At 71.1% G+C, this 49329-nt stretch carries 47 protein-coding genes, 1 tRNA gene and 1 pseudogene (1 of these 49 cut by a window edge); 15 read left to right on the forward strand and 34 right to left on the reverse strand.

Going from position 1 to position 49329, the window contains the following annotated elements:
- Positions 1 to 136, forward strand: the end of a protein-coding gene (locus tag ABD466_RS27315; protein ID WP_344660046.1) for an ROK family protein. 1031 nt of this gene lie to the left of the window's left edge; 136 of the gene's 1167 nt are visible here — the last part of the coding sequence; the start codon falls outside the window, past its left edge; its stop codon occupies positions 134 to 136.
- Here the strand turns inward: ABD466_RS27315 and ABD466_RS27320 are convergent.
- The 12 genes from ABD466_RS27320 to ABD466_RS27375 all read right to left on the reverse strand — a co-directional run bounded on the left by ABD466_RS27320 (position 20) and on the right by ABD466_RS27375 (position 11947).
- A complete protein-coding gene (locus ABD466_RS27320; protein ID WP_344660047.1) occupies positions 20 to 1150 on the reverse strand; it encodes a branched-chain amino acid ABC transporter permease in 1131 nt (376 codons plus the stop codon). The two genes, ABD466_RS27315 and ABD466_RS27320, sit on opposite strands and share 117 nt — an antisense overlap.
- A complete protein-coding gene (locus ABD466_RS27325; protein WP_344660048.1) occupies positions 1147 to 2022 on the reverse strand; it encodes a branched-chain amino acid ABC transporter permease in 876 nt (291 codons plus the stop codon). Before ABD466_RS27325 ends, ABD466_RS27320 begins: the two co-directional genes overlap by 4 nt.
- The gene (locus ABD466_RS27330) at positions 2019 to 2717 is read right to left on the reverse strand and encodes an ABC transporter ATP-binding protein (protein ID WP_344660049.1); all 699 of its coding nucleotides are present in this window, start codon (positions 2715 to 2717) and stop codon (positions 2019 to 2021) included. Before ABD466_RS27330 ends, ABD466_RS27325 begins: the two co-directional genes overlap by 4 nt.
- Positions 2714 to 3442, reverse strand: a complete 729-nt coding sequence (locus ABD466_RS27335; RefSeq protein WP_344660050.1) for an ABC transporter ATP-binding protein — start codon at positions 3440 to 3442, stop codon at positions 2714 to 2716. Before ABD466_RS27335 ends, ABD466_RS27330 begins: the two co-directional genes overlap by 4 nt.
- Before the next feature lie 2 nt (positions 3443 to 3444).
- Positions 3445 to 4680, reverse strand: coding sequence for a substrate-binding domain-containing protein (locus ABD466_RS27340; protein WP_344660051.1), 1236 nt, complete (start codon positions 4678 to 4680; stop codon positions 3445 to 3447).
- A gap of 10 nt (positions 4681 to 4690) precedes the next feature.
- A complete protein-coding gene (locus ABD466_RS27345; protein WP_344660052.1) occupies positions 4691 to 5356 on the reverse strand; it encodes a CoA transferase subunit B in 666 nt (221 codons plus the stop codon).
- Position 5357: 1 nt separating this feature from the next.
- Positions 5358 to 6107, reverse strand: coding sequence for a CoA transferase subunit A (locus ABD466_RS27350; RefSeq protein WP_344660053.1), 750 nt, complete (start codon positions 6105 to 6107; stop codon positions 5358 to 5360).
- A 74-nt stretch (positions 6108 to 6181) separates the two neighbouring features.
- On the reverse strand, positions 6182 to 8158 hold the full coding sequence (locus ABD466_RS27355; protein WP_344660054.1) for a helix-turn-helix domain-containing protein: 1977 nt from the start codon (positions 8156 to 8158) through the stop codon (positions 6182 to 6184).
- A gap of 22 nt (positions 8159 to 8180) precedes the next feature.
- The gene (locus ABD466_RS27360; RefSeq protein WP_344660055.1) at positions 8181 to 8963 is read right to left on the reverse strand and encodes a 3-hydroxybutyrate dehydrogenase; all 783 of its coding nucleotides are present in this window, start codon (positions 8961 to 8963) and stop codon (positions 8181 to 8183) included.
- Between the two features lie 142 nt (positions 8964 to 9105).
- The gene (locus ABD466_RS27365; protein ID WP_344660056.1) at positions 9106 to 9450 is read right to left on the reverse strand and encodes a nuclear transport factor 2 family protein; all 345 of its coding nucleotides are present in this window, start codon (positions 9448 to 9450) and stop codon (positions 9106 to 9108) included.
- Positions 9451 to 9526: 76 nt separating this feature from the next.
- Positions 9527 to 11134: a glycoside hydrolase family 27 protein gene (locus ABD466_RS27370; protein WP_344660057.1), complete on the reverse strand. Its 1608-nt coding sequence runs from the start codon at positions 11132 to 11134 to the stop codon at positions 9527 to 9529.
- Between the two features lie 9 nt (positions 11135 to 11143).
- Positions 11144 to 11947 carry a DeoR/GlpR family DNA-binding transcription regulator gene (locus tag ABD466_RS27375; RefSeq protein ID WP_344660058.1) on the reverse strand — a complete coding sequence of 268 codons (804 nt, stop codon included), beginning with the start codon at positions 11945 to 11947 and terminating at the stop codon, positions 11144 to 11146.
- A 300-nt stretch (positions 11948 to 12247) separates the two neighbouring features.
- Between ABD466_RS27375 and ABD466_RS27380 the strand changes: the two genes are divergently transcribed.
- The 4 genes from ABD466_RS27380 to ABD466_RS27395 all read left to right on the forward strand — a co-directional run bounded on the left by ABD466_RS27380 (position 12248) and on the right by ABD466_RS27395 (position 17530).
- Positions 12248 to 13585, forward strand: a complete 1338-nt coding sequence (locus ABD466_RS27380; RefSeq protein ID WP_344660059.1) for an ABC transporter substrate-binding protein — start codon at positions 12248 to 12250, stop codon at positions 13583 to 13585.
- Positions 13585 to 14490, forward strand: a complete 906-nt coding sequence (locus ABD466_RS27385) for a carbohydrate ABC transporter permease (protein ID WP_344660060.1) — start codon at positions 13585 to 13587, stop codon at positions 14488 to 14490. The genes ABD466_RS27380 and ABD466_RS27385 overlap by 1 nt, the downstream gene beginning before the upstream one ends.
- Positions 14490 to 15356 (forward strand): carbohydrate ABC transporter permease, encoded by an 867-nt coding sequence (locus tag ABD466_RS27390; RefSeq protein WP_344660061.1) that lies wholly within the window; start codon positions 14490 to 14492, stop codon positions 15354 to 15356. Before ABD466_RS27385 ends, ABD466_RS27390 begins: the two co-directional genes overlap by 1 nt.
- 278 nt (positions 15357 to 15634) lie before the next feature.
- On the forward strand, positions 15635 to 17530 hold the full coding sequence (locus ABD466_RS27395) for a cell wall-binding repeat-containing protein (RefSeq protein WP_344660062.1): 1896 nt from the start codon (positions 15635 to 15637) through the stop codon (positions 17528 to 17530).
- A gap of 110 nt (positions 17531 to 17640) precedes the next feature.
- On the opposite strand, the gene ABD466_RS27400 is transcribed toward ABD466_RS27395, so the two are convergent.
- From ABD466_RS27400 to ABD466_RS27420, 5 genes are all read right to left on the reverse strand, one after another.
- Positions 17641 to 20031 carry an ABC transporter permease gene (locus ABD466_RS27400; protein WP_344660063.1) on the reverse strand — a complete coding sequence of 797 codons (2391 nt, stop codon included), beginning with the start codon at positions 20029 to 20031 and terminating at the stop codon, positions 17641 to 17643.
- A complete protein-coding gene (locus ABD466_RS27405; RefSeq protein ID WP_344660064.1) occupies positions 20028 to 20717 on the reverse strand; it encodes an ABC transporter ATP-binding protein in 690 nt (229 codons plus the stop codon). The genes ABD466_RS27400 and ABD466_RS27405 overlap by 4 nt, the downstream gene beginning before the upstream one ends.
- A 51-nt stretch (positions 20718 to 20768) precedes the next feature.
- A complete protein-coding gene (locus ABD466_RS27410) occupies positions 20769 to 21299 on the reverse strand; it encodes a helix-turn-helix transcriptional regulator (RefSeq protein WP_344660065.1) in 531 nt (176 codons plus the stop codon).
- 127 nt (positions 21300 to 21426) lie between these two features.
- Positions 21427 to 21500: transfer RNA gene (locus ABD466_RS27415), tRNA-Met, on the reverse strand.
- A 73-nt stretch (positions 21501 to 21573) separates the two neighbouring features.
- On the reverse strand, positions 21574 to 24639 hold the full coding sequence (locus ABD466_RS27420) for a UPF0182 family membrane protein (protein ID WP_344660066.1): 3066 nt from the start codon (positions 24637 to 24639) through the stop codon (positions 21574 to 21576).
- 125 nt (positions 24640 to 24764) lie between these two features.
- Between ABD466_RS27420 and ABD466_RS27425 the strand changes: the two genes are divergently transcribed.
- On the forward strand, positions 24765 to 25313 hold the full coding sequence (locus ABD466_RS27425) for a PPA1309 family protein (RefSeq protein ID WP_344660067.1): 549 nt from the start codon (positions 24765 to 24767) through the stop codon (positions 25311 to 25313).
- A 130-nt stretch (positions 25314 to 25443) separates the two neighbouring features.
- Here ABD466_RS27425 and ABD466_RS27430 read toward each other — a convergent pair whose 3' ends face one another.
- From ABD466_RS27430 to ABD466_RS27445, 4 genes are all read right to left on the reverse strand, one after another.
- A complete protein-coding gene (locus tag ABD466_RS27430) occupies positions 25444 to 26511 on the reverse strand; it encodes a YlbL family protein (protein WP_344660068.1) in 1068 nt (355 codons plus the stop codon).
- A gap of 71 nt (positions 26512 to 26582) precedes the next feature.
- Positions 26583 to 26765, reverse strand: coding sequence for a hypothetical protein (locus ABD466_RS27435; RefSeq protein ID WP_344660069.1), 183 nt, complete (start codon positions 26763 to 26765; stop codon positions 26583 to 26585).
- A gap of 40 nt (positions 26766 to 26805) precedes the next feature.
- A complete protein-coding gene (locus tag ABD466_RS27440; protein WP_344660070.1) occupies positions 26806 to 27243 on the reverse strand; it encodes a molybdenum cofactor biosynthesis protein MoaE in 438 nt (145 codons plus the stop codon).
- Positions 27243 to 28349, reverse strand: coding sequence for an NAD-dependent epimerase/dehydratase family protein (locus tag ABD466_RS27445; protein ID WP_344660071.1), 1107 nt, complete (start codon positions 28347 to 28349; stop codon positions 27243 to 27245). Before ABD466_RS27445 ends, ABD466_RS27440 begins: the two co-directional genes overlap by 1 nt.
- Before the next feature lie 97 nt (positions 28350 to 28446).
- On the opposite strand from ABD466_RS27445, the gene ABD466_RS27450 reads away from it, so the two are divergent.
- Positions 28447 to 30051 (forward strand): zinc-dependent metalloprotease, encoded by a 1605-nt coding sequence (locus tag ABD466_RS27450; RefSeq protein ID WP_344660072.1) that lies wholly within the window; start codon positions 28447 to 28449, stop codon positions 30049 to 30051.
- A gap of 28 nt (positions 30052 to 30079) precedes the next feature.
- Here ABD466_RS27450 and ABD466_RS27455 read toward each other — a convergent pair whose 3' ends face one another.
- Complete coding sequence (locus ABD466_RS27455; RefSeq protein ID WP_344660073.1) at positions 30080 to 30625, reverse strand: M48 metallopeptidase family protein; 546 nt, start codon at positions 30623 to 30625, stop codon at positions 30080 to 30082.
- 227 nt (positions 30626 to 30852) lie between these two features.
- Positions 30853 to 31656, reverse strand: coding sequence for an enoyl-CoA hydratase/isomerase family protein (locus ABD466_RS27460; protein ID WP_344660074.1), 804 nt, complete (start codon positions 31654 to 31656; stop codon positions 30853 to 30855).
- A gap of 105 nt (positions 31657 to 31761) precedes the next feature.
- Here ABD466_RS27460 and ABD466_RS27465 point away from each other — a divergent pair, with 105 nt between their 5' ends.
- The 3 genes from ABD466_RS27465 (at position 31762) to ABD466_RS27475 (ending at position 35559) form a co-directional block, all read left to right on the forward strand.
- Positions 31762 to 31920 carry a DUF5679 domain-containing protein gene (locus tag ABD466_RS27465; protein ID WP_344660075.1) on the forward strand — a complete coding sequence of 53 codons (159 nt, stop codon included), beginning with the start codon at positions 31762 to 31764 and terminating at the stop codon, positions 31918 to 31920.
- 174 nt (positions 31921 to 32094) lie between these two features.
- Positions 32095 to 33300, forward strand: a complete 1206-nt coding sequence (locus ABD466_RS27470; RefSeq protein WP_344660076.1) for a hypothetical protein — start codon at positions 32095 to 32097, stop codon at positions 33298 to 33300.
- Positions 33301 to 33414: 114 nt separating this feature from the next.
- Positions 33415 to 35559, forward strand: a complete 2145-nt coding sequence (locus ABD466_RS27475; RefSeq protein WP_344660077.1) for an alkaline phosphatase family protein — start codon at positions 33415 to 33417, stop codon at positions 35557 to 35559.
- A 52-nt stretch (positions 35560 to 35611) separates the two neighbouring features.
- Here ABD466_RS27475 and ABD466_RS27480 read toward each other — a convergent pair whose 3' ends face one another.
- The 5 genes from ABD466_RS27480 to sigE all read right to left on the reverse strand — a co-directional run bounded on the left by ABD466_RS27480 (position 35612) and on the right by sigE (position 39245).
- Positions 35612 to 36517, reverse strand: coding sequence for a hypothetical protein (locus ABD466_RS27480; RefSeq protein WP_344660078.1), 906 nt, complete (start codon positions 36515 to 36517; stop codon positions 35612 to 35614).
- A 98-nt stretch (positions 36518 to 36615) separates the two neighbouring features.
- Complete coding sequence (locus ABD466_RS27485; RefSeq protein ID WP_344660079.1) at positions 36616 to 37434, reverse strand: hypothetical protein; 819 nt, start codon at positions 37432 to 37434, stop codon at positions 36616 to 36618.
- Positions 37435 to 37440: 6 nt separating this feature from the next.
- Positions 37441 to 37878 carry a sec-independent translocase gene (locus ABD466_RS27490; protein ID WP_344660080.1) on the reverse strand — a complete coding sequence of 146 codons (438 nt, stop codon included), beginning with the start codon at positions 37876 to 37878 and terminating at the stop codon, positions 37441 to 37443.
- Between the two features lie 219 nt (positions 37879 to 38097).
- Entirely contained in the window at positions 38098 to 38634 is a 537-nt protein-coding gene (locus tag ABD466_RS27495) for an anti-sigma factor family protein (protein ID WP_344660081.1), read from the reverse strand.
- Positions 38631 to 39245, reverse strand: a complete 615-nt coding sequence (sigE, locus tag ABD466_RS27500; RefSeq protein WP_344660091.1) for an RNA polymerase sigma factor SigE — start codon at positions 39243 to 39245, stop codon at positions 38631 to 38633. The genes ABD466_RS27495 and sigE overlap by 4 nt, the downstream gene beginning before the upstream one ends.
- Before the next feature lie 496 nt (positions 39246 to 39741).
- Here sigE and ABD466_RS27505 point away from each other — a divergent pair, with 496 nt between their 5' ends.
- Entirely contained in the window at positions 39742 to 40449 is a 708-nt protein-coding gene (locus ABD466_RS27505) for an O-methyltransferase (protein ID WP_425558755.1), read from the forward strand.
- Positions 40450 to 40671: 222 nt separating this feature from the next.
- Here the strand turns inward: ABD466_RS27505 and ABD466_RS27510 are convergent, their stop codons facing one another.
- Complete coding sequence (locus ABD466_RS27510) at positions 40672 to 40839, reverse strand: DUF3117 domain-containing protein (RefSeq protein ID WP_015796491.1); 168 nt, start codon at positions 40837 to 40839, stop codon at positions 40672 to 40674.
- Between the two features lie 187 nt (positions 40840 to 41026).
- On the opposite strand from ABD466_RS27510, the gene ABD466_RS27515 reads away from it, so the two are divergent.
- Entirely contained in the window at positions 41027 to 41812 is a 786-nt protein-coding gene (locus ABD466_RS27515; RefSeq protein ID WP_344660082.1) for an enoyl-CoA hydratase-related protein, read from the forward strand.
- 79 nt (positions 41813 to 41891) lie between these two features.
- On the opposite strand, the gene ABD466_RS27520 is transcribed toward ABD466_RS27515, so the two are convergent.
- Entirely contained in the window at positions 41892 to 42389 is a 498-nt protein-coding gene (locus tag ABD466_RS27520; RefSeq protein WP_344660083.1) for a DivIVA domain-containing protein, read from the reverse strand.
- 163 nt (positions 42390 to 42552) lie between these two features.
- On the opposite strand from ABD466_RS27520, the gene folP reads away from it, so the two are divergent.
- A complete protein-coding gene (gene folP, locus ABD466_RS27525) occupies positions 42553 to 43368 on the forward strand; it encodes a dihydropteroate synthase (protein WP_344660093.1) in 816 nt (271 codons plus the stop codon).
- An 89-nt stretch (positions 43369 to 43457) separates the two neighbouring features.
- Here the strand turns inward: folP and ABD466_RS27530 are convergent, their stop codons facing one another.
- The 4 genes from ABD466_RS27530 to ABD466_RS27545 all read right to left on the reverse strand — a co-directional run bounded on the left by ABD466_RS27530 (position 43458) and on the right by ABD466_RS27545 (position 47636).
- A complete protein-coding gene (locus ABD466_RS27530; RefSeq protein WP_344660084.1) occupies positions 43458 to 44240 on the reverse strand; it encodes an LOG family protein in 783 nt (260 codons plus the stop codon).
- Positions 44241 to 44304: 64 nt separating this feature from the next.
- Positions 44305 to 45492 (reverse strand): alpha/beta hydrolase, encoded by a 1188-nt coding sequence (locus ABD466_RS27535; RefSeq protein ID WP_344660085.1) that lies wholly within the window; start codon positions 45490 to 45492, stop codon positions 44305 to 44307.
- Positions 45493 to 45652: 160 nt separating this feature from the next.
- Positions 45653 to 46768 carry a succinyl-diaminopimelate desuccinylase gene (gene dapE, locus ABD466_RS27540; RefSeq protein ID WP_344660086.1) on the reverse strand — a complete coding sequence of 372 codons (1116 nt, stop codon included), beginning with the start codon at positions 46766 to 46768 and terminating at the stop codon, positions 45653 to 45655.
- A 16-nt stretch (positions 46769 to 46784) separates the two neighbouring features.
- Positions 46785 to 47636, reverse strand: coding sequence for a 2,3,4,5-tetrahydropyridine-2,6-dicarboxylate N-succinyltransferase (locus ABD466_RS27545; RefSeq protein ID WP_344660087.1), 852 nt, complete (start codon positions 47634 to 47636; stop codon positions 46785 to 46787).
- Between the two features lie 90 nt (positions 47637 to 47726).
- Here ABD466_RS27545 and ABD466_RS27550 point away from each other — a divergent pair, with 90 nt between their 5' ends.
- Positions 47727 to 48674, forward strand: coding sequence for a hypothetical protein (locus ABD466_RS27550; RefSeq protein ID WP_344660088.1), 948 nt, complete (start codon positions 47727 to 47729; stop codon positions 48672 to 48674).
- Between the two features lie 185 nt (positions 48675 to 48859).
- Positions 48860 to 49329: pseudogene (locus ABD466_RS27555) on the forward strand (hypothetical protein); the annotation flags it as partial.

The following is a 49329-nucleotide window of genomic DNA, read 5'->3' on the forward strand; positions in this document are numbered from 1 at the left end:
CCCGCCGGACGTGCGGGTGTCAGAGCTCGGGGGCGACGCGGTCGGCGTGGGCGCGGTGCGCCTCGCCCTCGACCACGCCGAGCCGGTGCTGTTCGCCTCGCTCTCGTCGGGGACGTCGGCCGCCCCCGCCGCCTAGCCGCCGGGGCAGCGCGGCCAGCCCGCCGGGCACGGCGTAGACCACGGCCACGAACAGCGTGCCGAGCAGGACCAGCGGCTGGGACAGCGGAACCCGCAGCACCGCGGGCAGGTTCGCGATCGAGTCCGAGGTGGCGAGGGCGCCGAGGCGATGGTCGAGCAGGGTGTAGAGCACACCGCCGAGAACCGGCCCCCACCGCGTGCCGGAACCGCCGAGGACCACCATCACCAGCAGCGCGAGGGTGAAGTCGGTGGTCGTGGTCTCGGGGGTGGCGCCGGCGGTGACCAGCAGGTGCACCACGCCGCCGGCCGCGCCGAGGGTCCCGGCCAGGACGAACGCGCCCAGCTGGTAGCGGAACGGGTTCAGGCCGAGCACCTCGGCGCGCCGCTCGTTGTCGCGCACCGCCTGCCAGGCCCGGCCGACAGGGCTGGCGACCAGCGCCCACACCACCGCGCAGACCAGAACCAGGTAGGCGAGCGCCAGCCAGTAGAGGTTGACCGTGTTGACCACGCCGACGAAGGCCGCGGGGACCTTCTCAGTGCTCAGCGGCAGTCCCTCCTCGCCGCCGGTGGTCTTCGGATCGCGGCCGACCAGGATCGAGCCGGCCTGCGCGAACGCCAGGGTGACCATCGCGAACCCGACGGTGCCCAGCTTTCCGACACCTTTCAGGGAAATCACGCCGAGCACGGCCGCCACCCCGGCGCCGATCGCGACGGCCAGCACCGCGGCGGCCGCCAGGGGCAGGTGCATGTTCTTCATCGCGAGCTCGGCCCCGTACGCGCCCAGCGCGACGTAGAGCGCGTGCCCGAACGACATCAGGCCGAGGCGGCCGAACAGCAGGTCGTAGCCGACGGCCAGGCCGGCGAACAGCAGGCACAACGCCAGCAGTTGCAGGGAACCGGGGGTGTTGACCGCGCCGTCGAGGACGCCGGGGATCCGCAGCGTGGAGTAGGGCAGGCTGAGCAGGACCGCGAGGACCGCGATGGGGATGAGGGGCTTGGCGTACGACTTCACGCGGTCCTCCGGACGAGCCGCTCGAAGCCCTCGCGGTTGCCGCGCGCGAGCAGCACCACGGCGAGGATGGCGACCACGGCGAGGTCGCCGAGGCCGGAGGCGGCGTAGTAGTTGGTGAACTGCTGGATCAGCCCGACGGCGGCCGCGGCCAGGGCGACGCCGTCGGTGCGGCCCAGCCCGCCGATGACGACGACCACGAAACCGAAGACGAGCAGCGAGGTGCCCTGGTTCGGCGAGACGCTGCCGAAGTAGAGGCCGCCGAGCGCCCCGGCCAGGCCCGCGAGCGCGCCGCCGATGGCGAAGACCAGGGTGAAGGCCCTGCGGACGTCGACGCCGAGCGCGGTGACCATGGCGCGGTCCTCGACGCCGGCCCGGACCACGAGGCCGTAGCGGGTCCTGGCGAGGAAGAGCTTGAGCCCGGCCAGGACCACGAGCGCGGCGGCGATCAGCACGAAGCGGTCGGTGGGGATGTTCGCACCGAGCAGGCCGACGGTCCCGGTGAGCTGCCGGGGCGCCTTGAGCTGCCGGGCGTCGGCGCCCCAGATGCCCTGGACGAGGGCGGGCAGCGCGAGGCCGAGGCCGACGGTGACCAGGATCTGGTCCTTGGGGCGCGAGTACAGGGGCCTGATCAGGACCGTCTCGATGGCCGCCGCCAGCGCCGCGCCGACCGCGACGGCCACGGCGACGGCGAGGACGAAGGGCAGGTGGCCGGTCAGCCGCCAGGCGGCGTAGGCGCCGGCGGTGACCAGGGCGCCGTGGGCGAAGTTGAGGACGTCCATCAGGCCGAAGATGAGGGAGAGGCCGGAGGCGATGAGGAAGTAGAGGGCTCCGAGGCCGAGGCCGGTGAGGGCCAGGAGGATCAGGGTGCTCATGCCGCCTTCCCAACTCCCAGCAGCTTCTGCGTCAGCTCGGTGTCCGCCAACAGATCCCGCACCGGTCCGCGGTGCACCACCTGCCCGGCGGCCAGCACCACACCGTCGCCGGCCAGCCGCCGGACCAGGGCCAGGTTCTGCTCGACGAGCAGCATCGGCACGCGTTCGGCGGCCCGTTCCAGGACCTCGGCCACTTCCGTCACCACCTTCGGGGCCAGGCCCTTGGTCGGTTCGTCGACCACGATCAGCCGGTTGTCGTTGAGGAGCGTGCGCGCGATCGCGACCATCTGCTGCTGGCCGCCGGAGAGGGTGCCGGCTGCCTGGGCGCCGCGCGTCTTCAGCTCGGGGAAGAGCTCGTACACCAGGTCGTAGGCGTGGCCCGCGCCGCGGCGCTCGGCCAGTGCCAGGTTCTCGGTGACCGTCAGCTTCGCGAAGACGCCGCGGTCCTCCGGGGCGTAGCCGATACCGCGGCGGACGATCTCGTGGGTGCGGAGCCGGTGCAGGCCCTCACCGTCGAAGCGGATCGCGCCGGTGCGCGGCACCAGGCCGAGGACGGCCTTGACCGTCGTCGTCTTGCCGACGCCGTTGCGGCCCAGCAGCGCCGTGACGCCGGCCCGGGCGACGGTGAAGGAGACGCCCTGCAGGATCTGCGATCCGCCGAGCGTGACGCGGACGTCGTCGAGTTCGAGGATCACAGGGCCTCCCCCACGTAAGCCTCCTGCACGCGCGCGTCGGCCATGATCCGCTCCGGGGTGTCGATCGCGAGCAGGGAACCGTGGTGCATCACCGCGACGCGGTCGGCGAGGCCGAGCAGCACTTCCATGTGGTGCTCGACCATCAGGACCGTGCGGCCCTCGTCCCGGTGCAGCGAGCGGATCACCTCGACCAGCCCGGGCACGTCGCCGGAGGCGACGCCGGCCATCGGCTCGTCGAGCAGCAACAGGCGTCCGGCACCGGAGGCCAGCAGCATCGCCAGCTCCAGCTTCCGCTTGTCGCCGTGCGACAGGTCGGCGGCCAGGGCCCCGGCCTTCTCCGCCAGCCGCACACGGTCCAGCGCGTCGGACTCCTTGACGCGGCCGACCCGGGCGGCCAGTGCCACGTGTTCGGCGACGGTCATGGTCGGGAACACGCTGGAGGACTGGAACGTCCGCCCGATCCCGCGGCGGGCCCGCCGGTGCGGGGCCTCGGTGGTGATGTCGGCGCCGTCGACGGCGACGCGGCCACGATGAATTCCAGTGGCGCGGGTCAGACCGCTGATCAGGTTGAACAGCGAGGTCTTGCCCGCGCCGTTGGGTCCGATCACCGCGACGAACTCGCCCTCGCCGACCGTGAGATCCACGCCGGACAGGATCGCCGAGCCGCCGACGGACCAGGACAGGCCGGTCAGGGCCAGGACGTCGGGGGTGGGTTCGCCGGCCATCGTCAGCTCGCCGGGAAGCTCTTGGCCGGCGGCGCGACGTCGTTCGGGTCGAGCGTCTTCACCACGGTCGGCGTGGTGCCGTCCAGCTTGGCCTGGAACATCGGCTGCAGCAGGGCGTGGTCGGCGGCGCGGACCGTGTAGGCGCCCTTGACGCCGCCGAAGGACCAGCCCTCGAGGTTCTTCACCATGGCGTCGACGTCGCCGTCGCCGTTCTCGGCGGCGTGCACGATCATCTGGGCGGCGGTGAACCCGTCCGGGCTGAACAGGTCGGCCTGCTCGCTCTTCTTGCCCAGGTACGCGTCGAGCGCCTTGGCGGCGTCGTTGCTCGTGCCGCCGGGCACGTAGTGCGCCAGGAAGTACACCTTGCCGCCGGTCGAGGCGAACACCGGGTAGGAGGCGCGCACGTCCAGGCCGGTGACCGTCGCCGTGGCGTCCAGCACGCCCTGCTGCGACAGCGCCGTCCACAGCGCCTGCGCGGTGGTGCCGGCCCAGGCCACGAACAGCAGGTCCGGCTTGGCGTCCTTGGCCTGGGTGGCGAACGGCGTCAGGTCGGTGGCGCTCGGCGGGGCCAGCACCGCGTCGACCTTGGCGCCCTTCGCGCCCAGCACCGCCTTCACCGCCGCGACGTTGGCCTGGCCGAACGCGCTGTCCTGGGCCAGCACCGTGACGTGCTTGCCGGTCAGGTCGCCGATGAAGGTCGCCGCGGTCGCGATGTCCTGGTACGTCTGCCGCCCGGACCGGAAGGTGTACTTGTTGATGCCGGTGACGCCGTCGGTGGCGGCCGGACCGGAGACGAACAGCACCTTGTTCTGCGCGGCCAGCGGCGCCACCTGGAGCGCGACGCCGGAGGCGGTGGACCCGGCCAGGATGTGGTAGCCCTGGCCGATCAGGTCCTTGGCGGCGCTGACCGCCTTGGTCGGATCGCCGGCGTCGTCCTTCTGCACCACCTCGATCTTGTGGCCGTTCACGACGCCGGTGCCGTGCGTGGCGTAGTCGAGGCCGGCGAGGAAGCCCTCGTAGTAGTCCTTGCCGTAGCCGGCGAGCGGCCCGGTCTCGGAGTACACGAGGCCGACCTTGATCGGGGAGCCGGTGGCGGCGGCCGCGGCGGTGGTGCCGCCGGAGCCGCCGGAGGAGCCGCCGGCCGCCTTGCTCGGACTGCCGCAGGCGGCCAGCGCCGCGATCGACGCGGCGGCTATGGCGGCGGCGCTGAATCTGCGCAGGATGCTGGTGGAATGCATGGCCGGAACGTTAAGTGCGCGTTACGGGCCCCGAAATGTGGGGCACAGCCACATCCAGCGGCGCGTCTGTGTTGGCCGTCACCTCCTCGACCGTGGCCCCGGGCGCCAGCTCGACCAGCCGGAAGCCGTCCGGCGTCACGTCGAGGACCGCCAGGTCGGTGATGACGCGGTCGACCACGCCCTTTCCGGTCAGCGGCAGGGTGCACTCCCGCAGCAGCTTGGGGGAACCGTCCTTGGCGGTGTGCTCCATGACCACCAGTACGCGGCGGGCGCCGTGCACGAGGTCCATCGCGCCGCCCATGCCCTTCACCAACTTGCCCGGCACCGTCCAGTTCGCCAGGTCGCCTGTGGCCGAGACCTGCATCGCGCCGAGCACCGCGGTGTCGATGTGACCACCCCGGATCATGCCGAAGGAGGTGGCCGAATCGAAGAAACTGGCCCCGGAGCGGACGGTCACGGTCTCCTTGCCGGCGTTGATCAGGTCGGCGTGGACGTCGCCGGGTGCCGGATACGGGCCGAGGCCGAGGATGCCGTTCTCGGACTGGAGCACGACCTCCACACCGGGCGGGAGGTGGCCGGGGATCAGCGTCGGCAGGCCGATGCCGAGGTTGACGTACGTGCCGTCGCGGAGCTCGCGCGCCGCGCGGGCGGCCAGCTGGTCGCGGGTGAGGGCCATGTCAGGCTGCTCCGTTCTCGGTCTGCTCGGTCTGCTCGGTCTGCTCGGTCTTCTTCTCGGTCACGGTCCGCCTCTCGATGCGCTTGTCCCGCTGGTCCTCCGGCACGAGGACGACGCGCTGCACGAAGACGCCGGGCAGGTGGACCTCGTCCGGGTCCAGCTCGCCGGGCTCGACGAGCTCTTCGACCTCGGCGACGGTCACCCGGCCGGCCATGGCCGCGACCGGGTTGAAGTTGCGGGCCGAGGCGTGGAACACGAGGTTGCCGTGACGGTCCCCCTTCGCGGCGCGGACCAGGGCGAAGTCGGCGGTGATGGCGGGTTCGAGCAGGTACTCGCGGCCGTCGATGACCCGCGTCTCCTTGCCCTCGGCGATGGGAGTGCCGACGCCGGCCGGCGTGTAGTAGGCGGGGATGCCCAGGCCACCGGCGCGCAGGCTTTCGGCGAGGGTGCCCTGCGGCAGGAGTTCGACCTCGAGTTCGCCTGCGAGGTACTGGCGCGCGAACTCCTTGTTCTCGCCGACGTAAGAGCTGGTAATCTTGGCGATACGACCAGCCGAGAGCAGCAGACCGAGGCCCCAGTCGTCGACGCCGCAGTTGTTGGAAACCACCGAGAGGCGGTCGGCACCCTGGTCGAGCAGGGCTGATATCAGCGTGCTGGGGATGCCGCAGAGGCCGAAGCCGCCGACGGCGAGCGTGGCGCCCGCGGGGATGTCGGCCACCGCTTGGGACGGGGATGAAGCAGTTTTGTCCATGCACTGGACGATATGAGTGCTGCTATACCGTTTGGTATGGCTTTGCGGGCCACTAGATCACCCAGGATTGTGCGTCAGGCCCCCATGACGCGGCGGATCTGCAAGGCCAACTGGATCTCCAGGCTCCGCCCCGGATCCTGCCAGTCGGCGCCGAGCAGGCGCGCGGTGCGCTCCAGCCGCTGGGTCACGGTGTTGACGTGGATGTGGAGTGCCTCGCCCGTGCGTCCAAGGCTGCGCCCGGCGGCGAAGTACTGCTCCACGGTGCCGAGAAGATCGGTGCCGCGCTTGGCGTCGTAGTCGATGAGCGGCCCGAGCGCGCGACGGACCACGTCGCCCGGATCGCCGCCCCCGAGGACGAGGGCGAGGAAGCCGAGGTCGGACGGCGCGGCGGCGCCGCCGGCGCGGCCGAGGGCGTGGAGCGCGCTGAGACACCTGACGGCTTCGGCGTGGGCCTCGGCATACGCCGCGACCTCGGCCTTGGGCCCTCCGGCCCCGACGGTCAGCGGCTGGGCCAGCCCGCCGCGCAGTGCGGTGTGCACACGCTGCGCGGCGGCGGAGGGATCGTCGCCTGGGAGGAGCAGGACGATGCGGCCTTCGTGCGATCCGGCGAGGCCGCCCTCGGCGCCCGCCAGCCGCCCGGCAGCGAAGTGCGCACGCGGGCGATCGGCGGGCGCGGCGTCGGCGGCGATGACGATGTGGGGACGGTCCAGGTCGACGCCGACCCGGCGGGCCCGCTCGGCGAGCGTGGAGGTGTGCCGCACGGGGACCGCGAGCAGGTCGTCCAGCAGGTCGCCGCCCAGCCGCTCAGCCGCCTCCGCTTCGGAACGCCGCATCAGCAGATGCAGCGCGACGACGAGCGCCGCGCGTTCGAGGATGCGCTGATCGACGTCGCCGAACGACTCCGGCGTCCGCAGGATCAGGGCCCCGAGCGGCTCGGCCGCCGCGGCCACCGCCGCCACGACCAGGTCGCCGGACCGGACCGCGTGACCGGTCGCCGCGGAGAGCGTGATCAGTTCGGTCGCGCCGCCGAGCACCACGCCGGTCGCCGAGCCGGCAGCCGGGCCGGACGCCGCACCGGTCGCGGCACCGCTCGCCGGGCCGATGCCCCGGCCTGCCAGATCGGCGACGCAGCCGAGTGCCTCCGGCCCCGCGACCGCCGTCACCACCGCGTCCGCGTCGACCACCACCAACCCGCCGCCAAGCGCTTCGGCCACCGCCGCCGCGATCCCCTCGACGTCCCCGCCGCGCAGGACCAGCTCCGCGAGCTTGTCGTGGACCGCGGCCGCGCGCTCGACCGACTCGCTGTGGGCGCGCACCAGCTCGTTGGCCGCCCGCAGCTCCCCCAGGGCGTCGCGCGTGGCCTGCAGCAACCGCGCGTTGTCGATCGCGACCGCGGCGTGCGCGGCCAGGGAGCTGAGCAGCGTGATCTCGTGGCGGGCGAAGGGCCGCGCCGTCCGGTTCGCCGCGAACAGGACGCCGATCACCCGGCTGCCCAGGATGAGGGGGACGCCCAGGATCGCGATCAAGCCCTCCTCGCCGACCGCCCCGTCGATCTCGCTGGTGTGGCGGAAGCGTTCGTCATGGGGGTAGTCCGAGGTCACGTAGGGCTTCGCCGTCTGCGCCACCAGGCCGCCCAGGCCGGCGCCCATCGGAAGGCGCACGGACTGGAAGCGGGCCGACACCGAGCCGTGGGTGACCCGCATGTAGGTGTCGCCCTGGTCCGGGTCGTCGAGGGTCAGGTAGGTGACGTCGGCGCCGATGAGGGTGTGGGCGCGGGAGACGATCGCCTTCAGGACCGCGTCCAGGTCGCGGAGGGCTGCCAGGTCGCCGGCGGTCTCGAAGAGGGCGACCAGCTCGGCCTCGCGGCGGCGGGAGCGGGCCAGGGTGGCGCGGACCTCCAGGGCCACCCGTTTGGCGGTCTCCAGGTCCGCCAGCTCCTCCGCGCTCGCGCCGGCCACGCGGGCCGCCACCACCGGGCCGTCGTACTCGATGGCGGCGGCGTCGCGGGCCAGCAAGTCGAGGAACACCGAGGTGGTGGCGAGGGCGGACATAGCGCCCAGCATCACGCGGACATCACCGTGCTGTCCATCCGCCGTCCATCGCCAGGGAGGTGCCGGAGACCGACGCGGCCCCGGGCGAGCACAGATACGCCACCAGCTCGGCCACCTCGGAGGGCTCGATCAGGCGCTTGACGGCCGAGCGTTCCAGCATCACCTTCGCGACCACCTCGTCCTCGGGGATGCCGTGGGCGGCGGCCTGGCTGGCGATCTGCTTCTCGACGAGCGGAGTGCGGACGTAGCCGGGGTTCACGCAGTTCGAGGTGACGCCGTGCGGGGCGCCCTCCAAGGCCGCGACCTTCGAGAGCCCCTCCAGGCCGTGCTTGGCCGAGACGTAGGCGGCCTTGAACTCCGAGGCTCGCAGGCCGTGCGCCGAGGAGATGTTCACGATCCGGCCCCAGCCGCGCTCGTACATGTGCGGCAGCGACTCGCGGATCAGCCGGAACGGGGCCTCCAGCATCAGCCGCACGATCAGCGCGAAGGACTCCACGGGGAACTCGTGCAGCGGCGCCACATGCTGCAGCCCGGCGTTGTTCACCAGCACGTCCACCCCGCCGACCCGGTGCGGCAGCGCCGAGGCCTGGTCCGGGTCGCTCAGGTCGGCGACCAGCGCCGCGCCCCCGACCCGCTCGGCGGCCGCGTGCGCGCCCTCGGCGCTGATGTCGGCCACCACCACCTTCGCCCCCGCCGCGGCCAGTCGCTCGGCGCAGGCCAGGCCGATGCCGCCGGCGGCACCGGTGACCAGGGCGGTGCGGCCGGAGAGGTCCAGGGCGGAGACGGCGTCCACAGATAGCGTCATGCCCGATCACGCTAGAGACGAGGGCGGGCCCTTCCCATGTCGGCCGCCGCCACATACCTGGGACGGCTCATGGTTGCGGCAGCCACCAGCCCACCCGGCACTCCCTGCCACCCGTCATGGAGAGGCGCTTCGCAGCGCCGCGTCACGCGAGATCGAAAGGCGGCTCCCCCGCCTGTCCGGTGTCGAAATGGGTGACCCGGCCGTCCAGCACCTCGAAGTGCCAGCGCGTGGTCATCGCGCCCCAGCGCTCGTTGGTGTAGTCGGCGATCAGGTCCCGGCCGTCCGGCGACTGGAGCGTCACGTCCATCCGGCCCTCGGTGTCGAACACCTCGCGTTGCAGCCACTCCCCGAGCACCCGCGGCGACCCGTCGTCGGACATCGTCGCGTTCGCCGTCATGGCGGCGTCCAGCGCCGTCTTGTCGTGGGCGTTGAGCGCCTCGACGAAGGCACGCACCGCCGGGTCCACCAGCTGTGAGGTCGCGATCATACGGCGATGATCGAACGTCCCGTCACCTCCCGCAACAGCTGGCGGACCCGGCGCTCACGCGTCGCGCCCTAGCCGGCTACGCCAGGCGCCACTGCTGGTTGGCGCCGCCGTTGCAGCCCCAGAGCTCGATCAGGACGCCGTTGACGTTGCCGGCCGGCACGTTCCCGCCGGTGACGTCCAGGCACAGTCCGGACTGCACGCCGGTGATCGTGCCGTCCGGGTTCAGGTTCCACTTCTGGTTCGTCTGGCCGTTGCAGTTCCAGGTGATCACCTTGGTCCCGGCGGTCGTGCCCTGTCCGTTGGCGTCGAGGCAGAGCGTGCCGTTCAGGACGCGGAGCTCACCGGCGGAGGTCAGGGTGAGGGCCTGGTTCGACCCGCCGTTGCAGTCCCAGATCTCCAGCTGCGTGCCGGGGGTGGTGGTGCCGTTCGGCACGTCGACGCAGCGGTTCGAGGAGGCGCCGACCATCGGGTGCGTGGTGCCGACGCTGCTCCCGGAGCCGTGCGAGACCCGGTACATGACCGAGCCGTGGCCGGGGACCGAGGCGCTGATGGTGCCGGTCGTCGAGGTGAGCACGTGCGACCACAGGTTGTTCAGCGTGTAGGAGGACGCTGACGAGATCCCGATCGCCGAGGCCGTGGTCGAGATGGTCTGGGCCGACGAGTTCTCGTTGAACAGCACCACCGCCACGTCGCCGTTGACCAGCGGTTTGGCCAGCACGTCCCGGCCGCCGGAGGAGGCGATCTCGGTGCCCTGTTTGCCGAGCGTGTCCTGGTCGACCGCGATGACGTCCTTGTCCGTGTACAGCGACAGCGTCGCCGGGGTCGCGCTGCGCAGGTCGGTGCCGGAGATCAGCGGCGCGGCCATCTCCGCCCACAGCGACATCTCCGAGCGGTCCTCGGTGAACGACATGCCGTTGCCGACCTCGAGCATGTCGGGGTCGTTCCAGCCGCCCGGACCGGCGTAGGACGCCAGGCCGACGTTGCTGTGGAAGATCGACAGCATGCTGCCCCAGCTGGCGTTGATGTCACCGGTGGTGCGCCAGCTGTTGCCGACCCCGGCGCCCCACGTCCACACCGACTCCTGGCCCCAGTTGCACAGGCTGTACACGATGGGCCGGCCGGTGTCGGCCAGCGCGTCGCGCATCGCGGTGTACCGGGTCTGGGCCGAGATCCCCTGGTTGTTGCAGTTGTCGTACTTGAGGTAGTCCACACCCCAGGACGCGAACGAGTTCGCGTCGGCCTGCTCGTGGTTCAGGCTCCCGGGGTAGCCGGCGCACGTGGCGGTGCCGGCGCTCTCGTAGATGCCGAGCTTGAGGCCCTTGCTGTGGACGTAGGCCGCGGTGCCGGATATGCCGTCCGGGAACTTGGCCGGATCCGGCACGAGGTTCCCGGCGCCGTCCCGGCTGGACGTCATCCAGCAGTCGTCGATGTTCACATACTGATAGCCCGCGTCCCTCATACCGGACGAGACCATGATGTCCGCGGTCTGCTCGACCAGCGCCTCCGAGACGTTGCACCCGAAGGAGTTCCAGTCGTTCCAGCCCATCTGCGGCGTCAGGGCCAGGCCGTTGCCCAGGGCGTGCGCGGGCGCGGAGACCGCGAGCCCGAACATCGTCCCGGCCACGAGGGTGAGCGCGGCGAAGGCGGCACGCAGTGGTCGACTGCGCGGAGCCCGATTACGCATGGTGCCTCCCTACTCTTCCTCCTCATTCGTCCCCGCCCCTTCGACGGGGACGACGATCAGCTCCCCCACGGCCTCGCGCAGCACCTGCCGCGCCCCGGCCCCCAGCCCGTCGTCGCTCACCAGCACCGAGGCCTCGTGCAGCGCGGCGATCTCGGACAGCCCGACCACCCCCCACTTGGTGTGGTCGGCCATCACCACCAGCCGGCGCGCGGTCGACACCAGCACCCGGTTGGTCTCGGCTTCCATCAGGTTCGGGCTGGTGAACCCGGCCTCGGCGTCCACGCCGTGCACGCCGATGAACACGCAGTCCAGGTGCAGGCGGCGGATCGCCTGGATCGCCACCGGCCCGACCAGGGCGTCCGAGACGGTGCGCACGCCGCCGGTGAGGATCACCGTCTGCGGCGGGCCGGGCAGCGTGTGCAGCAGGTCCGCGACCGGCGGCGAGTTGGTCACCACGGTCAGGTCCGGCACCCGGACCAGGTGCCGGGCGAAGGCGAAGGTCGTGGAGCCGGCCGACACGCCGATCGCGGTGCCCGGCCGCACCAGGTCGGCCGCGGCCCGGGCGATGGACTCCTTGGCCCGCCGCTGCCGCGCCGCCTTGACGCTGAAACTCGGCTCGTCGGTGGAACCGCCGCCGTGCGCGGTGGCGCCGCCGTGCACCTTGGTGACCAGGCCCTGTTCGGCCAGCGCGTCCAGATCGCGGCGCACCGTCATGTCGGACACGTTCAGCGCGGCGACCAGCTCGGTGACCCGCACCGCACCGTGCCGGCGGACCTCCTCCAAGATCCACGACTGCCGCTGCGCCGCCAGCATGCCCGCTCCTTCCCGTCGCAGGTGCCGGAAAGCTCCCGATCCCATCAGGAACGCTCAGAACCGACCAGGTGAGTACAGAGCAAAACCCTGATTCGCGCAAGGGCCGACGCGAACCCGCGCCGAACCCGACACCGGCGACGATCTCCACCAGCATCCGAAGGTTGCCGTTCGGTAACGAACCGCACTTATTCAAAGCCCTGACTCTTGACATCGCCGCCTTCCGGCGGTGGAGTGTGCGCGAGCTTGTTGATACATGTGCGAATCAGAACTGGAACGCGGCACTCCCGAAGGAGCAGCTCCATGTCCTCTGCACAGAACTCCCCATACGCCCGCGGTGTCTCGCGGCGTTCCCTGTTCCGCGGCGCGGTGGGCCTGGCCGGCGTCAGCGCCCTGGGGATCCCGGCCCTGTCGGCGTGCTCCAGCAGCAAGAGCAGCGGCGGGACCGGTGGCGACGCGGGCGCCGCGACGGGGACCGTGACCATCGGGTCCAACGGTTCGGACCCGGTCCCGAAGAAGGCGTTCGCCGACCTGTTCGCGGCGGCGAACACCGCGACGGGGCTGACCACCACCGTCAACACGGTGGACCACAACACGTTCCAGCAGAACATCTCGACATACCTGCAGGGCACCCCGGACGACATCTTCACGTGGTTCGCCGGCTACCGGATGCAGTTCTTCGCCCAGCAGGGACTGCTGCACGACGTGAACGACGTCTGGGACAAGATCGGCGGGAACTTCTCCGACGCGATCAAGGCGCAGAGCAAGGGCCTGGACGGCAAGTACTACTTCGTCCCGGACTACTACTATCCCTGGGGCCTGTTCTACTCGAAGTCGCTGTGGTCGTCGAAGGGCTACACCGCGCCGACCACCTGGGACGACTTCATCACGCTGTGCAAGAAGATGAAGTCCGACGGGCTGTCCCCGGTGGCCCTCGGCGAACAGGACGGCTGGCCGGCCATGGGCACCTTCGACTACATCAACATGCGCACCAACGGCTACCAGTTCCACATCGAGCTGATGCAGGGCAAGCAGGCCTGGACCGACGCGAAGGTGAAGGCCACCTTCGACCACTGGACCGAGCTGCTCGGCTACACCTCCCCCGGGGCCAACGGCCGCAAGTGGCAGGACGCGGTCACGATGGTGATGAACGGCCAGGCCGGGATGTGCGTGCACGGCCTGGACCAGGCCGGGCCGGTGTTCCAGCAGGCCGGCAAGAGCGACGACCTGGACTTCTTCGCGTTCCCGGCGATCGATCCGGCCAACGGCCAGGACGCGGTCGAGGCGCCGATCGACGGCTGGATGATGTCCAAGAAGCCGAAGAACCACGACGGCGCCGTGAAGCTGCTGCAGTGGCTGGGCACCGCGCCCGCGCAGAACACGTACCTGGCGTCCTCGCCGAACGACGTGGCGGCCGCGAGCAACCCGGACACCTCGAAGTACAACACGCTGCAGAAGAAGTCGATCGAGTTCGTCTCCTCGGCCAAGCAGATCTCGCAGTTCATGGACCGCGACGCCAACCCGACGTTCGTGTCCACGGTGATGATCCCGGCACTGCAGAAGTTCATCGGCGACCCCACCTCGATCGGCTCCGCGCTGAGCGACATCGAGAGCCAGAAGAAGACCATCTACGCCGGCTGATGAGCAGAAAACGCGGAAAGCTCCGCCTGCTGACCGGCCGTGACAAGGCTGTCCTGACCGCGATGGCCGGGGTCCCGGCGCTGCTCACCACGGCGCTGATCTGGGTCCCGGCCCTCGGGTCGATCGTGCTGTCGTTCAGCAAGTGGAACGGCATCGGCGGGTTCGACCAGATCCAGTGGATCGGCGGCAAGAACTACTACAACATCACCCACGGGTATCCGCCGTTCGCCCCGGCCTGGCACCACAACCTGATCTGGTTCGCGGTGTTCGTGCTGATCCCCGCGCCGCTGGGCCTGTACCTGGCGACGCAGCTGGACAAGCGGATCCGCGGATCCCGGATCTACCAGAACATCTTCTTCCTGCCCGTGGTGCTGTCCCTGGCTCTGGTGGGCTTCATGGTGGAGCTCATCTACGCCCCCGAGCAGGGCTTGATCAACAACCTGACCGGCCACACCAAGCCCGGGAACCTGGTCGACTGGATCGGGAACCCGCACCTGAACCTGTTCGCAGTGCTCACACTGGCGGTGTGGCGGCAGACCGGCTACGTCATGATCCTGTGGCTGGCCGGGCTCAAGGCCGTGGACCCGGCGCTGCGCGAGGCCGCGGCGCTGGACGGCGCGAACGAGTGGCAGACGTTCCGCCGGGTGGTGCTGCCGTCGCTGCGGCCGGTGACCATCGTGGTCACGGTGATCACCGTGGTCGAGACCCTGCGCGCGTTCGACATCGTCTACGTGGTCAACCGCGGCAAGAACGGTCTGGAGCTGCTCAGCACCCTGATCACCGACAACATCGTCGGCGAGGCGATCCGGGTCGGCTTCGGCTCCGCCCTGGCCTCGATCCTGCTGGTGGTGTCGTTGCTGGTGATCGTGCCGTACCTGGTCGTGACCTTCCGGAGGGATGACTGATGCGGATCCTCGGAGTCCGTCCGGCGCGCCTGTCCCTGCACGCCTTCCTGATCGTGACCTCACTGGTCTGGCTGGTACCGGTGATCTGGGCCCTCTACACCGCCCTGCGCCCGTTCGCCGACACGGCCAAACACGGCTACGTGTCGGTCGGCGGCTCCTACGGCGCCAAGAACTTCACCGACGCCTGGTCGCAGGCCGACATGATGCACTTCTTCCTGAACACCATCGTGATCACGGTGCCCGCGCTGGTCGTCACCCTGTTCTTCGCCTCGATGGCGGCCTTCGTCATCGCCCGCTTCCGCTGGCGCTACAACGTCGCCCTGCTGGTGCTGTTCACAGCCGGCAACCTGCTGCCGCAACAGGCGATCATCACGCCGCTGTTCCGCATCTACACCAACATCGACCTGCCGACCTGGCTCTCCGACTCCGGCGAACTCTACGACTCGACCCTCGGCCTCATCCTGATCCACGTCGCGTTCCAGACCGGCTTCTGTGTCTTCGTGATGAGCAACTACATGAAGACCATCCCGCACGAGATCAGCGAGGCCGCGGTGGTCGACGGCGCCTCGGTGTTCCGCCAGTACTGGCAGCTCACGCTGCCGCTGTGCCGCCCGGTGCTGGCGGCTCTGGCGACTCTCGAGTTCACCTGGATCTACAACGACTTCTATTGGGCCACCGCGCTCATCTCCACCGGCGACAAGCGGCCGATCACCGCGGCGCTGGCGAACCTGCAGGGCGAGTTCTTCACCAACAACAACCTGGTGGCGGCCGGTTCCCTGCTGGTGGCGGTGCCGACGCTGATCGTGTTCTTCGCGCTGCAACGGCACTTCATCGCAGGTCTGACCTTGGGGTCGAGCAAGGGGTAGCGGTCCGGCGACGACGAGGTCGCGGGACGACGCTGTGGAACCGGACGCGGCCGGACGGGCTTGAGGGTGCCCGGTCCGGCCGCGTCTGCGGTTCCAAGTGGTGGCGGTATGCCCGGCTCCGCCCGCCGGCTGTATCGCCGCTGGAGGTGAATCAGGGCCCATCGACTCTAGTGACCGCTGACGGCAGCGGTTTTGCTTGGTCCATGCCGGTGTGCGAGCGCCGGTATGGAGGCCGAGGAGAGAGACGAATGGCCAGTGGAGTCCGAAGAGCTTGCGTGATGTTCGCCGCTGCCGCACTCGCCGCAGCGCTCGGGGCCGGGCGGCCCGAGACCGCTCATGCCGCCCCTGCCTACCAGGACGGGTTCATCGTCTACGGCTCCGGAGATGCCGGATGGACCGTGGTCAACCCCGATGGATCACAGTCCCGCACGATCAAGGTGGGGACGCCCGATGAGGTGATAGACGCTGTCTATTCTCCCGACGGGCGGCGGGTGGCCTACCTGCTGTGGGACCACGAGAGCCACGAGATGACGGTGCGTACCGAACACACGGACGGGACGCCTGGAGGCACCGTCGCCTCCACCTACCAGATCTGGCACCTGGCCTGGACACCGGACGGATCCCGGGTAGCCCTCGACGGCTTCCGAACGATCCCCGCGGACAGCGATGGGTCGACGATCACCGTGCCCACCGACGACTGCCGCTCGAACCCGCAGATCACCACGTCCGGCTACGTCTTCTTCAAGCATGATTGCGACCAGCCCGCCGGGCCACTGGCGGTGTTCCGACCCGGTGAGGACGTCAGCTCCATCGTCTCCCCCGACCAGGCCGTGATATCTGCCGACGGGACACGTCTGGCCCAGGTCGTCGGCAACCCGGGCACGACGGAGTCCATCGTGGTGAGACAGGTCGGCGGACACGACCCCGGCTACCACGTGACGGCCGTTCCCGACTCCGCGGTCTTGCGAGGCTTCGGCCCAGGCGGGGACATCATCTACACAGATGTCGACCCGGACGGGAACCACCGGATCCGGACCGTCGCCGACTTCCCGAACGCCACCTCTCGGACCGTGGTGACGACGAAGGCCACCATCACGTTCGTGCACTGGGCGAACGGGCCGTCGAACCTCTCCCAGCGCCCGGTCGTGGACCGGGTCGCCGGCGCGGACCGGATCGGCACCGCGCTCCAGGCATCCCGGTGGGCCTTCGACGGGGTCGGACAGCCCGGCCGCAAAGCCGCCACCGCTGTCCTGGCTCGCTCCGATCTCTTTCCCGACGCCCTGACCGGCACCGCGTTGGCGATCCAGGCCGGCGGCCCGCTGATGCTCACCCCAGGCGACGCGCTCGCCCCGGACGTCGGCGCCGAGCTGCATCGCATCCTGCCCACCGGAGCAACGGTCTACCTGCTCGGCGGCACCGCGGCGCTGAGCCCGGCAGTGGCCGACCAGGTTCGGCGTCTTGGCTTCACACCGGTCCGGCTGGGCGGAGCGGACCGCTATGCGACTGCTGTGGCCGTCGCGACCACGATCGCAGGAACTCATCCGACGTCCGTGCTGGTGGCCACCGGAACCGCGTTCCCGGACGCGCTGACCGCCGGAGTGGCCGCCGGCCAGGAACGGTACCGGGTCCCGGGCGGCGGTGTAGTGCTGCTCACAGATGGTGGCTCCATGCCCGCCGCCACTCGTGCCTACTTGGACTCACTCACCCCAGGCGGACAGAACACTTACGTCGTCGGCGGTCCGGCCGCGACCGCGATGGACTCGGTTCTGCCGAAGTGGCCCGGGCTGACCAAGCTGGTCGGCACCGACCGTTATGCCACCGCGGCCCTGGTCGCGACCTCCGCGCTGTTCGGGCAGGGGACACAGCAGGTGTTCGGGGCCGGCACCGGCGCACGGTACGCGGCAGCCGTGATCGCCACCGGCCTGGACTTCCCCGATGCGTTGTCCGGCGGTGCCTTGGCCGGGTCCCGGAACGGGCCGCTTCTGCTGGCCGGCCCGGCCGGCCCCACAGCCCAGGAAATCGATATTCTGAGATCCCGGCATCTGGACGAGATCGTCGTCGCCGGCGGGACGGCGGTGGTCTCCCCGCAGGTGTTGGCCACCACGGCCGACGCGGTGTTCGGACCGCGGGGATGGGACTCCTTCACCAATCGGGCCGCGCCCCCCTTGAGGTGAACGCAGGACTTGCTGACCGCACCGACCGGCCCCGAGGTGCTGAGCATCTTCGTTCATCGAGCGGCGTCGAAACTCCGACGCCGCTCGATGAACGTTCTCACGGCCCCCGGTCACTCGAAGCGCACGTTCTCCGAGCGTGTCATCCGGCTGAGCAGCGTCATCGAGCCGAGGACCACCGCGAGGGCGGCGATCAGCACGGTCGCTGTGGTCACGGCGTAGGCGGCGACCGGGAAGGACATCGCCGTGCCGGGGGCCAGGGAGCGGCAGGCGATGACGGCCATCGCGTAGGCCGCGCCGCCGGCCATCGCCGAGACCGAGAGCAGCGGCAGGGCGGATTCCAGGAACACGACGCGGCGGAGCACGGCCATCGGCGTACCGGACAGGCGGAGCAGGGTGAACGGCCGCTTGCGCTCGACGAGGCCGCCGGCCGTGGCCACGGCGATGGAGCAGCCCGCGACGAACAGCGTCAAGCCGACGCCGAACAGGAATATCTGCTGGGCCGCCCGGAACATCGTCTGGCGGATCGAGGCCACCTCGCCGAAGGTCATGGGGCCGGCCGCGTTGGTGGACCACTCGTCGGGGTCGCCCATGCCGATCAGGACCGGGGCGTGGGCGTCGAGGTAGGTGCGGGCGCGTTCCAGGCTCGCCCCGTCCGTCGCCGCCACCATCAGGGTCGTGATGTCGAGGCGGGACAGGTCCAGGCCGACGGGGGCGGCAGCCTTGATGCCGTCGCCGCTCAGCCGGTCGATGTCGCGGTAGCCCATGACCGGCAGGTGCAGGAGCAGAGGGTTGTCGATGAAGAGCTCATCGCCGGCGATGGCCGAGACGTCCTGGCCCGGGGCGCAGGCGCCGAGGACCGGGAGCACCTTGGCGTCGGCGCAGCTGACGTACTCCGCCGGAGGCTGCCAGCCGAGTGGCGGCGGCGTGCCGGCGTCCGGCGTCCAGCCCGAGGGGTCTTCGCTGATGTAGATCGGGATCACGGAGACGCCGGGCATCGCCCGGAGGTCGCGGAGCACCGGAGCCGCGGCGGCGGGGCTGAGGAACGTGCTCGCCGGGCCCATGTCGTAGCGCAGCCGCAGGACGTTGGTGAGGGGAGCCCGGTCGCCGGAGGTCTCGGCTCGCACAGCGCTGGGCAGGATGCCGGCGACGGCGGTGCCGACGAACACGGCCAGGGTGACTCCGCTGACAGTGCGGTAGGTGGCGCGCGGGTCGTCGGTCAGGCGGCGGGCCGCCAGAGTGGACGCTGCTCCCCCGGCGAAGCGGGACAGGAGACGCGAGGCCTGCATGGTGACCCAGGGGCCGGCCGACACGATGCCCCACATGGTGAAGACGAGTGCGGGGTAGATCACGGCGTCCGACGAGTCGTTGTCCGGCCAGTTCACCGCGACGAGGAACAGGGCCACACCCACGAGGAGGGGGATGAGGCGCCAGAAGGTCACGGGCTTGGGGGTGGCCTTGCGAGCGACGGCCAGAGGGTCGTACTGGACGCGCCGGAGAGACCGGATGGCGGCGAGCGCGGCGGCTGTCGGAACGAGGATCAGGACGCCGAGATAGCCCCAGAGCTTCGGGGAGACGTCGGAGGCGAAGAAGCGGTCGCCGGTGACGTTGACCTTGGCGATCTGGTCGCTGAGGGCGAGATAGAGCAGGGTGCCGCCGATCGCGCCCAGGGCCGCGGCGACGAAGGACTCGACGGAGGCGACGATGGCGACTTGGCGCGGGGTCGCGCCGACCAGGCGCATCGCGGCGTAACGCTCCTCGCGGCGGGCGGCGGACAGGCGGGTCGCGGTGCCGACCATGATCACGATCGGGAGGAGCAGGGCCACGGCGCCGAAAGCGAAGGCGAAGCGGTAGATGGAGGTGGTGCCTTTCACCTCCTTGTCGGTGGACATCGCGGTGATGGCACGCGTAGCGGGGCGGGCCTTGAGGTCGTCGGGAGTGTGGCCGATGACGATGGCGAGTTCATCGGGGCTGGAAAGGGCGGCTTCGCCGATGAGGCCGACCTGACGGCCGGGGAAGCGGTCGGCGAGTCGGTCGTGGGGCGTGGTGGCGAGGAGGTGGGAGAGGGCTGGGGAGACATAGTAGGTGCCGGGTGCGGGGACCCGGGTCAGCCCGGGGATGGTGGGGGCGCCCGGGCCGAGCGCTGCCACGTCGAGGCGGCGGAGTTCCGTGCCCTGATAGAAGTCCTGGGCGAAGTTCCACAGCTCTGTGGCGCCGGCTTGTTCGGCCGCGGCGAGGTCGATACTCGTCCGGGGTTCGCCGACTTTGGCCGGGCTGGGCTGGTCGGTGCGTTGGCCGGCACCCTGGGCTTCCTGGTTCACAGGGGTCGGCGCGCACTCCCAGCACTGTCGGGTGGTCGTGCTCTGGTAGGCGTTGAAGAGGCCGAGCACGCCGAGCATGACGGTGACGCCGACGACGACCGCGAGGGAGGTGAGGATCAGGCGCGTGACGGCTTCGCGGCCGCCGCGCAGGGTCAGGCGGATTCCGAGGCGGACCATGGTCATGCCACCGCCGAGCTCGGAGTGGTGAGGGCGCGGCCGTCGCGGACGACGATCTCGCGGTCGGCGTAGGCGGCGACGCGCGCGTCATGGGTGACGAGGACGACGGTGATGCCCTCCTCCCGGGCGGCGTTGACGAGAAGGTTCATCACGTTCTCGCCGGTGAGGGTGTCGAGGGCACCGGTGGGCTCGTCGGCGAACAGGACGCGGGGGCGGTGGACCAGGGCTCGGGCCAGCGCGACGCGTTGTGCTTGGCCGCCGGAGAGTTCGCCGCTGCGGTGAGTGGCGTGATCGTCGAGACCGAGGCGTTCCAGCCACGGGGCGGCTTGGGCGTAGGCCTGCTTGCGCGGGGTCTTGGCGAGGAGGAGTGGCAGGGCGACGTTGTCGAGGGCCGTCAGTTCGGGAACCAGCTGGCCGAACTGGAAGACGAAGCCGAAGGCGTCACGACGGAGTTCCGTGCGCTTCGCCTCGCTCAGGGTGTCGACGCGCGTTCCGTCGAAGATGATCTCTTCCTGGTCGGGACGGTAGATGCCGGCCAGACAGTGGAGCAGGGTCGATTTGCCGGAGCCCGACGGGCCCATGACGGCCAGGATCTCGCTCCGCGCCACCTCGACACTCGCGCCCCGCAACGCCCGCGTCGCCCCGAAGGCGCGGTGGACGTCGCGTGCTTCGAGGAGGAATTCGGTACTCATTTCTCGCCCCCAGTGTGTTGTCTCAGGACCTTGCTCGCCGGTGGAAGCCGCTCAGGTTGAGGAAACGGCTTGGGCCAGGGCGGTGAGCCTGGCCGAGGTCAGCTCGATCCAGCGCAGATCGGCTTCGAGGTGGAACAGGCCGTAGTCGGCCAGCAGCGCGTCGATCATCGGGCCGTTGCGCTTGAGCTCGGTGAGTTCGCGCATGCGTTGCAGGTGAGCGGCCCGCTGCGCGTCGAGGTAGCCGGCGGCGTCCTCGCCGAGCATCAGCGCGAGGACGACTTTGGAGAACAGCACCGTCTGCAGATGCGGCTCGGGTTCCACGGTCTGCGACAGCCAGCTCATGACTTCGGCCCGGCCGAGATCGGTGATGGCGTAACGCTTGCGGTCGGGACCGTCACCCGGCTCCGCCTCGCCGCCGACGACCTTCCCGTCCCGGGCGAGCCGGCCGAGGGTCGAGTAGACCTGGCCGTACGGCAGGGGTTTGCCGTTCGCGAAGTGGTCGTCGTAGTCGCGCTTGAGGTCGTAGCCATGGGTCGGGCGACCACGGGCCAGGAGGCCGAGGAGGGTTAGGGGGACGCTCACAGGAGTGACTATACACTCAAGGTATAACCCGAGTGAATAGTGCCCCGAGCTGGGCGTTCTCCAGCGCGTGGGAGACGGTGAACGAAATGACGAAGGGCCCGGTTCTGAGAACCGGGCCCTTCCTTTGTAGCGGGGACAGGATTTGAACCTGCGACCTCTGGGTTATGAGCCCAGCGAGCTACCGAGCTGCTCCACCCCGCGTCGGTGGAACAACGGTAACCCGTGGGGGGTCGGCAGAGCAAATCGAATAAGGCCGCCTCACGTGTCCCGTCGGTCACTTCGGCTGCTGGCCTGCCTCGATGGACTGAGCGCGGGTGAGGGCGTCCTGGAGGCGCTGCTGGGCGTCGCCGAAGGCCTTCCAGTCCGGTGGGGACTTGGCGAGGGCTGCGGCGGCGTCGTTCTGGGCCTTGGTGGCGTCGTCCAGGGCGGCCTTGAGCTGGTCGCTGGGCGGGGTGGGGCCTGGCGCGGTGGGGCCGGACGTCGTGGGGGGTTGGGTGGGGCTGACAGGGTTCTCGCCGGTGGTGGCGCCCGCGCTGCCGGCGAAGACCTCGTCGAGGCCCTGCTGGAGGGTGGCTTCGAAGGCCATCTTGTCGCCGAAGGCGACCATGACGGATTTCAGGAGGGGGTAGGTGGACTGGCCGCTCTGGGGTTGGACATAGACAGGTTCCACGTAGAGGAGGCCGTTGCCCACTGGGAGGGTGAGGAGGTTGCCTTCGATGACCTTGGTGGCACCGCCGGTGCGGAGAAGGTTGAGCTTGTCGACGAAGGTGTTGTGGAAGATGTTCTGGACCTGCTCGGGACCCTTGATCGCGCTGTTGGTCGGGATTTCCAGGACTCTGATCTTGCCGTAGTCGGGACCGGAGTCGGAGTCCACGGCCATGAAGGCCGCGAGGTTGCTGCGCTTGGTCGGGACCATGGTCGAGGTCAGAGAGAAGGCCGGCGTCTGCTGGCCCGGCATCTGGAGGGTCAGGTAGTACGGGGGCTGCGGTTGCGCTGAGGCGGGATCCTTCGTGGGGTCGTTGGGGGTGCTCCAGAAAGAGGAGCCGCCGAAGAACTCCTGGGGGTTCGTCACGTGGTAGCGGCCCAGGATGTCGCGCTGGGCCTTGAACAGGTCCTGGGGGTAGCGCAGGTGGGCCAGGAGGTCGGGGCTGATCGCGGAGCGGGGCTTCACCGTGCCGGGGAATGCCTTCATCCAGGTCTTCAGGATGGGGTCGCTCTCATCCCAGGCGTAGAGGGTCACTGTGCCGTCGTAGGCGTCGACGGTGGCTTTGACCGAGTTGCGGACGTAGTTCACGCGGCCTGCGTTGAGGGGGTCGTGTGCGGTGTCCGCCTGGGAGTCCTTGGCGACATCCTGAAGCCGGGTCGATGTCGAGTAGGGGTAGGAGTCCGTGGTCGTGTAGCCGTCGACCACCCATTCGATGCGGCCGCCCACGACGACCGGGTAGGTGGTGCCGTCGATGGTCAGCCAAGGCGCCACTGCCTGGACCCGCTGCTTGGGGTCGCGGTCGTAGAGGATGCGGGAGTCCTGGTTCACCCCGTTGGACAGCAGGATCTTCGGCTCCTGGAACTTCACGGCGTACAGGAGCTTGTTGAGGAAGGAGCCGACTGGGACGCCGCCCTTGCCGGTGTAAGTCGTCGTCTGCTGTTGCTGGTCGCCGGGGTAGTCGAACTCGGCCGGGGTGGACTTGCCGGTGCCGCCGACTATCGAGTAGTCGGGGAGCCCGGCGCTGAAGTAGACGCGTTGCTCGTAGTCACCGAGGGCACCGGTAGCGGGGAGGTCGCGTTCGACGTAGTCCGGGGAGCCGTCGGAGCCGGCGGCGTTGCCCTTGGCTGCCACGACGCCGTAGCCGTGGGTGTACTTCAGGTGGTCGTTGACCCAGTTACGCTGGTCAGAGGGGATGCCGTCGAGCTTCAGCCGGCGGACGGCGACCACCGTGTCCTGCGCCTTGCCGCCGACCGGATAGCGGTCGACCGCCAGATCGTCGGGGAAGGTGTAGAAGCCGCGGACCTGCTGTTGCTGGTCGTAGGTCGCGGAGATCACCGAGGGGTCCATGATGCGGATCTGGGTGACGGTCTCGGCGTCGGCGGCGAGCTGGTTACGTGTGGCGTCGGTCTTGGCGTCGTATTGGCGGACCTCGACGTCGTCCAGGCCGTAGGCGGCGCGGGTGGCGTCGATGTTCTTCTGGATGTACGGCGCTTCCTTCGAGCCCTGGCTCGGGTTCACCTGCAGCTGCTGCACCACCAGGGGATAGACGCCACCGATCACCACCGAGGCCAGCACCATCAGGGACACGCCCAGGGCGGGCAGCGCCCAGGGGTGGCCGCCGCGGTCGATCCCGGGCAGGTTGCGGCTGGCTATCAGGCGGGCGGCGTTGCCGAAGAAGAGCACCGCGCACAGGACGGCGATGACCAGAAGGATCGTCTTGGCGGGGAGGACCGCGTGCACCGACTTGTAGGTGGGGCCGGACCATCCATCGGTGATGGTGGACGCGGCGACGGTGAGCGCGTAGCGGTCCAGCCAGTAGGCGTAGGCCTTCACCAGGACCAGAAGGCCGAGCAGGATCGAGATGTGCACCTGCGCCGCGCGGGTGGCGCGCGAACCGATGCTGTGCCCGACGGAGAATCTGGATCCTGACGGCCGGCTTCCGGTCGGCGGGGTGACGGCGACGCCGGCGAAGAGGTAGTGCGTCAGCAGCGCCGCGAGCAGGCTGACCACCATCGTGGCCAGAAGGAAGCCCTGGACGTGGCGCAGCCACGGCAGAGTGAAGACGTAGAAGCCGATGTCCTTGTGGAACTGCGCGTCCTTCGTGCCGAACGGCACGCTGTTGGACCACAGCAGGTAGGTGCGCCACGCTCCGGTCGCGGCGGTTCCGGCGGCGATGCCGAGCAGCAGGGAGACGCCGACCAGGATCCACGGCAGGAAGGGGCCCAGGGCCATGCGGTAGCGATCCAGGGCCTGCTGTTCCAGGGACACGCCGGTGAGCGGGGGCCGGAAACGATGGGCCAGCCAGATGTTCGCGCCGACGACCACCGCCATCAGGGCGCCGAACACGAGGAACAGGACAGCCTCAGTCACCATCCGGGTCCGGTAGACGTGGGCGACGCCGACGGAGCGGTACCAGAGGTAGCTGGTGTAGACCGTGTCGAACAGCAGGAAAGCGGCGATCAGCAGGACGAGGATGACCAGGGTGATGGCCAGGACCCTGGTGCGCCTGGGTGGGACGCCGAACGCCGCACGGTGTCCACCCCCGGATCCGGATCCCCCGGAACCAGCCGGATGTCCCTCCCGCCCGTCCTCGTCGCCGTCACCACCACCGAAGTTCGGCATCTCGAACGCCACGGCCTCAGCGTACGCCGGGAACCCGCACGGACGGCGGGTGGCGAGCGATGTTCGTCATACCAGCCGAAGATCGGGCGAACGCCGCCCTGGCGGGCGGTCCGTGCGCGGCGGGGGACAATGGCCCCATGAGCTCTGTCGCCAGTGTGGCCCTGACCCAGGCCGTCATCGAGATCGAACAGCACGTCGCCACCGACGGCTGGAACCAGCGCCCGCGGATGTTCGCGCTGACCCCGACCGCCGACCTGCTGGCGACGCAGCCGCGGATGGCGGCGGCGCTGGGCATCACGGACGAGGCGGCGCAGGCCGGGGGCATCCCCTCGCTGACCTCCATCGAGCAGGAGGGCCTGGCCCTGAACCAGCCGCTGGACGAGATGCTCGCCAAGATGGTGTGGCCGCCCGCGGTCACGGGCTGCGCACTGGTCATCGAGTCGCAGATGCTGCCGCCGAGCGCCGAGGAGCAGATCCCGGAGGGCTTGGAGGGCGCGGCGCTGGAGCGCTGGGTCGGCCAGCACCCGGAGCGGCACGACGTGCGGATGGCCGTCGGCGTGCTGCGCGACGGGACGCGGCAGGCGGCCATCCGGCTGCGGTCGAAGGACTCGGACATGGAGGTGCTGTCGGGTCCGGACCTGGTCCCCAACCTGGCCGAGGCGCTGCTGGGGACGTTCGAGGAGTGAGGCGGCCGGGCCGGTCCCCTTCGACCTGCCGTTGAGCTCGCCGCCACGGCGAAGATCTTTGAGACGCTCCAGGTCGCCGACTTCGGCCGCCCCTTCGGGCGGGCCGAGCTGCCGTTCCAGCGGGTGCGGCTCAGCCGCACATCGTGGGGGTGCCGCCGGCCCGCAGGGTCGTCAGCGCGTCGAGCGCGCTCTGCAAGGTCGTCACCTTCACCAGCTTCAGGCCGCTCGGCGCGTTCTTCACCGCGTCCGCGCAGTTGTCGGCCGGGGTCAGGAACACGGTGGCGCCGTCGCGCTTGGCGGCCAGCGTCTTCATCTGCACGCCGCCGATCGGGCCGACCTTGCCGTCGGCGTCGATGGTGCCGGTGCCGGCGATCTTCTTGCCGCCGGTGATGTCCTCCTGCGACAGCTGGTCGATGATGCCGAGCGCGAACATCATGCCGGCGCTGGGGCCGCCGACGTTGTCCAGCTGGATCTTCACGTCGAACGGGAAGACGTTCTGGGTCCGCGGCAGGAAGCCGACCAGGGCCCGTGAGGGCCCGCTGTCGTGGGACTGCGCGGTCACGATCGAGACGTTCTGCTGCTTGCCGTCGCGGGTGATCGCGAGGACCACGGTCTCGCCCGGCTTGTGCTTCTGGATCAGCGTGTGGACGTCGTCCGGCTTGGTCAGCACGGTGCCGTCCACGGCGGTGATGACGTCCTTGGGCTGCAGCTTGCCGTCGGCCGGGCTGCCGGGGGTCACCGAGTCGACCACCACTTCGGTCTTCACCGGCTTGATGTTCTTCGCCGCCAGGGCCGCCGTGATCGCCTGGTCCTCGGAGTCGTCGAACAGCGCGGTGTTCTGCTGCGTCGCCTCCTGCGCGGTCTGGCCCTGGGGGTAGATGACCGTGCGCGGGACCACGATCTTGTCGGCGGACAGCCAGCCGGACAGCACCTCGACACTGTTCGGGCGGTAGTCGGCGCGGGAGACCTCGACCGTGACCATGCGCAGCTGGCCGCCGCCGTCGTGCTTGAACGTGTCGGTGCCGCTGATCGCGATGACCGGCTTGGCCGGCTGTCCGTCGGTGGAGTAGCTGCCCAGGGTGTCGTAGGTGGGGCCCGGCGACATCTCCGCGTACGGTGTCGGGATCAGGAACGCCGAGGCGGTGAGGAGGGCGACCGTCGTTCCGGACAGGCTCAAGGTGAGGGCTCGGCGCTGCATTCCACAGATGCTATCCGTTGCAGCCTGAAGCGGCGCTGAGACCGGGGTCCCGGCCCCTCCTGAGCAGCGGCTCAGGCGTCGGGAGCCGGTCCGACCTGCTCCTCGGTGTTGGCGATCGCCTCGCGGAAACGCCGGTAGGCGGAGATGGTGTCGTCGTCGCTCTGCCTGCGCACGCGGCGCGCCAGGGCGGAGAGCGCCGCCGCCAGGATCACGGCGCCGATCGGGATCGCCCACCAAGCCAGGATCGACAACACACGGTGACTGTAACGCACATCACCGTCACGTTCCGTGAACCTAGCAGCCGACCCACTCGTGGTCGCCCTCGGCGAACTCCTCGCGCTTCCAGATCGGGACCTGCTCCTTCAGCGTGTCGATGAAGGAGCGGCACGCGGCGAAGGCCTCGGCCCGGTGCGGCGCCGCCGCGCCGACGACCACCGCCAGGTCGCCGATCTCCAGGGCCCCGACCCGGTGGACCGCGGACAGCGCGACCACCTCGGGGTGGTGCTCCGCGACGTCCTCCGCGACCTTCCTCAGCAGTTCCGCGGCCGAGGGGTGGGCGCTGTAGTCGAGCGCGGTGACCGCCCGGCCGTGGTCGTGGTCGCGTACCGCGCCGAGGAACAGCGCGATGCCGCCGGCGTGCCGGTCGGAGACCGCGGCCACGACCTCGTCGACCGAGAGCGGCTCCTCGCGGACGTCGGTGTGGATCCGGATCGTGAGTTGCTTTTCCTCCATCACGTCACCGATCCTCCCCCACGACGCTTGCGCCGTGCACGCCGCACAAGTGCTGCAGTTCCGACAAGTGCGACGGTTGCGCCCGCGGCACCGAGGCCGGCGGCGGCGTCCTTCTTGCCGAGACGGCGGGCCAGCGCCGCATGGTGACCGTCGATGTTCTCCAGGAGCTGCCCGAACGCGTCCTCGTTCGTGTAGGCGGGCTCCCATCCCGCTTCGCGGAGCTTCTTGTTCGAGACCGCCCAGGGATGCATCACGTATTGCAGGTCGCTGGCCGGCGCCGGAGTCAGGTGGAGCCGGTGCAGGCGTTCGGCGGCGCCGACCGCGAGGCCTTCGGGCAGCTCCATGCGGCGCATCCCGGAGAGCTCCTCCACCTCCTCCTGGGTGAGCCAGCCGTCGGAGGCCACGGGGACGATGCCGGAGACCTTGCCCAGTGCCGCGTACTCCAGGGCCGAGAGCAGGTCGTCGACGTGGCAGAACTGCCAGATCGGCTTGGACCCGCGCACCACCAGCAGCCGCGGCGCCTCGAAGTGCCGCGTCAGATAGGTGTCCACGCCCGGACCGACCACGGCCGCCGGGCGGAGCACGGTGACGGTCAGGCCCGGGTGGGCGCGCGGGGCGATCGCCGCCAGGCGCTCGATCTCCAGCAGGTCGCCGACCAGGGTCCCGTCCGGCGTGGCGCGCAGCGGGGCGTCGTCCTCCAGCGGGAGCGGGTTGTCCGGGAGGGCGCCGTAGACCATCGCGGTGGACAACAGGACCACATGGTGGACACCGGCCGCCGCGGCGGCGGTGATGGCGGTCTGGGCGGCACGCACGTTGCGGGCCGTGCGGGCCCGGGGCTCGGCGCTCAGGTCGGCGTCCACCGCGAGGTGCACCAGGGTGTCCACCCCGTTGAGCCGTTCGGCCAGCTGGGGGTCGGTGACCTCGCCCAACCGCCAGGTCGCCGGGGCCGCCCCGCGCTCGGCGTCCAGGCCGACCACCCGGCGCACGTCGCCGCCGAAGGCGAGCTTGCCGGTCAGCGCCTCGCCGAGCCGGGCGGCCGCGCCGGTGACGGCGACGGTGGGCTTGCTGGTGCGGCCGGTGCGCTTGCGGTCCGGCGAGGAACTCACTGGGGCTCTCCTGTGGTTACGTTAGATGTATAGAGGAACTCAGTCTCCGCGCTGTTAAACCGAACCTGCTCCCCCGTCGTCCGTGAGGTCACCCGCCGTGAACAAGAACCCCGAAGATCACAACCCGTCGGACGACGACGAGTCGCAGAACCAGGGTAAGCGCCCGGACGGCCCCGTTGATCCGCTGGGGGCCATGTTCCAGCAGATGTTCGGCGGAACCGGGGCGCAGTCCCCGGGGTCGAACATCCCGGGCATGCCGGACCCGCAGATGCTGCAGATGGTGTTCAGCCAGATCCAGGCCCTGATGAGCGGCGGCGGCGAGGGCGCCGTGAACTGGGACCTGGCCAAGACGATGGCGCGCAACGCCGTCGCCTCCGCCGGACCCGACCCGTCGCCCACCGACGGCGAGCAGCGCACCTATGACGGTGCCGTCCAGCTGGCCGAGCACTGGCTCGACCAGGTCACCTCGCTCCCCGCCGGCACCGCGGGCACCCGCGTGTGGTCCCGCGCCCAGTGGATCGAGGAGACCCTCCCGGTCTGGAAACAGCTGGTGGAGCCGGTCGCCGAGCGCATCACCTCGGCCATGGGCGAGGCGGTCGGCGGGGCCGTGGGCGAACTCGGCATGCCGGAGAACCCGGAGGCCGCGGGCCTGCCGCCGGGCATGGGCGACATGCTCGGCAACCTGTTCGGCGGGCAGGCCGGCGGCGCCGCGGGCGGCAACCCGCTGGGCGGGATGATGAAGCAGATGGGCACCGCCATGTTCGGCTCCCAGGTCGGCCAGGCGCTGGCCTCGCTGGCCGGCGAGGTGCTCACCGGCAGCGACATCGGGCTCCCGCTGGGCCCGGAGGGCAAGGCCGTCCTGCTCCCGGCCAACGTCGACGCCTTCACCGAGGGCCTGGAGGTGGACATCGAGCAGGTGCGCCTCTACCTGGCGTTGCGCGAAGCCGCCTACCAGCGTCTGTTCTCCCATGTCCCGTGGCTCAAGCCGCGCCTGCTCGGCGCGGTCGAGGAGTACGCCCGCGGCATCACGGTCGACGCCTCGAAGTTCACCGAGCTGGCCCAGCAGGCCGAGCGCATGGACCTGAACAACCTGGACCCGTCCCAGCTGGAGAACATGCTGGGCGGCGGCGGGCTGTTCACCCCGGTCGACTCCCCCGCCCAGAAGGCCGCCCTGGCCCGCCTGGAGACGCTGCTCGCCCTGGCCGAGGGCTGGGTGGACGCGGTGGTGCACGCCGCCGCGGCCCCGCAGCTGCGCTCGGCGGACGCGCTGCGCGAGACCCTGCGGCGCCGCCGCGCGGCCGGCGGTCCGGCGGAGCAGACCTTCTCGGCGCTGGTCGGCCTGCAGCTGCGGCCGCGCCGGCTGCGCGACGCCTCGCGGCTGTGGGCGTCGCTGGCCGACGCGCGCGGGCTGGAGGGGCGCGACGCGATCTGGTCGCACCCGGACCTGCTGCCGACGTCGGCGGACCTGGACGACCCGGACGGGTTCGTGCACGGCAAGGCCAACGGCTCGGAGGACGGCCTCGAGTTCGACTTCTCGGGCCTGGACGCGCTGCTCGAGGGCGGAGTCGAGGGCACCGGCCGGGCCGAGGACGCCGACGAGGAAGCCCAGAAGGGCGAGAAGAACGAGCAGGGCGACAAGCCCGGCGAGGGCGGCAAGTCCGGAGAAGACGACAAGGGCGACGAGGGCCAGCCGAAGGCCTAGCAGATCACCTGGTGGGCGGACGACCGCGTCAGTCGGCGTCGTCCGCCACCGCACCGCCACCGGCGGCACTGGCGAACCCCTCCAGGAACCCGCGCGCCCGCTCCGTCTTCGGGTACACCTGCAACAGCTCCCAGAACTGCGGCCCGTGGCTGGGGACCAGCAGATGGGCCAGCTCGTGCAGCAGCACGTAGTCCAGGACGTACTCGGGCATGCCACGGACCCGGTCGGAGATGCGGATGGTGCCGTCGACCGGGGTGCAGGAGCCCCAGCGCGTCTGCTGGTTGCTCACCCAGCGGACGCTGGCCGGCTGGGCGCGGCCGTCGAAGTAGCGCAGCGACAGATCGCGGGCCCGGCGGGCGAGCTCGCCGTCGTCCGGGCGGCGTTTGCGTTCCTGGCCGGCCAGGCGCGCCAGCATCTTGTCGACCCACTGCTGTTCCTCGGCGCGTGTCATCTGCGCCGGGATCAGCACGACGGTCTTGTCGCCGTCCCGGTACGCCGAGACGGTGCGACGCCGCCGGTTGCTGCGCCGCACCTCGATCTGACCGCCCTGGTGGGGGGCATCGTCGAGTCCCACGCCAAGGGACACTAGCGTGTGCCACCCCCTCATGGCGTTATCGAAATGACATCTCGGGGCGTCGGGGACGGTGGAAATCGGATTGTCCACACGCCGTGCACAGGTTTTCCACAGAGTTATCCACAGGGAGGGCGATCCTGTGGGTTTCCTAACACAACCGTCGGTCAGCGGCGCGTAGCGCCTCCTCGACGGGCCGCCGTGGGAGACGGGGGAAGACGGGTGGGCGATCAGCGTCCCGTGAAACGGGGAGCCCGCTTCTCCCGCTGAGCAGCCAGTCCTTCCTGGAGGTCCTCGGTCGCCAACGTGATCGGCTGGGCCAGCGCTTCCCAGCGCACCGCCGCCTCGAAGGACTCGTGACCGGCTCCGACCAGGGCTTCTTTGGTGAGCTTCACGGCGATCGGCGCGCTCCCGGCGATCCCCGCAGCGATCCGCTCCACCTCGCCGGCGAACTCCGCGGCGGGGAACACCCGGTTGTACACACCCAGCGCCACAGCCTCCGCGCCGCTGACGGCCCGGCCTGTGTACAACAGCTCGCGAGCGTTCGCGATGCCGATCACCTCGGGCAGGAGCCAGGTGGCCGCCATGCCCGGGTGCATCCCGAGGCGGGTGAACGGCACGGCGAACTTCGCGGTGTCCGTGGCGTAGCGCAAGTCACAGGCCAGCGCCAGGCAGGCGCCCGCTCCCACCGCCGGGCCGTTGACGGCCGCGATGGTCGGGATCGGCAGGTCCCGGATGCTGAGCCAGATCTTGTAGAACGGCAGCATCTTGTCCCGGAGCCGGTCCACCGGGGCGCCCGGCTCGGCGCCGATCCAGCCCAGGTCGCCGCCGGAGCAGAAGGCCGAGCCGGCGCCGGTCACCACGACGCAGCGCGCTTCCTCGTCTTCAGCGATTTCCGCGATGATCCGCTGCCACGATGCGGTCATCGGCGCGGTCATCGCGTTGCGGCGGTCCGGGTCGTCCAACGTGACGGTCACCACACCATCCGACGTGCGGTTTACGGCCAGGAGTGGATATTCGCGCGACTCAGGCATGGCGTCAGCGTAGCGGTGCGGTTTGGGCGCCGCGCTGCCGTATGGTGTTCCGCGTTCGGGGCGAAAAGTACGTAAGAGCTCAGATACGGAACGGAGTGACAAACCATGGCGGAGTCGTACACCGGGGATGCCTACTGTGTGAAGTGCAAGGAGAAGAAGAGCTTCACCGGCGAGGTGAAGGTCAGCGACTCGGGCCGGCGGATGGCGCAGGGCACCTGCCCGACCTGCGGGACCAAGCTGAACCGGATCCTGGGCAAGGCCTGAGTCGGCGGTTCGGGGCGGCGGCCGGGCGTCCGGCCGCCGTACGGGTGAATTAGGGGGCCGCGGAGGTGCGCTCGGGGCCGCCGGTGGCGCAAGGTGGCCCGGGAAGCGGCTCCTCCACGGACGGCGGTGGGCGACGGGTGGGGTTCGGGGACTGACACAGCAGGAGGTCGGGGCATGCGTCCGGTGCTGAAGACGGGACTGCGGCGGCTGTGGCGGCCCGGCGGTGCGCTGCAGGTGGGCGTGACCCCGGGGCGGTCGCTGTTGCTGAACGGGCTGGGTCCGGCAGCGACGCAGTTCGTGGGCGCGCTGGACGGCACCCGTGACATCCCCGCGCTGCTGGCCCACGCCAGCCGACTCGGCTTGTCCGGATCGCAGGCCACGACTCTCCTGGACGTGCTGGCCCGGGCCGGCTTCCTGGACGACGCCGGGTACGACCCCGGTCCGGCTCTCCGCGCGCTGGACCCCGCCGAGGCCGACCGCCTCGCTCCGGATCTGGCCGCGCTGGCCCTGGGCTACCTGGTCCCCGGCGGCGCGGTGCGGGCGATGACCCGGCGGCGCACCGCGGTGGTGACGGTGTACGGGTGCGGCCGGGTCGGCGCGTCGGTCGCGCACCTACTGGCGGCGGCCGGAATCGGCTGTGTGGTGCCGGTGGACGCCGGGCGGGCGCGGGCGGCGGACGCGGCGCCGGCCGGGTTCCGCAATCCCCAGGCGCCGAGCCACCGGGACGAGCGGGAGGTGCCGGGGCCCCGCCGCCGGCGCGGGACACCGCAGCCGGACCTCGGGGTATCCCCGCCCGGGGAAACCCTCCCGGGCGACGGCCCGCGCCGCCACGACCTCGTCCGGGCCCTGATCCGCGCCTCGGCGCCGTCGACCCGCACCACGCTGCCCTCCAACCGTCAGCACCCCGACCTCGCGGTCCTCGCCCCGGTCGCGGACGGCTACCCGGCGCAGGCCGCGGCGTTGCAGGCCGCAGGGGTGCCGCACGTGTCGGCCGAACTGCACGAGACCACCGGCGTGCTGGGGCCCTTCGTCCAGCCGGGCCGGACGTCCTGCCTCCGGTGCCGCGACCTCTACCGCACCGCGCGCGACCCGGGCTGGCCGCGGGCGATGGTGCCGTTCGGCGGCGTGGACGCGGTGCCGGCCGGGGCCGACCGGGCCTGCGACGTCATGCTCGCGTCGCAGGTGGCGGTGCTCGCTGCCATGCACGTACTGGCTTTCGTCGAGGGTGACCCGCCGCCCACGGTGAACGCCGCGGTGGAGGTGGTACCGCCGTTCGGCGCGCAGACCTGGCATGAGCGGCCGACGCATCCGGACTGCGGCTGTGGATCCGGAACGGCCGAGCTCCGGGAGGCCGTCTCCGGACCGCTAGCGCATAGTTGACAGGAAATTCATCGCGTCGCAGGAATCACGCACCTGTCCGACTTCGCTGTCGATGGTTAACCTCCCCCGTGTTCGTGCTCTTACTGAGGTTCTCATTCGAGGGGGAGGAAACTGATGCGCAGAACGCGCACCCGCGCGGCCGCGGTCGCGCTCGCTGTGGCCGCCGCGACCGTCGGCGGCACGGCGGCGATGAGCGGTACGGCGTCGGCCGACGGCCACTGGGGCGGCCCTTCCACCGGCTGCCGGCTCGGCGCCGGGAACGCCGCCGTGAAGCACGTGATCTACCTGCAGTTCGACAACGTGCACTTCACGCGGGACAACCCGAACGTGCCCAGCGACCTGGAGCAGATGCCGCACCTGCTGAACTTCCTGGAGTCGCAGGGCACGCTGGACGACAACCACCACACGCCGCTGATCGCGCACACCGGCACCGACATCCTGACCTCGCTGACCGGGCTCTACGGCGACCGCCACGGCATGCCGATCGCCAACTCCTACCGGTACTTCGACCAGAACGGTGTGTCGCAGGCCGCCGGGACGTTCGCGTACTGGACCGACGGCGTGTACGACTTCAACAACCCGAACCCGACCGACACCGCGCCGACCATGGTGGGCCGGGACGGCAAGACCGCCCCGGCGCCGTGGACCGCGTACACCCGGGCCGGCTGCGACTTCGGGGCCGTCGCCACGGCGAACACCGTCCTCGAGAACACCGGGCCGGATGTGCCGAAGGTGTTCGGCGCCGGTTCCCCGGAAGCCGCCGAGGCCGCCGACAAGACCAACCAGAACCTGGCGCAGACCGATTTCGTCGGCATCGGCGTGCACTGCGCCAAGGACTCGAAGGTGTGCGCCGCGGGCGGCGCGAACGCGCGGCCGGACGTGCTGCCTGACGAGCCGGGCGGTTACACCGGCTACAGCGGCCTGTTCGGCGCGAAGTACACCGACCCGGTGATCAGCCCGAGCGGCCCGGTCAAGGACGTCTCCGGCACCGCCCCCATCACCGACGCGCTGGGGCGGCCCGGCTTCCCGGGCTTCGACGGCATGTCGGCGGCGAACTCGCTGGGCTACGTCGCGCAGATGCAGGAGGCCGGGATCCCGGTCACGTACGCCTACATCTCCGACGCGCACGACAACCACGCGCCCGGCGGGCACGCGTACGGCCCGGGTGAGGCCGGCTACGTGGCCGCGCTGAAGTCGTACGACACCGCGTTCGACCAGTTCTTCCAGCGGCTGGGCAAGGACGGGATCAACGCCTCGAACACCATGTTCGTGGTGACCGCCGACGAGAACGACCACTTCGTGGGCGGCAAGCCGAGCCCGCAGGGCTGCGACGGGGTCACGACGCCGTGCACGTACACGCAGCTCGGCGAGTTGAACGCGAACGTCAAGGGCCTGCTGGTCACGCAGACCGGGGACACCACCGCGTACGGCGTCCACGCCGACTCGGCGCCGAACTTCTGGGTGAACGGCGCCCCGGCGGCGGACGCGCCGCAGGTGCGGACCTTCGAGCACGATCTGGCGGGCCTGACCGCGGCGAACCCGCTGACCGGGCGGACGGAGAAGTTCGCGGACTACTTCGCGGACGCCACCGAGATGAAGCTGCTGCACATGACGACCGCGGACCCGAAGCGGAACCCGACGCTGACCGAGTTCGCCAACCCGGACTACTACGTGTTCTCCGGCGCGCCGAACTGCACCACGCCGTGCATCACCGAGCCGAACGGCTTCGCGTGGAACCACGGCGACTTCGCGCCGGACATCAACACCACGTGGGCCGGCTTCGTGGGCCCGGCGTTCAAGAAGCTGGGCGTCACCGACGCCGTGTGGTCGGACCACACCGACCTGCGGCCGACGATGCTGACGGCGCTCGGGCTGCGCGACACGTACGTGCACGACGGCGTGCCGCTGGTGCCGTTCCTGAAGGACGGGGCGCTGCCCCCGGGCCTGCACGGCAAGAAGGTGGCGGACCTGGAGGCGGCGTACAAGCAGCTGAACGCGAGCGTCGGGGCCTTCGGCAGCGACACGCTGAAGGCGGCGACCGCCGCGATCACCTCGAACACGCCGGGCGACCAGCAGTTCACCGCGACCGAGTCGGCGCTGACCGCGCTCGGCGCGGCGCGGGACACGCTGGCCTGGCAGATCGCGACGACGCTCGACGACGCGGCGTACCACCGCTGCGGGCTCGACGGCGACCGGGCCCACGACCTGGTGAAGAAGGCTGACGCGCTGCTGAAGCAGGCGCACACGCTGGCCGGCTAGGCAGAGCACGCGAAGGGCCCCGCTCCGAGCGAGCGGGGCCCTTCGCGTCGGCTCAGATGACGCCGCCGACCACCAGACCGCCGATGACGAGCAGGGTGGCGGCGGTCAGGGCGTTGGCGCGCTTCTCGATCCAGGGGGCTGTCAGGCGCGCGGTGCCGAGAGCGGTGGCCACAGTGAGGCCGACTATGGCCGCGATGGTCGCCGCCGCGAAGACGGCCAGGACGCCCACGGCCGGGGTCACGCCGAGGGCGCCCGCCGCGAGGAAGAGCGGGAGGATCGTCAGGTCCGGGCTGGCCGCCGCACCGAAGGGGACCAGGACGGCCAGGAGGTTGTGGCGAGGTCGGGGGCGGCGATGCGGGGGCTCAGCCGGGGTCGCAGCCGGGGTCGCAGCGACAGTCGCAGTCGCAGGGCGTTCGAGGACGGCGACGCCGGGGAGGAGGACGCGGGCTGCGACAGCTTGAGGGTGCGGATGCTCCTGGCCGGGGCGATGGCTGTGGCTGGGGCCGGGACCGTGGCTGGGGCGGTGGCTGGGGCCGTCGTGAGCGTGACCGTCGTGGTCGTGGTTCTGGTTGTGGTCGTGGTTCTGGTCGTGGTCGTGGTTGTGATCGTGGTCGTGGCGGTGACCATGCGGATGCGGATGCGGGTGCGTGTGTCCCCGTCCCAACACCTCCAGCACGAGCAGCACCAGCCCTGTCGCGACCAGCACGCCTCCGACGGCCAGATCGGCGTGCCGCGCGACGGTGTCGCGGAACCGCATGCCGACCACGACCAGGACCGCGCCGGCCAGGAGCGACACCAGGACGTGCGTCACCGCCGCGGCCAGGGACAGGCGCAGCACTCTGCGGGTCGGGTAGCCGCGGGTGCGGGCCAGCACCGCCAGCGGCATCCAGTGATCGGGCAGGACGGCGTGGCCGATGCCGATGCCGGCCGCGGCCAGGAGCATGGGAAGCGTGGTCACGCGTCCACCTTAGCTGATCATATTCACTGATGCGAAGATGAGAATATGTTGCGAACACCTCTCACCTGCGAGGAGTTCGCAAGGCGGGGGGTGTCCGGTCAGCGCGGCAGGGCGGCGTAGGCGTCCCAGGCGTCGAGCGTCACCTGCGCGAAGCCGAGGCCGTACGCCGTCACGCCGCGGCCGTAGGCGCCGAGCCAGCACTCGCGCAGTTCGGCGGCGAGGACCCATCCGTACTCGGACTCGCGGTAGCGGAAGCGGGTGGACGTGCCGTCGACCGGGAGCTGGACGGCGCGCCAGGGGGCGTCGTCGAGGTTCTCGGCGACGTCGTAGGTGAGCTCGGTCTGCTGGTGGAGCCAGTCGCCGCGCAGGGCCTTGTCGACGGCCCAGGGCCAGTCGTCGGACAGCAGGCCCAGCCCCGCCACCGCCGCCAGGGTGCTGAGGGTGGTCGGCTCCAGCACGGTCTGGCCGCCGCCGGGGCGCCGCGGGAGGCGTGCCATGGTGACCACGCCGCAGAACCTGCGGGGGCTGACGTCGTCGGGACGGCGGGCCGGGAAGTCGCCGTGGCCGAGGGTGCCGTACTCGGCGACGCCGTTCTGGCCGAGCATGATCGAGCCCAGCCAGCGGTCGCCGCCCCAGGCCTCGTCCAGGCCGTACCAGGGGACTGCGGTGTGCTGGCCGGCCCAGGCGTCGGGCTCGGCGGCGGCCAGGGCCGCGGCGGAGATCGAGGCGACCGGCGGGCCGGGGAGGGTGAACGGGGTCTCGCGGTGCGCGACCGCCGCTCCGCCGTCCGCCCCGCCGTCCGCGTCGGCGGGCGCACCCGCGCGGCCACCGGTGTCCGCCGACGCCACAGAGCCCGGCTGCGAGGCCGGGCCGGAGGGGTTCGGGGAGTCTTCTTCAGTTGAGATGGTGCTGCTCATGGAACCTCACGTCGCATCCGCGTCAAACGGCGGGCGCTCGCCCGCGGCCAGGCGCGGAGCGGGGGCCCGGTAGAGGGCATCGTCCGGAGTCGCGTCGTCGGCGGCCAGGCGGCGGGTGCCGTCGGCCGCACCGCGTATCTCGCCGTTGAGCGTCTGAGTGATGTCCCTGATCTCGCGGAACGCGGGGTCCTCGGCGCCGTCCGGGCCGAGGACGTGCTTGCGCACGAAGTTCTTGGGGTGCAGGTCGGTGAGCTCCAGGTCCTGGAACTCCGGGCCCAGCTCCTTCTTCAGGTCGTTCTGCGCGTTGCGCGTGAACTCGCGGAACTGCCTGAGGGTGCGCGCCACGCCCTGCACCGCGCCGGGCAGCTTGTCCGGGCCGAACAGCATGACGGCCAGGGCCAGCAGGGCGATCAGCTCCAGCGGGCTGATGTCGAGAAACGGCACGGTGGGTGGCTCCTGCTCTGGCGGGCGCGGCCGGCGGGCGTCCGGCGCTACGCGTTTAGCGTAACTCCCGTACGCCGGGCGCAGGACCCAGGCGGCGGGTGGATGTTCGTCGATCCTTACCCGTCAAGGCTCGGCAATGCCGAGCCCCGACGTCAAGAGCGGTCCGGGATCGACTCCGCCGTCCGCCCGCCGTTCACCGCGGCGACCGGCCGGGGTCGGTCAGTGTCCGGGCCCGTAGGTCGCGACTTGGGCCGGCGCGGCCGGGGCCGGGGTGTGCGCGGCACCGCCCGCGCCGCCGCTGAAGTCGCCGACCAGCCACACACCGGTGCCGATGGCGGCCAGCGACACGGCGCCGATCGCGGCGGCCCGCAGCCGCTGCGGCCGCACCGGGGCGCGTCCGGCCGTGGGGCGGCCGGACGCCGGAGCCGCCGGCGGGCGGATCGGCACGGTTTGGAAGGAGAACGGGGCGGGCCCGCCGCCGACACCGCCCTGGCCGGCCTGGCCGGAGCCCGGCGCCGCGCCGGCCCCGGCGCTCGCGCCGCGGTTGGTGTCCATGCTCAGCAGCCCCAGCATCAGCTCCACCGGGACCTGCGGTCCGTCGAGGGCGCCGAGCCGGGCCTTCACCCGCCGCTCGGCGTCGGCCTCCCGGCGGCAGTCGTCGCACTGGGCGAGGTGTCCGAGCATCCGGTCCCGGGTGCCGTGGTCGAGTTCGCCGTCGATCAGCGCGGTCAAGCGGTCTCCGAGGTGCCTGGTCACCGGCGGCCCTCCTTCCCGCCGGCCTCGGCCGCCGCCCCGCCCGGCGCCCGGTGCTCCAGGGCCGCGCGGAGTTGCGAGCGGCCGCGGTGGATCCGCGAGCGCACCGTGCCCAGCTTCACGTCCAGGGTGGCCGCGATCTCCTCGTAGGACAACCCCTCGATGTCGCACAGCACCACCGCGGCACGGAACTCCGGCGCCAGCGCGGCCAGGGCCGCCTCGATGTCGGCGTCCATGTGCGTGTCGGTGAAGATCCGCTCCGGCGACGGCTCGCGGCCGGGCAGCCGGTCGTCTGCGTCCTCGCCGAGCGAGTCGAAGCGGATCCGGGCGCGGCGGCGCACCATGTCCAGGAACAGGTTCGTGGTGATGCGGTGCAGCCAGCCCTCGAAGGTGCCGGGCTGGTAGCTGGACAGCGAGCGGAACACCCGGATGAAGACCTCCTGCGTGAGGTCCTCGGCGTCGTGCTGGTTGCCGGTCAGGCGGTAGGCCAGCCGGTACACCCGCTGCGAGTGGGTGCGGACGATCTCGTCCCAGCTCGGCGGCTCCCAGCCGACCGCCTCGGCGTCCAGGCGCTGGGCGGGCTCGGCGACCGCCGCGGCGGTCTCGACGGGCATGGCGGTATCGGGAAGCGGCTCAGCGGCCCCGCGCCGGTTCTTGTCCAGGGCGGCCTTGCGGGCCGCGCGCCGACGACGTAGTTCCCCGAGATCGATCCGCGGTCCTATGGTGTTGACCGGGACGGCTCCAGGATTGCGGGCGCTGTTGGCGTCAGCCACGACGACCCCACCTCCTATTTCCAGTACCGCACTCATCACCATAGACGTCTGCCTCGCTGCTAAAGGCTGAAAGGAACCTGAGATCGGACTAAGATCTCCCAGCTCCCCAGACCGGGTGCCACTGTCTATGACGGAACGGCCGGTCACGGCGCCGGAGTTCCCGGGAAGGCGGGCGTATCCGGTGTCCGCTTACAGCGATCACGGGCACTCTCCGGAGACCTGGGCTCCCGCCTCACCGTGACCCGCCGACGCCTTTCGAGGACCCGCTTCGCGGCGCTGTGTCCAATGGGCGGTCAGTCCGACGTGGTATGCGCGCGGACAGGTGGCTACGCTCTTGATGCCCAGTAGCAACCAACCGACCAGATCCCGGCCGACTCCGGCCCCGGGACCGCGAACCTCGGAGGCCGTCATCCCCAGTCACCGGCACGCCAGCCTGGCGTATGCGGAGGGGTACGTCGCCGAGGACGACGTGCTGGCCTCCGCACGCCGTGAGGCGCGCCGGCTGGGCATCGTCCCGGTCGAGTCCGGCACCGGCGCCGCGCTGCGGCTGCTGGCCGCCACGCTCGGCGCCCGGGCCGTCGTGGACGTCGGCACCGGCGCCGGCGTGTCGGGGATCTACCTGCTGCGTGGCATGCACCCGGCCGGGGTCCTGACCACCGTGGACGAGGACACTCAGGGCTCGCAGGCGGCGCGCCGCGCGTTCGCCGACGCCGGCTTCGCGGCCAGCCGCACCCGGGTGATCGGCGGCGCGGCCGGCTCGGTGCTGCCGCGGCTCGCCGACGGCGGGTACGACATGGTGTTCTGCGGAGGGCCGGGCACCGACCACCTGGCCGGCTACGAGGAGGCGCTGCGGCTGCTGCGGCCCGGCGGGCTCGTGGCCTTCGACGGGGCGCTGGGGCAGGACCGGGTGGTCGACCCGTCCATCCGGGACGCGCGCACTTCGGCGCTGCGCTATCTGCACCGCCAGGTCGCCGAGGATCCACGGCTGCTGCCGGCGCTGCTGCCCACCGGTGACGGGCTGTTGTGCGCGGTGAAGCGCCCCTGAGGAACACCGGGGGACCCTCTCCCGGGAGGCTGCCAGGAGCCCGGTCGCGCCCCGGGCCGGAAGCCGACGCCGCCTGGGGGCGCCGGGCCGCGAGGACGCGGATGGTGCGATGGTTCGGAAAACGTGAGGAGGAACACGTCAGCGGCGACGCCGGACCCCGGCCGTTCGGGGGTCTGACGCCACTGGTGGGACGGTTGGGGAAGAGATCGCGGGAGGTCCGGACTAGCCGACGACGCCCTTGATCGCCTCACCGAGGGCCGCTGCCTCCTCCGCCGACAGCTCCACCACGAGCCGGCCGCCGCCTTCCAGCGGAACCCGCATCACGATGCCCCGTCCCTCTTTGGTCACCTCAAGCGGGCCGTCACCCGTCCGCGGCTTCATCGCCGCCATGCTCGTTCCCCTTCCTAGGAGCCAGCTCTCAACCAACCCATTATCCCGCACGCAGCCCGGATGGGTTCCGGTGTCGCTTCGGGAGGCGCGACTGAGTAGCTTCGTCAGCGTCTGCAAACAGTTCTACCGGACGCGACCAACACTGGTACATGCCTGAGAGCCGATGAGGCGGAGAGTGGGACTCCCTATGTCCGACAGCGTTGTCTACGACGTCACCGAGGGTGTCGGCACCATCACCCTGAATCGCCCCGACGCCATGAACTCGCTCGACAGTGCGACCAAGGGCGCGCTGCGGGACGCGGCGACGGAGGCGGCCCGGGACGACTCCGTTCGCGTGATCGTGCTGCGCGGAACCGGCCGGGCGTTTTGCGTCGGGCAGGACCTGAAGGAGCACGCGGCGTCGCTGGAGGCCGGCCTCGGGCTGGCGAACACGGTGCAGGAGCACTACAACCCGCTGCTGCGGGCGCTGGTCTCGGCGCCCAAGCCGGTGATCGCCGCGGTGAACGGCGTGGCCGCCGGGGCCGGCGCCGCCCTCGCCTTCGCCGCCGACCTGCGGATCGCCTCCGACAAGGCGGCGTTCAACCTGGCGTTCGCCAACATCGGCCTGACCGCCGACTCCGGCGCCTCCTGGACGCTGCCCCGCCTGGTCGGCCCGGCCAAGGCGATCGAGCTGCTGATGCTGCCGGAGACGATCGGGATCGAGCAGGCCGCGGAGCTCGGCCTGGTGCACCGCGTGGTGCCGGCCGGCGAGCTGGACGCGGCGGTCGGCGAACTCGCGGCGCGGATGGCCGCCGGGCCGACCGCGGCGTACGCGGCGATCAAGCAGGCGGTCGGCTTCGGCCTGGCGCACTCGTTCGACGAGACGCTGGACCTGGAGGCGGAGCTGCAGGACAAGTGCGCGGCGACCGAGGACCACCGGAACGCCGTGCGGTCGTTCCTGGCCAAGGAGAAGCCGACGTTCGTCGGGCGATAGGCATCAGGACACCGGTACGGTCCCCCGCGAACGAGAACGGCCGGCCCCACAGCGGGGCCGGCCGGAACGGATGAGTCGCCTACTGATCGCGGTCGGCCGGCCGGTACCAGGCGGACAGCGGGTTCTCCTCGGCAGCACTCTGATCGGCCGGCGGCTCCGCTTCGGGAGCGGACCCGACGCCGGGGCCGAAGCCGGGCTCCGCGGTAGCCGTGCCCGCAGTGGGAGTCCCCGCGGCGCCGGGCATCACGTCCACCGTCCGCGCCACCGGCTCGTAGCTGACGCCCTCACCGAAGCGCGCGCCCTCCGGCTGCCGCAGGTCGGCGATCAGGCGGTCCCGGTGGTCGATCTCGGCGGCGAGCCGGTCCAGCAGGCGGTCCACCTGGTCCATCCGGTAACCGCGGAACGCCACCGCGAAGCGGGCGCTGTCGACGTCGTCCTTGCCCAGCTGCCGGTCGTCGGCCAGCACCGGCTCGGGCCGGTCCTGGCGCGGATCGTCCAGGCCCCCGCCGCGGCCGGCCGCCACCCACGCGATCGCCCCGAACACCGCCGCCACGACCAGAAACTGAAAGTACAGCACGCGGACATCGTGCCACGTCCGACGGCGCGCCGACGAGGTTAGGCTGATCTCCATGTCATCGAACGCGGACGGCGCGCCGGACCTCCCCCTCGAACCGGCGCCGGCCGCGCAGGGCACCCTGCGTCTGGGCCCTTACGAATACGGCCCCCACCAGCGGCTCGTGATGGCGATCGTGAACCGCACGCCGGACTCCTTCTACGACCGCGGCGCCACGTTCACCGACGCCGCGGCGCTGGACCGGGTCGAGGCCGCGCTGGCCGAGGGCGCCGACCTCGTCGACATCGGCGGGGTGAAGGCCGGGCCCGGCGACCTCGTCGACACCGCCGAGGAACTGCGGCGCGTGGTGCCGTTCGTGGCCGAGGTCCGCAAGCGGTTCCCGGAGGCGGTGATCTCGGTGGACACCTGGCGGGCCGAGGTCGGCGACGCGGTCTGCGCCGAGGGCGCGGACGTGCTGAACGACGCCTGGGGCGGCTGGGACCCGCGGCTGGCCGAGGTGGCCGCCCGGCACGCGGTGGCCCTGGTCTGCACGCACGCCGGCGGCGTGGAGCCGCGCACCCGCCCACACCGGATCGGCTACCCGGACGTGATGGCCGACATCCTGGCACGCACCGTGTACGGCGAGGCCGAGCGCGCGGCCGCCCTGGGCGTCCCGCGCGACCGCATCCTGGTCGACCCCGGCCACGACTTCGGCAAGAACACCAGGCACTCGCTGGAGGCCACGCGCCGGCTGCCGGAGATGACCGCCACCGGCTGGCCGGTGCTGGTCTCGTTGTCGAACAAGGACTTCGTCGGCGAGACCCTGGACCGGCCGGTCAAGGAGCGCCTGATCGGCACGCTGGCCACCACGGCGGTGTCGGCCTGGCTGGGGGCGCGGGTGTACCGGGTCCACGAGGTCACCGAGACGCGCCAGGTGCTGGACATGGTGTCGGCGATCCAGGGGTACCGGGAGCCGGCGGCCACGAAGCGCGGGCTGGCCTGAGCCTGATCGGCCGGAACGGAGGCGTCGGCCGCCGGAGCATCGCGCTCCGGCGGCCGGCCGCCTTCCGCTTCACCGGACGCGGCGGAGGGTCACGCCGGCAGGGCCCGCTCGCCCGGCTTGCCCATGATCGCGATCGCCTCGTCCGGGTCGTCGACGAGGTGGATCAGGTCCAGGTCGCGGGCGGCGATCTTCCCGGCCGGGACCATCGAGTCGCGGATCCAGTCCACGAGGCCGCCCCAGAAGGCGCGGCCGACCAGGACCACCGGGAACGACGTCACCTTGTGCGTCTGGACCAGGGTCAGGGCCTCGAAGAGCTCGTCCATGGTGCCGAAGCCGCCGGGCAGGACCACGAAGCCCTGGGAGTACTTCAGGAACATGGTCTTGCGGACGAAGAAGTACCGGAAGTTGATGCCCTGGTCGATGTAGCTGTTCAGGGACTGCTCGAAGGGCAGCTCGATGCCCAGGCCGATGGAACGGCCGCCGGCGTCGAAGGCGCCCTTGTTCGCGGCCTCCATGGCGCCCGGGCCGCCGCCGGTGATGACGGCCCAGCCCGCGGCCGCCAGTCCGCGGCCGATCTGCTCGCCGGCCAGGTACTCCGGGGAGCCGACCGGGGTGCGGGCCGAGCCGAAGACGGTGATGGCCGGGCCGATGCGGGCCAGCGAGTCGAAGCCCTCGACGAACTCGCCCTGGATGCGCAGGACGCGCCAGGGGTCCTCGTCCTTCCAGTCCTTGCCGTAGGCGTGGTCCAGCAGCTTCTGGTCGGCCGTGGCGGCCGGCAGCTGCTCCTGGCCGCGTCGGCGGATGACCGCCCCCACGAAACGTTCGGTCAGCTTGCTGGATCCGCTGTGGCCGCTACCCGTCCCTTGACTCATAGCCGCACACTACCCGCCGGGTCTCCTCGCCGGATGGCTCGACGACGACCACAGGGCAACCACCTCACGACTGCGGCTTGACCGGGTCGAGGTGCGCGCTGAGCCAGCCGTAGGCCTGCGGCAGCCACTGCTTCCACACCTCGGTGTTGTGCGAGCCGTAGTCCTTCTTCAAGACGTCCACCAGTTCCGGCGCCGCGTCGTGCAGCGACAGCGCGTCCGTGAGCACGCTGCCGCCGGCGTCCTCGGCGGAGGCGGCGGCCAGCAGGGCCACCGGCGGGTTCGGCTTGTGGTTCTTCAGCATCCACAGCGTCGAGTTCCGGTTGGCGAAGTCCAGGCCGTACTTGGAGACGTAGCCGCCGGGCCGCACGTCCGCGCTCATCTGCACCGCCGCGCCGAAGTACTGCGGGTACTGCACCAGCAGCTTGCCCGCGCACAGGCCGCCCTCGGAGTAGCCCATCATCCCCCAGCCGGTGCGGTCGGTGGTGACCCGGAAGGTGCGCTGGAGCATCGTGCGGACGTCCTCGGCGATGTAGGTGGCCACCTGCGCGCCGTTCGGGATGTCGGTGCAGTCGGTGTTCACGCCCTTGATCGGCGAGATGTTCACCGCGGCCAGCACGAACGGTGTCGAGGCCTTCTGCTGCACCAGCTTGGCCAGTTCCTTCTGCCCGGCCATGTTGCCGAACCAGGTCTGCGGGCTGCCCGGATAGCCGGGGAACAGCATGACCACCGGGAAGTCGGTGTTCGCGTAGGCCGGGTCGTTGTACTGCGGCGGCAGCCACACCATGACGTCGTTCTGGCCGCCGAGCCCGGACTTGGGACCGGTGAAGCTGGTCACCAGGGAGTCCTCGCCGTACTTGTCGAACTTCTGGGCCGGACCGGGCGGGCGGACCCGCGGCACGAGGGGCACCACGGCGCCCCGGCCGCCCTGAGCGTCACCGCCGGGCCCGGGGGGCAGCTCGGAGCCCGGCGCCGGCGTGCCGGCGGCCACCGAGTTCCCGTGGATGATGACCCCGGGCGGGCCGGTCTCGCCGAGCAGGTCGTCCCAGGACGCGTAAAGCCCGTAGTAGTTGTTGACCACGACCCCGAACAACAGGATCGCCATGACCTGGCTCACGCCGATCATCGCCAACCGGGACACCGCGCGCACCGGCTGCGGACCGCGGACGCGGTTCCACAGCAGATAGGTGCCGACGGGCCCCGCCACGGCGAGGAAGATCGCCGTCACCATCATCGGCCAACCGGTCGGGCTCATGGGGAATTCGGACCTCTCGGGACTTGCCTACGCGACGCGGGATTCGCCTGCCCCCGAACTGTGCGAGGGTTGCTCCGCCGCCGGTAAGACGCCACCGAGGCCCGACCGGTTGCTTCTGGGGCGCACCCGCTGATCAGCGATGCGCCACGCTGCCGTCAGATCACGATGCGAAGCTGAGCCAGCTTCTCACCCGCTCCGCACATCGGACAACTTGCCCGAGGTCCACTGATTCGTCCGGTTTATGGGCGAGCGCCCCGTCGCCGGGTCCGTAGTTCACCCCGGGGACGCCGAGCCCGGCGAACCGCGCCACGTCGGTCCAGCCGAACTTGGCCGTGGGCCGGGCCTGCATCCCGGCCATGACGGCTCCGACGAACTCGGCGGCCAGGGGCAGGTGGAGCCCGGGCCGCGCGGCCGGGGCCGAGTCCGTGACGAGGATCTCAGCGTCCAGACCCGCGAAGACCTCGCGGATGTGACGTTCCGCGTCCGCCTCGTCCCGATCCGGCGCGAAGCGGAAGTTCACCAGGATCGAGCACTCGTCCGGGATCACGTTGCCCGCGACGCCGCCGGTGACGCCCACCGCGTTCAGACCCTCGCGGAATTCCAGGCCCTCGACCTCGACCCGGCGCGGCTGGTACTCCTCCAGCCGCCGCAGGGCCGCGCCCGCCTTGTGGATCGCGTTCTCGCCGAGCCAGGAGCGGGCCGAGTGCGCGCGGGCACCGCGGAAGGTCAGGCGCGCCCGCATCGTGCCCTGGCATCCGCCCTCGACGATGTTGTTGCTCGGCTCCAGCAGCACCGCGAAGTCCGCGGCGAACCACTCCGGCCGGGTGCGGATCAGGCGGCCGAGGCTGTTGCGCTCGGCCTCGACCTCCTCGCACTCGTAGAAGACGTAGGTCACGTCGCGGTTCGGCTCGGCGAGGGTGGCGGCCAGCACCAGCTGCACCGCCACACCGGCCTTCATGTCGGAGGTCCCGCAGCCGCGCAGGGTGCCCGTTTCCCAGTCGCCCTCCAGCAGCGAGGGCACGTTGCGCCGCCCGGTGCTGTCGACGGCGATCGGGACGGTGTCCAGGTGCCCGGCCAGGATCACCCGCTCGGCGCGCCCGAGGTCGGTGCGCGCCAGCACCGAGTCGCCATCGCGCAGCACCTCCAGGTGCGGGTACGGCCGCAGTGCCTCCTCGACGGCGTCGGCGAGCGCCTTCTCGTCGCCGCTGACGGACTCGATGTCGACGATCGCCGCGGTGACGCGCGCGGCGCCCAGGGTCAGGTCCAAGCCGGACATCTCGTGGCCGCCCGCCTCAGCCGGTGAAGCCGTTGTCGCGGAGCATGTCGTTGATCTGGAGCTTGTCGTGCGCCTCCCCCGGGGCCAGGCGCTTGAGCACCAGCAGGCACGGCGTGGTGAAGTCGCCGCCCGGGAACTTCTTGACCCGGGTCGAGCTGACACACACCGACCAGGCCGGGGCCTCGCCGCGGGGCAGCTCCTCGCCGGTGTCGGCGTCGAAGACGCGCATCGACTTGGTGAGATTGGTGCCCGAGCCGAGCTTGGCGCCGCGGCGCACCCGCGCCCCCTCGACCACCATCGAGCGGGAGCCGATGAAGCAGTCGTCCTCGATCACCACCGGCACCGCGTTCGGCGGCTCCAGCACGCCGCCGATGCCGACGCCGCCGGACAGGTGGACGTTCTTGCCGATCTGGGCGCAGGAGCCGACGGTGGCCCAGGTGTCGACCATCGTCCCGGCGTCGACGTAGCCGCCGATGTTGACGAAGGAGGGCATCAGGATCGCGCCGGGCGCGACGTAGGAGCCCCAGCGGACGATCGCGCCGGGCACCACGCGGGCGCCGCCGAAATCGGCCTTGAGCGGCATCTTGTCGTGGTACCGGAAGTCACCCGCGTGCGACTCGACCATGTCGAGCACCTTGAACGACATCAGGATCGCGCGCTTGGCCCGCTCGTCCACGACGACCTCGTCGGTGGCCGCGTCGACGAACGCCACCCGGGCGGTCCCGGCGTCGATCAGGTCCACGGCCGCCGTGACCGCCTTGCGGGCGTCGGCGTCGGCCGGGGAGAGCTCGGCGCGGCGCTCCCACAGCTCGTCGATCTCTGCCGAGATGGGGGATGCGAAATCGTTGGATGCGGGTGCGTTGGTCATGACGACCACGATAAGCGTTTCGGTTACGGTGGCCTGGCGGCGTTCACACCGCAGGATGAGCGCTCGACGAAACGGACGGAACGGGACGGTATGGGTCAGCGTGGGCGCCCCCGTGGCGAGCGGGAAGAGAAGGCGGGCGGTTCGTCCCGGCACATCGGGGCCTGGGTGGTGACCGTGGCGCTGCTCGCCGTGCTGGGCACCGGCGGATACTTCGTGTATCGGACCGTCACCGGCACCCTGCGCTCGGAGGACTGCACGGCCACCGGCGCCGACGGCTCCCAGGTGACCATCGTCAACGACCGGATGGCGAACGCGGCCACCATCGCGGCGGTGGCGCGGGCCAAGAGCCTGCCGGAGCGGGCGACGATAATCGCCCTGGCCACCGCGCAGCAGGAGTCGAAGATCCGGAACCTGACCTACGGCGACCGGGACTCGGTGGGGCTGTTCCAGCAGCGGCCGTCGCAGGGCTGGGGCACTGCCGACCAGATCGCGGACCCGGTGTACTCCTCCGGGAAGTTCTTCCACGCGCTGCTGGACGTCAAGAACTGGCAGACCATCGACGTCGGCAAGGCGGCGCAGTCGGTGCAGCGCAGTGCCGACGCCTCCGGCGAGTCGTACGCGCAGTGGGAGGGGATGGCGACGGTCCTGGCCACCACCCTCGACGGGAAGTCCGGCACTCAGCTGACCTGCCGCTTCGACGACCCGAAGGCCGCGGCCGAGACCCCGGGCGCGAACGGCCTGACGCCGCGGGCCGACGCCGTCGGCGCCGCGCTGGTGAAGCAGTTCAGCGCGAACGGCACCGGGAACGCGCCGCAGTACTCGCACTCCGCCGACGGCCTGACGGTGCAGATAAAGTCCGGGCAGGGCCAGTCCGACCCGCGGGTGCTGGCGGCCTGGGCGGTGGCCTCGGCGAAGAACCTGGGCGTGGACAAGGTGCAGTACGCCGACCAGGTCTGGACCCGCAGCTCGGGGAAGTGGCAGACCGCTTCCACACCGGTGTCCGGGACCGTGGACGTCACGGTGGTGAAGGGTGGGTGATCCGGCCGGGAAATTCGGCCGAACGGGGCCTTCCGGACGGAGTTCCGACATCGGACCATCCTGTCAAAAACAGTAGATATTACTATCCCTTTACCGAGTTCCGCGTTTCCTGAGCCCGGGTTCATCCGTTGGGCAGGGGGCTGCCGCGTCCACGCGGCAGCCCCCTTACCAAGGAGAACCAGGCAATGAGCACCCTGAGCACCACGGTCCGGCGCGGCCTGGTCGTCACGGCGGCCGCGGTGGCCGCCGGCCCGATCGTCGGCGGCGTCGCCTCCGCGGCGACCGCCCCGACGACGACCGCCCCGCTGGACACCGCCGGAATCTCGACCACCGCCGCACCGGCCGCCGACGGCGCATTAGACGCCGCCGGCTTGACGCCGGTGGCCCGCATGGCGCCGCTGCCGACCGGCGGCCTCGGCGGGCTGCCGCTGGCCGGCTCGCTGACCCAGAGCCTGCCGGTGGGCGGCCTGAGCCAGGGCCTGCCGCTGGCCGGGCCCGCACTGTCCGGGCTGACCAGCAACGTGGTCCCGATGAACGGGATGCTGGGCCAGCTGACCGGCGGGCTGGCCCCCGCGCAGACCCCGGCCCCGGCTCCGGCCCTGCCCCCGATCCCGGCGCCCGCCCCCGCCCCGGCCGCGCACCCGGCGTCCGTCGC

This window comes from Catenulispora subtropica (assembly GCF_039531675.1).
Lineage (GTDB): Bacteria > Actinomycetota > Actinomycetes > Streptomycetales > Catenulisporaceae > Catenulispora > Catenulispora subtropica.

Coding starts and splice junctions, on each gene's coding strand:
- ABD466_RS27475 (WP_344660077.1), top strand. CDS start 33,415: ATGCGCAGAACGCGCACCCGCGCGGCCGCGGTCGCGCTCGCTGTGGCC.
- ABD466_RS27390 (WP_344660061.1), top strand. CDS start 14,490: ATGCGGATCCTCGGAGTCCGTCCGGCGCGCCTGTCCCTGCACGCCTTC.
- ABD466_RS27355 (WP_344660054.1), bottom strand. CDS start 8,158: ATGTCCGCCCTCGCCACCACCTCGGTGTTCCTCGACTTGCTGGCCCGC.
- ABD466_RS27465 (WP_344660075.1), top strand. CDS start 31,762: ATGGCGGAGTCGTACACCGGGGATGCCTACTGTGTGAAGTGCAAGGAG.
- ABD466_RS27400 (WP_344660063.1), bottom strand. CDS start 20,031: ATGACCATGGTCCGCCTCGGAATCCGCCTGACCCTGCGCGGCGGCCGC.
- ABD466_RS27345 (WP_344660052.1), bottom strand. CDS start 5,356: ATGGCCCTCACCCGCGACCAGCTGGCCGCCCGCGCGGCGCGCGAGCTC.
- ABD466_RS27350 (WP_344660053.1), bottom strand. CDS start 6,107: ATGGACAAAACTGCTTCATCCCCGTCCCAAGCGGTGGCCGACATCCCC.
- ABD466_RS27470 (WP_344660076.1), top strand. CDS start 32,095: ATGCGTCCGGTGCTGAAGACGGGACTGCGGCGGCTGTGGCGGCCCGGC.
- sigE (WP_344660091.1), bottom strand. CDS start 39,245: ATGCCCGTCGAGACCGCCGCGGCGGTCGCCGAGCCCGCCCAGCGCCTG.
- ABD466_RS27530 (WP_344660084.1), bottom strand. CDS start 44,240: ATGAGTCAAGGGACGGGTAGCGGCCACAGCGGATCCAGCAAGCTGACC.
- ABD466_RS27515 (WP_344660082.1), top strand. CDS start 41,027: ATGTCCGACAGCGTTGTCTACGACGTCACCGAGGGTGTCGGCACCATC.
- folP (WP_344660093.1), top strand. CDS start 42,553: ATGGCGATCGTGAACCGCACGCCGGACTCCTTCTACGACCGCGGCGCC.
- ABD466_RS27360 (WP_344660055.1), bottom strand. CDS start 8,963: ATGACGCTATCTGTGGACGCCGTCTCCGCCCTGGACCTCTCCGGCCGC.
- ABD466_RS27365 (WP_344660056.1), bottom strand. CDS start 9,450: ATGATCGCGACCTCACAGCTGGTGGACCCGGCGGTGCGTGCCTTCGTC.
- ABD466_RS27440 (WP_344660070.1), bottom strand. CDS start 27,243: ATGGAGGAAAAGCAACTCACGATCCGGATCCACACCGACGTCCGCGAG.
- dapE (WP_344660086.1), bottom strand. CDS start 46,768: ATGTCCGGCTTGGACCTGACCCTGGGCGCCGCGCGCGTCACCGCGGCG.
- ABD466_RS27405 (WP_344660064.1), bottom strand. CDS start 20,717: ATGAGTACCGAATTCCTCCTCGAAGCACGCGACGTCCACCGCGCCTTC.
- ABD466_RS27370 (WP_344660057.1), bottom strand. CDS start 11,134: ATGCGTAATCGGGCTCCGCGCAGTCGACCACTGCGTGCCGCCTTCGCC.
- ABD466_RS27380 (WP_344660059.1), top strand. CDS start 12,248: ATGTCCTCTGCACAGAACTCCCCATACGCCCGCGGTGTCTCGCGGCGT.
- ABD466_RS27340 (WP_344660051.1), bottom strand. CDS start 4,680: ATGCATTCCACCAGCATCCTGCGCAGATTCAGCGCCGCCGCCATAGCC.
- ABD466_RS27505 (WP_425558755.1), top strand. CDS start 39,742: ATGCCCAGTAGCAACCAACCGACCAGATCCCGGCCGACTCCGGCCCCG.
- ABD466_RS27325 (WP_344660048.1), bottom strand. CDS start 2,022: ATGAGCACCCTGATCCTCCTGGCCCTCACCGGCCTCGGCCTCGGAGCC.
- ABD466_RS27545 (WP_344660087.1), bottom strand. CDS start 47,636: ATGACCAACGCACCCGCATCCAACGATTTCGCATCCCCCATCTCGGCA.
- ABD466_RS27395 (WP_344660062.1), top strand. CDS start 15,635: ATGTTCGCCGCTGCCGCACTCGCCGCAGCGCTCGGGGCCGGGCGGCCC.
- ABD466_RS27460 (WP_344660074.1), bottom strand. CDS start 31,656: ATGCCTGAGTCGCGCGAATATCCACTCCTGGCCGTAAACCGCACGTCG.
- ABD466_RS27385 (WP_344660060.1), top strand. CDS start 13,585: ATGAGCAGAAAACGCGGAAAGCTCCGCCTGCTGACCGGCCGTGACAAG.
- ABD466_RS27535 (WP_344660085.1), bottom strand. CDS start 45,492: ATGAGCCCGACCGGTTGGCCGATGATGGTGACGGCGATCTTCCTCGCC.
- ABD466_RS27430 (WP_344660068.1), bottom strand. CDS start 26,511: ATGCAGCGCCGAGCCCTCACCTTGAGCCTGTCCGGAACGACGGTCGCC.
- ABD466_RS27510 (WP_015796491.1), bottom strand. CDS start 40,839: ATGGCGGCGATGAAGCCGCGGACGGGTGACGGCCCGCTTGAGGTGACC.
- ABD466_RS27335 (WP_344660050.1), bottom strand. CDS start 3,442: ATGGCCGGCGAACCCACCCCCGACGTCCTGGCCCTGACCGGCCTGTCC.
- ABD466_RS27375 (WP_344660058.1), bottom strand. CDS start 11,947: ATGCTGGCGGCGCAGCGGCAGTCGTGGATCTTGGAGGAGGTCCGCCGG.
- ABD466_RS27550 (WP_344660088.1), top strand. CDS start 47,727: ATGGGTCAGCGTGGGCGCCCCCGTGGCGAGCGGGAAGAGAAGGCGGGC.
- ABD466_RS27425 (WP_344660067.1), top strand. CDS start 24,765: ATGAGCTCTGTCGCCAGTGTGGCCCTGACCCAGGCCGTCATCGAGATC.
- ABD466_RS27485 (WP_344660079.1), bottom strand. CDS start 37,434: ATGAGCAGCACCATCTCAACTGAAGAAGACTCCCCGAACCCCTCCGGC.